Origin of the sequence: Corynebacterium sp. KPL2838 (genome assembly GCF_040225455.1) — a bacterium.
GTDB lineage: Bacteria > Actinomycetota > Actinomycetes > Mycobacteriales > Mycobacteriaceae > Corynebacterium > Corynebacterium rhinophilum.
In genome coordinates this window covers 57,672-115,011 of record NZ_JBEHFT010000004.1, presented here as the reverse complement: position 1 = coordinate 115,011, position 57,340 = coordinate 57,672, and the positions used below count along the sequence as shown (strand labels likewise).

Here is a 57,340-nt window from a genome sequence, read left to right as displayed (position 1 = left end):
CCCAAAGCGCGTCTCGAGGGCGGCAGTGGGGGCGGGCGGAATGTTATTTCTCGAGGTAAAGCGGAGTTTACGCGTTACTGCAGTGCGTCAACAGCGCTCTTCAGGCGGTCAAGGTGGTCGCCCTTAACCGGGATGAAGCCCTGCTCTGCCAACTGGTCATCCTGGTGGTCCAAGACGTTGGTGAAGAATCCCTTGACCAGTTCAGCGGTCTCGTCATCGTAGCCGGCGGAGCAGACGATGTTGTAGGTGGTCAAGATGAGCGGGTATGCACCCTCAGCATCGGAAGCGAAGAGAGCCTTGGAGTCAACGACCATGTCATTCTCAGAAGCGGTGTCCTTGAACTCCAGGTTCTCCAGTGCCTTGTTGACGGTATCGTCATTCAGCTCAACTGGGCCGTTGCCAAAGTCGATATTGGCCTTCTTGACACCGTCAGCTTCCTTCTGGTCAGCAAAGCCGGCCTCAACGTAGGTGATAGCACCCTCGATGTTTGCTACCTGGTCAGCAACACCGGCGGAGCCGTTTGCGCCCTCACCTACAGCGTCAGGGAACTGCTTGCCTTCGCCGTCCCAGTTACCAGTGGAGGCGTTGAGGAACTTCTGGAAGTTATCGGAGGTACCGGACTCGTCAGAGCGGAAGATGACGTGGATGTCGGTGTCCGGCAGGTCTGCGCCTTCGTTATCAGCGGCGATGGCCTCGTCGTTCCACTTCTTGATCTCGCCCTTGAAGATCTTGGCAAGGGTATCGGTGGAGAGGTTGATCTCCTGGTTACCCAGGTTATAAGCAATGGCAACCGGGCCGATGGTGGAAGGCAGGTGCCATGCGTCGTTGCCATCGCAACGCTCCTTGGCGGCCTCAATTTGGCCGTCGTCTTCCTTCAACGGGGAGTCAGAACCAGCGAAATCTGCCTGGCCGTTGATGAAAGCCTCAACACCCTTACCGGAACCGGAAGCGGTGTAGGACAGGTTTGCGTCTGGGTTGTCCCCTGCGAAGGCGGTGCCGAAGTAGGACATTGCGTTCTGCTGGGAGGACGCGCCCTCACCAACGAGCTCGCCAGCGACGCCGCTGCCGTCGGAGGAACCCGAGGAGTCAGAGGAGGTGTCCTCAGAACAAGCTACGAGAGCGGTAGAGGTAGCGGCCACGAGGCCGAAGATAGCGGCAGAGCGCTTGAAGTTGCGAATCACGGGAAAACCCTTTCCGGTGCAGATCAGAGATTGATTGTCCGAGGAAACCGCATCCCCATAAAAGGGGAACCTACATCCCACGTCCGCTTTTCGGGAGCGGGGTGCAGGTGCGCAGGTGCGGCTTTCTCACAATCAGTAAAGCTAACCGGAGGAATTAACCAGCAGGGTGCCGTGAGGTAAACAATTAATGAACAAGCTAGAAAGGTGACATGCCCTTAATCACACTAACCCCAGACGACATGCTCTTCATCAACGGAAAAGCCTAGACGCTTGTAGGCCTTGAGCGCCGGTTCATTGTCCGCTTCCACGTACAAAATGACCCGCTGAGCCCCCTTTTCTACCATGCGGCGCAGGCCAATCTGCAGCAATGGTCCGCCTAATTTTTGGCCACGGTACGCCTCTGCAAGGCCCACCACGTAGACCTCACCAAAACCGGGATCTTCCTCGTCGTGCCACTTTGTCCAGTGGAATCCGGCAAGGGTCGGGTGCCCCTGCTCTTTCTCATCCCAGAAGAACAAGACATCTTGAGGATCGAACCACTCGGCCTCCATGCCGCGGTGCAGGCGCTCTAAATCCCAGCCGCCTTGCTCTGGGTGCCAAGAAAAGGCCTCGTTATTAACACGCAGCCACTCCTGTTCCACGGTGTCCTTACCCCACTTGTCCACTGCCTCGCTGTAATTGGCGGCCTGCAGCGGTAACTCGCCCACTTGTGCCGCGCTCTCCAGATCCGCGCCATCGATACCCATGACCACAAGGGTGCGGGTGACATTCAGGTCGCGGGAGTTAGCCAGGGCCTGGGCCGGCTTGCCATTGCCATGTGCCCAAGTCTCGAGGTTAGTGGTGGCGTTAGCAGTGGCATCGTAAAGCGCGGTGCCATAGCCTTTACCGCGATAGTCTGGGGCGATAAAAAGCTCCGCGGTGGAATCCTCGCGGCTCGATACGCCAATAGGGGCGCCGTCCAACCAGGCCACCAAGTGCTTGTGGTGCAAGCGCTCATCGCGCAGGCCGTTGAGGAATTGCTCTGAAAGCGGGGCGATGCCATCGGCCTTTTCCGCGTGCGCTGCTAGTTCTTCCAGGGTGCCCGCCAACTCTGGGGAGGCGGGGAGGTTTTCTTCGGTGATATTCATGGTGTCCATGATACGTAGGCTAAATTTGAAGGTGTGAGTGTAGTCAAAGTCGACCGGCGCATTGTGCACGTCCTCATCCTGGTGGGCGTGGTCTTTGCTGGATGGGTGGCCGATGCCTGCGTGGCCATGCATTCTGAGCACAAGATTGCCCAGGAGGTAAAGGAGAACTCCCGGCTGGAAAACTCCCCTCAGGTGTATATCGGCGGCACCCCGTACCTGTTGGCGGCAGGCTCTAAAGAAATCCCCTATTTGCAGGTCAAGGCCCTCGACGTGGAGGTTCCCAAGCTGGGCATGGTCAATGCCTCGACCGTGCTGCGCGATATCACCGTTACCCCTGAGCAGGTAGTAAACGGCGATATTGAAGGCGCACCAGTATCCACGTATTCGCGCGGGATCTCCCTGGACGGCGTTGCGCTGGGACGCCTTTTGGGCATTACCGATCTCTCCATTGCCAACCCGGATGATATTTCTCCCTCCGGCGGCGTTTCTGCCGAGGCGGAGCTTACCGGCACCCTGCCCGGCGATAAGGAAAAATCCACCGCCATGGTCACGCTGCGGCTAGTGGGCCCGGAGTTTCGCATGGAGGTCTACGGCACCGATGATCCGCGCCTCAAGGAGGCGTTTTCCCTCAACTTCGATACGCGCGAGCTCCCCCTGCCGGCGCAGGCCACGATGGTAAGGCTGCAGGGCGGCACCATTTACTTTGAGGTCCAGCGCCGCAATATCAAGGTCCAGATGGCCCAGCTTTCCCCGCTGGAAATCGAGGGTTCGGAGCAACGGGCCGTGGAAGAGGCCGAAAAGAAGGCGGCCGATACCGCCAATAAGGTAGGTCCTGCCCCAGATGAGGACGAATCCTAACGAAGGCGAATAAAGTCCCGCAGCACTTCCTGCACGGAGCGCTGGGCCACCTGCCGCCTGTCTTGCGGCGCGTAGACCTCAATGGCATCGGCCACAGAGGTCAGCGTGACATGGCGGAAGGTCCCCTCGGATTCGCCATCGGCCTGGAAGCGCTGCGGGGTATGGCAATCGAGCTCGACGCGCTTGGCATCATCAAAGCCCAAGGTCTTTTCCTTCACCAGGCGTTTGAGCCAGCCGTGCTTATCGGCACCAAAGAGGTGCAGCAGGCCAATGACCCCACGCACGCCGCTGAGCTTCTCCAGCCCAAAAAGGGCTAGGCCCTCATCGAAGGAATTGCGCGGGTTGGTCACCACCGGCAAGGGGCCCAAGAAAGTCCAGGGGTTGGTATTAGAGGTAAATAAGAGTGGGAAGTCCTTCTTATGGAGCGTCTGCCCCAAACGGGATTCTGCGTACACCGTGATCTGCGGCGGGTTGCGGCGCGCGCGCAGCCAAGCCCGAATAGCCACGTTGAGGTAGCGCAGCGGGGTGGCGGAAAAGCCTTGTTCGCGGGCGCGGTCCACGCGTGCGAGGACGTCCGCGTCCATGCCAAAACCGGCGTTGACGGCAAACCAGCGTTCGTTCCAGGTGCCCAGGTAAATGGTGCGGCGCAGATCGCGCTCTAGCATGCGGGCCAAGACGTGGGTGGCCTCGACCGGCGTATTGGGAAAGCCGAGGGCGCGGACAAAGACGTTCGCGGACCCGGTGGGAATGACGGCTAGCGCCGGTACCTCGTCAGGGCTGGGGAGATCCTCACCGGCTGGCCCCAGCAGGCCATTGACAATCTCATTGACGGTGCCATCGCCGCCCACGGCAATGATGACATCATAATCATCCCTGGTAAGCCCCCGGACGATGTCTTCTGCATGCCCTGGGTAATGGGTGAATTTCACCAACAGGTGCATGCCTTCTACAGCCCGCAGGGTGGGCACGATTTGGCGAAAGAGCCCGTTGGATTGCGAGGTCGAATTGGGGTTGGAAATCATCAGCGCATGCACAACAAACCAGTCTAGTAGTTAAAGCAGCCCCAGCACGACTAGGCTGGACGCCCATGAGCGAAAATAACGAGAATACCAATACTCCGAACGTCGAAACCGCCGCCGCATCCCACCCGGAAAACACCTCCGGCGCCCTCAATGGCAATGATGCGGTCAACCAGGCCGCCGAGCAGTGGAAGGATGCGGCCAGCCACAATATCCCCGCCATCGAGCTTGGCGATGTCCCCGTTCCCGCAGATACCGCCAATCTGCGCCAGGGCCCGTCGCTGCACGATGGCCTGCTAGGCCTCCTTCCCCTCGTTGGCGTCTGGCAGGGCGAGGGACAGGCCCACGACACCGATGGCAGCGAATACACCTTTGGCCAGCAGTTAGTCGTTGCCCACGACGGCGAAAATTACCTGACCTTTAGCTCGCGCACCTGGAAGATCGATACTGAGGGCAAGCCACAAGGCCCATCTACCCGCGAGACCGGTTTCTGGCGCATCTCCGCCAAGGATGAAATCGAGGTCACCTACACCTCTTCCACCGGCATCGTGGAAATCTTCTACGGCGAGCCCTTCAACGAGCGCGCTTGGCAGCTCGAATCCGCCTCCACCATGGTCACGGAGACCGGCCCGAAGAACCTCGGCCCCGGCAAGCGCATGTACGGCCTCATGCCCAATAACAACCTGGGTTGGGTAGATGAGCGCATGGTCGATGGTGAGATGCGCCCCTACATGTCCGCCGAGCTCACCCGCATCGCCGGCTAAAGCTAACTAAGCCCCTAGCGCGGCATCGATAAGCCCCCGGATTTCTTCCTCGTTATCCGGGGCTTTTAACGTTTTTTCATTCAGCTTGGTCACCCGCGCCGCCACGCGCACGGACGAGACCAGCCACACCGAATCGGACTTTTCTAAGTACTCCACGGTCAACGGCTTGGCCTTGCAGCGGTAGCCGCAGTCCTGGGCATAGTCAAAGAGCGCTGCCTGCGTGGTGCCGGGCAAAATGCCGCGGCCGACGGCGGTGCGCAGCTTCTTCCCCCGCACCGCCACCACGGTGGAGGTAGCTCCCTCTAAGATTTCGCCGGTATCTGGATCCGTTAGGATGAGATCGTCATAGCCCTTGTCCTTGGCCATGCGCAGCATCGCCATCGTCGCGGCGTAGTTGAGCGTCTTGGCCGGTAGCTCTTCGGCCACGTGCCACAGGCGCGGGCTCGTCATGACGGTGACGCCGGTGGAGCGTTGGCGCAGCGGGACATCGCCAAGCGGCTGCACCGTCACCCACGCGGTAGGCACGCCTGTCGAGGCCCGGCCGCGGGTATAGGTCCAGGTGCATTTGGCATCGGCAAGCTCGGTATCGGCGCCGCAATAATCCGCAATCGCCAGCCGGGTCGCCTCTTCCCACTTATTCATCGGCGGCTCCGGCAGGTCGAGCGCCCGCGCCGAATCGCGGAAGCGCTGCGCGTGGCGGGCGAGGTTGGCCGCCTTCCCGTCCCGGACCAACAGCGATTCAAAGATGCCATCGCCGCGGGTCACGGCGGCATCATCGGCATAGACCAGCGGCAGGGAGGGCGAATGCTTGCGCACCGACCCACCAAAAGGTTCCACGACGTAGATGACCGGCTCTTTTCGCGGGGAAGGTTTCATACGCTCGATTATGCCCTACCATCGGTAGATGTGAGTTATTCTTCGCCACTTCTTCAACGCGCCGGTGCCGCCGAGCACCAGGACGCGACTGTACTCGATGCCCAAGGTGTGGCCTGGCACTATGGCAATCCCCTCGGGGAACAGCGTGCGGCCGAGACCGGGACCATCGCCATCGACCGCTCGCAGCGCCGCGTGCTGCGTGTAAGCGGGGCTGATGCGCCGGGATTTCTTAATAACCTGCTTTCGCAGAAGCTTGACGATGCCCCCTCCGGCTTCTCCGCCGGCGCCCTCGACCTGGATATTCAGGGCCACATTTTGCACCACATGGATATCACCCGCGAGGGCGAGGACTTCTACCTCGATCTGCCCGCCGCTCAGTTCGAATCCGCCCAGGACTTTTTTACCAAGATGGTCTTTTGGTCTGAGGTCACGGTCGAGGAAGCAGACATCGCCATCGTGACTTTGCTGGGTGAGACCGATATTCCTATCCCACCCACCGTGGCCTTTTCCCGCGAGGTGCAATGGCCGGGAATCAAGCGCATTGAACTGGGCATTCCGCGCGAACAATTGGTGGAATCCATGGCTGACCTAGAGGCAGAGGGCGCGCGCTTGGCTGGGCTCATGGCCTTTACTGCCGAGCGCGTGCGCGCCCGCGAACCAGAGCTCGCCGCAGACTTGGATAAGAAATCCATCCCGCACGAGGTTCCGCAATGGATTAGCCGCAGCGATGCCAACCCCGCCCACGTGCACCTGAATAAGGGCTGCTACCGCGGCCAGGAAACCGTCGCCCGCGTGGAAAACTTAGGCCGCTCTCCCCGCCTCTTGGTGCAACTCCACTTGGATGGATCCGCGCCGGAGAGGCCAAATGTGGGCGATGACATTACGTTCAATGGACGTAAGGTAGGTCGCATCGGCACCATCGTGGATGACTGCGATTTCGGCCCCATCGCCTTAGGCTTGGTCAAGCGTTCTGCGCTGGATGCAGGCATATTGAATATCGGCGATACCGCGGCGTCCATTGATGCCTCCTCCATCCCCGAAGATGAGGGCCCTAAGGCCGGGCGCGAGGCGGTAAACCGGCTGCGCGGGCGGTAGATTTTCCACTCATCGGGGGGCCGGTGCGGAATTTTTTCGTCACACGCGCTATTGTGTCTTACAGGAAGATACACAATTGACAAGCCGATGGGGCGCCCAAGAATCCCTGGAGCGCCCTACTAGCCCAAGGGGGTCATGCACATGGGACGCGGACGCGCTAAGGCAAAGCAGACCAAAGTTGCACGCCAGCTCAAGTACAACTCACCCGAGATGGATATCGAGTCCCTTCAGCGGGAACTCGCTGCTCAGCAGGAGGGTGACTCCCACGACTACGAAGAGGATGATCCCTACGCCGAGTATGTCGACGAATGGGATGAGGACAACGACGACGAGCGCTAATCTTCCGCTCGCCGGATAAATCCACAAAAGGCCTTAGGTTTTAACCTAAGGCCTTCCTCTTGTACCTAGAAGGTGGAATGTTCGCCGTGCATGATAACGCGCGGTTCTTCGCCGTCTGCTTCGCGGACGCTGCCCAGCTCCCACGCATCGATGTGGCGGGCGGTAAGCATGGCCAGCGCGCGGTCGCGGTCCTCCGGGTTGACCACGGCAATCATGCCCACGCCCATGTTGAAGGTCTTTTCCATCTCTGCCAGCTCAACCTTGCCCATGGAAGAAATGAGCTTAAAGATTTGGCCCGGATTCCACGTGGAGCGGTTAACCTCGGCGCTCAATCCCTCTGGGATGACGCGCTCCAGGTTGCCGGCCAGCCCGCCGCCCGTGACGTGGCAGAAGGTGGATACGGAGCATTCCTGCGCCAGCGCCAAGCATTCCTTGGCGTAGATGCGGGTGGGTTCCAAGAGCTCCTCGCCTAGCGGGCGGCCGAGCTCTTCCACATAACCATCTAGCGGCATGCCTGCCTGCTCCAGCAGGACGTGGCGCGCGAGCGAATAGCCATTGGAGTGCAGCCCGGACGAGCCCATGGCGATGAGCACATCGCCCTCACGCACATTGTCTGGGCCCAGCACGCCATCAGCCTCAACCACGCCGACGGCGGTGGCGGAGACATCGTATTCATTCTCCCCCATCATGCCTGGGTGTTCGGCGGTCTCTCCGCCAAGCAGCGCAGCACCTGCCTGCACGCAGCCCTCTGCAATGCCCTTGACTACCTCGGCTACCTTTTCCGGCACGACCTTGCCCACGGCGATGTAATCCTGCAGGAATAGCGGCTCGGCGCCGCAGACGACTAGGTCATCGACGCACATGGCCACCAGATCGATGCCGATGGTGTCGTGCTTATCCATGGCCTGTGCCACGGCCAGCTTGGTGCCCACGCCATCGGAGCCGGCGGCGAGGATGGGCTCCTTGTAATCGCCCAGTTTGAATAGCCCCGCAAAACCGCCGAGGCCGCCCATGACCTCCGGGCGGGTGGCGCGCTTGGCGTGTGGGGCAAATAGGCTGACCGCGCGGTCGCCCTCTTCGATATTGACGCCGGCTGCGGCGTAGGTGTTGTCACTCATGTTTGTAGAAGTCCTTAGAAAGTTTTAGTGGGTTCCGAGCAGGGTGCGCACGGCATCGGCATTGGGGTTTCCGGCGGGAAGGCCAAGGGGGTATTCGCCGGAGAAGCAGGCGGTGCACAGCTCAGAGCGGGGCTGCTCGGTGGCGGCGACCATTTCATCGATGGAGACAAACCCCAAAGAGTCAGCGCCGATGGTCTCACAGATGGTGGAGCAAATCTCGTCCGGATCATCGGACGGGCTGGCGTTGGCAATGAGCTCGCCGGGCGAGGCAAAGTCGATGCCATAAAAACACGGCCACTTTACCGGCGGGGAGGCGATGCGCACGTGGACCTCGGCGGCGCCAGCCTCGCGCAACATGCGGATGAGCGCGTGCTGGGTATTGCCGCGCACGATGGAATCATCCACCACGACGAGCTTCTTACCATCGATGACCTCGCGCAACGGGTTGAGCTTTAACCGGATGCCCAGCTGGCGCAGGGTCTGCGTGGGCTGAATAAAGGTGCGGCCCACATACGCGTTTTTCACCAAGCCGTGGGCGAAGGTGATGCCGGATTCGCGGGCGTAGCCCACCGCGGCCGGGTTGCCGGATTCCGGTACGGGGATGACCAGGTCTGCATCCTCAACCGGGTATTCGCGGGCCAGGCGGCGGCCGATCTCCACGCGGGAGGCGTTGACGGAGCGCCCCTTGATATCGCTATCCGGGCGGGCCAAGTACACGTACTCGAAAACGCAGCCGCTGCGCTTAACGGGTGCGAAGTTTTCAGAGCGGATGCCGGCCTCATCAATGGCGACGAGCTCGCCCGGCTCGATCTCGCGAATAAATTGCGCGCCGCAGATATCCAGCGCGCAGGTTTCAGAGGCAACGACCCAGCCCTTGGCCAGCCGGCCCAGCACCAGCGGGCGCACGCCCTGCGGGTCGCGGGCGGCGTACATGGTGTGGCCATCGGTAAAGGTCAAGCAGAATGCGCCCTTCACCCGCGGCAGGAGCTTGCGGGCGGAGTCGAAGACGGAGGTGGTGTCATTGACGCCATCGGCAAGCAGCATAGACAGGCACATCGAGTCAGAAACCGATTCCTCGTGCGGCTTAATCAGGCCGCGCTCGACGGCCTCTGCGCGCAGCTCGAGGTAATTGACTAGGTTGCCGTTGTGACCCAAGGCAATGTCCACGCCCGTCGAGGAAGTGGAAAACATTGGCTGCACATTGGACCATTCCTTGCCGCCGGCCGTGGAATAGCGCGTGTGGCCCACCGCCACGTTGCCGGTTAAGGCAGAAAGGGTCGATTCATCGAAAATATTGGCCACCAGGCCCATGTCTTTAAAGACGACGATGCGGTCATCATCGCCCACCGCAATGCCGGCGGCTTCTTGGCCGCGGTGCTGGAGAGCAAAAAGGCCAAAGTAGGTAAGTTTGGAGACTTCCTCCCCGGGAGCCCAGACGCCAAAGACGCCACACTCTTCGCGGGGTTCCTCCTCGTTACGATCGTCAAGGTCAGTGATACTAGGAGTATGTACTTCTACCACGGCGTTTATATTAGCGCGTTGGGCCGTCGAAAACTAACGGAATGATGGGCAACCACTGCGCAATCTCCCCTGAACGCGACCCGGAAGCATCGATGCGACCTGTGTTTTTGACCTCGTCCCAGTCCGTGACACCGGTGGCCAAACGCAGCCAAGTCTCCGCATCCATTTCCACCACATTGGGTGGGGTGCCGCGCGTATGACGAGGGCCTTCAATGCATTGCACCGCAACAAATGGGGGTACGCGCAGCTCCACCGAGTGCCCCGGCGCGTCGGCTTCGAGGGTGCGGGCGGTGCGACGGACGGCATCGGCAAGCAGGGCCCTGCCTGGCTTTTGTTGCCCGTCCGGGTCCTGAATCCAATCCTTGATGGCGATGACTGCCGCGCGCGTGGCGGCGGGATCTACGGGTTTAGGCATAGCCACAGCATAGCTACTGTTATCTTATTGTTTATGTCACCTACTGACGCTGCTGCGGAAACCCAGAAGTCCCCTACCCTGACGCTGCGCTTTATGGCATCGCCAACCGATGTCACCATGGCCGGCGCCCCCGGCATCAATGGTGGGCGCGTGCTGGAGTGGATCGACAAGGCCGCCTACGCCTGCGCCGTGCAGTGGTCCGGCCAGTACTGCGTGACCGCCTATGTGGGCCATATCCACTTCACCCGCCCCATTCCCTCCGGGCACATCGTGGAGGTGCGCTCACGCATCGCAATGACCGGCCGGTCTTCCATGCACATCATCAACGAGGTGCTGTCTGCCGATCCCCGCGAGGGTATTTTCACCCGCGCCTGCGATTGCCTGGTCATCTTCGTGGCCAAGGATCCCGAAAGCGATAAGACCACCCCGGTGCCCACCTTCGTGCCGGATACCGATGAACACTTGCGCGTGGCCGAGGCGGCGGAATCCCGCATCGAGCTGCGCAAGGCCATCGAGCTGGAGATGGATAAACAGAGCTACGATGGGCCTTCCGATGCCCCACGCATGGTCAACCGCTTTTTAGCCAAGCCCACCGACGTCAACTGGGGCGGCAAGGTGCACGGCGGCACCGCGATGCAGTGGATCGATGAGGCCGGCACCGCCTGCACCATGGAGTGGTCCGGCGAGCGTACCGTGGCCGTCTATGCCGGTGGCATCCGCTTTTATAAGCCCATTTCCATAGGCGATCTCATTGAGGTCGATGCCCGCATGATGCGCACGGACCGCCGCTCCATGCAGATGTCCATCCACGTCCGCGCCGGCGATCCCCGCGGCGGCCGCGATAACCTCAAAACAGCCATCCACGCCACCGTGGCCTATATTGCCTTGGACCGCGACGGGCAGCCGCTGACCGCGCGCACCTTTACCCCACAGACGGAAGAAGATATCCGCCTGGCTGAGCACGCCAATATCTTGCGCGAGCTGCGCGGCGAGTATTCCCCGAAGCCGCTCATCGTGGCACCGCACTACCAACACGTGGATTAAATTGTTAGCACATTTTCTTGTACGCGGCGGTTCTGCCCTAGCGTGGTATTAAATTGGTTACAGAAACCACGCTAGAGAAATGAGTTGATATGTCTAACCCACGCCTGCGCCGCAGGGTGCAGTACTCCGCCGCATTAATTGCCTCCGCAGTGCTGCTGGCCTCCTGCCAGAACCCGGCCAACCAGGAGGATAATAATGAGGCCTCGGCTACGCCGACGGCTACCTCCTCTTCTACTTCCGCGGAAAAGACCTCAGAAGCATCTTCCACGGCATCGAGTTCTAGCTCCGCTACCAGCTCCAGTAGCGCCAGCAGCTCCGCCACAAGCTCTTCCACCACTTCCGCCAAGTCGAGCGGCTCCCACGCCAAGCAGCGCTCCGAAATCGAGGGGCATGTGGTGGTGCTTTCTACCGGCGGCACCATCGCCAGCACTCACGATGACAAGGGCGCGGTGGTGCCCACCGTAAAGGGCTCTGATTTGGTGGACCCGCTGTACTCCGAGTTCGACAAAGACAAGCTGGAGCTTGAGGTCAAAGACATTGCCAACCTGGATTCTTCTGCGATGACCTTGGCCGATACCGATAAAATCATCACCGCCGTACAGGAGCAGCTAGAGCGCGATGACGTCGATGGCGTCATCGTCACCCACGGCACCGATTCCATGGAAGAGACCGCCATTGCGCTCGATACTTTCCACGACAGCGATAAGCCCGTCGTACTCACCGGTGCAATGCGACCGTTCGATGACGACGATCCAGACGGCCCAGAAAACCTCGCTACCACGGTAGAGACCGTCACCAACTCGGACTATGCTGGCCATGGCGCATTCATCGCCTTTGGCGGCAAGGTGATCCCCGCCCGCGGCGCGTTTAAATCTGATACGGAAAAGGCCGATGGCTTTGCTACCAATAGCCAGGAGAAATTCCCAGAACGCCCCGAGCCGCTGAAGTACGCTCCGCTTGGCGATGTCCGCGTGGACATCATCGCCGCCTACCCCGGCGCCCCAGCGGATCTCATTGAGCAATCCTTGGCCAAGGGCGCACAGGCCATCGTGATTGAGGGCATGGGTTCAGGAAATATCGGCCCCGATCTGGCTAATGCGGCCATGGAAGCCGCCAAGTCCGTTCCCGTCGTGCTCACTACCCGCGTGGATCACGGACCCGTCGAGGGTATCTACGGCGGCGCCGGTGGCGGTGCCACGCTTGCCGATGCCGGCGTCATCCCCTCCGGCAATCTCCGCGCACCCCAATCCCGCATGCTGCTCGCAGCCGCGGTTGCCACGGAAACGGATGCACAGAAGCTCTTTTCTCCTGCAGGATAAGGCCGTATACTTTAGCGCGACACTGAAAGGAGGAGAGCATGGCAGACATTTTCGACGTTGGACAGTACATCACTGAGCGCATTCCCAACGTGGACAAGCTCAAGCTGTACAAGCTGTGCTACTTCTCCCAAGGCTGGCATCTGGCGTGGACGGGCCAACCAAGTTTCAAGCGTGGCGGCACGGCCCTGTTTCCCGCGAACTGCGCGCTCAAACCTGGCAGGTAGCGGGGCTGAAAAACCCTGGCCAGTCCCCTATGTTCTCGGTGGCCAGTCCGAAAATCTCAGCCCATACGAACGCGAGGTAGTAGATAGCATCATCGCGTTTTACGGCGGAGTTGAATCAACTAAGCTTTCTGACTTGAGTCATGGCCTTGCCTGGAACGAGGTCCTCCAAGAGTTCTCCCAGGCGATGATCTCTGGCACTCCCACCCCGCGACCTCCGCTACAACCAGCAGAAGTTCTTTTGCCTAATGTTGACCTCGACGGGGATGTGGATGAAGTTTTAGCCACACCACAGGCCAAGGCAATCGAACAGGACTGGTGGGAGACTTTCCGGATTCTCGCTGATCGTTAACCAGACGGGTTTGCAGCAAGGATTGATCATCCTGGCTCATGCCGCCCAGTTCAATAACAGGACAATTGCGGATTAGGCAGCGCCAACGACCACTTGCCATACCGCCACGAGGTGGACCACTGCCGCCGCAATGGTCGCGGTGTGGAAGTGCTCGTGGTAGCCGTAGTAGCGCGCATTGCGCCCAGGCCACTTAAAGCCATAGACCAGCGCACCTACGGAGTAGACCACGCCGCCGGCCAGTAGCAGCCAAACCACTGCTGCACCGGCATCGCTCCATAGCGTGGGCAGCAGCGGCAGCACCAACCAGCCCAACGCCAGGTACACCACAACATCGAGCCACCGCGGGTGTTCAATCCACACCAGGTTCAAAATCACGCCCAAGATAGCGCCTGCCCACGCAATCGCCAGCATCCATGCGGCTTGCGCTGGGGATAACGCAATCAAACACAACGGGGTGTATGTGGCGGCAATGAATACCGCAATCGTGGCGTGGTCAGCTCGCCGCCACCACTGCACCGCCCGGGGACTAGCCCACGGGTAGCGGTGGTACAGCGCCGAGACGCCAAAAAGCCCCACCAACCCTAAGCCATAAACGGTCACGCCCAGACCCTGCCACCAGTGCAGCGTCATCCACGCATACGTAATGAGCACGGTAGAAGCAATGACAGAGAGCAACGCCGCCAACGCATGTCCCCAGCCACGGGTCAGCGGCCGCTCGCCGCGATCCGCCATCCAATAGGTGCGCTGCACCAAGCCTTCTTTCAAGGAATGCTCCCCCGCCTCTTTTGTTCCTTCAGCATGTATCTGAGCCACAGCGATACTTCTTTCTCCCACCAAAGCTAAGTTACGTTACCGTAAGTCTACTGAGGGGAGTGAGGAGCTTCAAGGAAAAGGAGAATCTAATCCTTTTCGCCAGAATCGAGCCCATCAACAATTCGCACGGTTTCTATCGCCACGCGCGTGACCTTGCCAATCAAATCGACGATATAGCGCGGGTTGCCCACCTCATCGGCCCAATCATTCGGGTCATTCACAATTCCGGAAGCCTTGTCCTTTTTCACCTGGTACCGGTCAATCAACCACGCCACCGCTGAGCGTGATCCCAGCATGTACTGATCCGCTTCCTCCGGAATACCGGAAATGGTCACCTGCTTGTTGTAGATCAGCTTCGTCACATCATTGACGTTCTTGCCCGTTTCCGGATCCTTGCGCTTGGCCCACTTCATCTTCTGCACGCGCCACGTTTCACGGTTGAACTCATCACCCTTAACCTGAACATCCAGCGGCCACGGTTCCACGGACTCATAACCCACGTGCAACGCCATGAGTTCCTTACCCGCCGCAACAAACTTATCGAACTCCGCACGCGAGCTTGGCGTTTCAATATGCGGCAGCATCTTCTTCAAATCCGCCGCATACTGCGTGCGATAACCCGGATCATGCAGCTTTCCATACACAAAGTGGAAGATGTCATCGCCCGAGACATCACCGCCCAACGCATCCCGGTAAATCTGCTTAATCTCATCCGTGATGTTGTCTACCCGCACATACCCATCAACAACCTCACCGACCTGACCATAGACACTGGCTTCGCCCTGCTTGACGACGTTCCCCTCACCAAACAGACCACCGTCCTCACCATCAACTGAGATCCAAGTGAATCGGGGGAAGAACTGAGAGGTAGCAATTGCGTGCAAATCAGGTAGTAAATCGGTCGCCAAGATTGAAGCCCCCACTGTTTCGCCAGCACCAACAGCAACAAAACCGATGTTTCGGGTAATAGACGTGGGAAATATCGAAGAGAGTTGGTAAGTCATATCATTGAGCTTTTGCTCAAAATAGACATGTTGCTTGGTGAATGGACGATACAACGAAGGATAGAATCTAGTCGGGCTAACAATAATTTCTGTGCTTTTAGCCGCGAAGTTCTTAAGGGTTCGATTCCAAGAAATGTTTTCGGTATCAGCGAATTTTGGATTTTCCTTTAAGAAATTCGTCACATCAGCTTCTTTAGCCTTGGTTATACCTTGGTCTTCTAGCCAGTGCTGGAGCCCCTCGATTGCTTTTGTATATGTATCCGTAAGCAGCCCCAACTGCTCGGTTAATTGCTTTTCAGTCTGAGCATATGCCCAGGAATCACGCCCAGTTTTCAGCCCCGCAGAAAATGTTGTGAAAATCCGCGTTGAATTCCCTTTCTTTTCACCAATAACTGGCCACATCTCGAACTCTTCAGAGCGTTGGTTCAACCAATCGCCTTCTTTGTTCGGCTCGATAGTCTGCCAGTCAATGGTTTCAATCGTGGAGGAATCGACGATGCCAAGCTTTTCTTCGGCGTTGAGATAGTCGCCGATATCTCGGTAGTGCAACTGGAAACCAGGCTTTGTGGGATCTTTGATGCCGATCATGACTGCAATAGTTGTGCGGCCCCCATCCCGAAACACGTTACCGGCTTCTTTGCGGCGCTGTTCGCCCGCAGTGCGAGCATTTCCGCGCAAGTTAAAAATATAAAGGTCCGTGAAATCCTCGGCCATCGACAAGCGCACGCCGTCGCCCGTATTGCCGTCGATCCACCCGCCATTGGATACGAACGCCACCACGCCTTGGTCGCCGATGCGGTCGGTAGCCCATCGGAAAGCGCGCAGGTAAGAGTCGTACAGGGAGTTTTTATTGGTGGCCGTGGACTTGGCTGCGTAGGTATCAGCGATACGCTTATCCAGGCTGGGATACTTCTGGTTAGCGTTGAGGTCGTTCGCGGACTTTTGGCCCGCGGAGTATGGCGGATTGCCAATGACTACATTGATGGGCGCGTTCTTTTGACGCTCGATGGTGGCGTTGTTTTCGCGGAAAAGGTTGAGGTCTGGAATATCACCGTCTTCGTGGACTTGGAAGGTATCTGCCAAGGCAATATTCGTAAACGGCACGTAGTCCGGAGCTGGTTCACCGTTGCGCTGCGCGGCTTCTTCCCCTAAGGCGTTGTAGGTGGTCTCGAAATTGACGGCGGAGACGTAGTACGCCAGCAGCATGATCTCGGTGGCGAATAGTTCATGGGCATATTTGCGCGCCAAGTCTTCCGGCTTGATCAGCCCAGACTGCAATAAGCGCACCATAAACGTCGAGGTACCGGCGAAGGGATCGAGGATGCTCACGCCTTCATCGCTAAGCCCCTTGCCAAAGTGCTTGCGGGAAACCTCATCAGCCGCGCGAAGGATGAAGTCCACGATTTCCACTGGAGTGTAGACAATGCCGAGGGCCTCTGCCTGCTTCTTAAAGGCCTTGCGGAAGAAGCGCTCGTAGAGTTCCTTAATCACCTGCTGCTTACCGGAAGCGGAGGTCACCTCAGAGGCGCGAATGCGCACGGACTCGTAGAACTTTTCCAGCGATTCGGTCTCCGTATCCAGGTTCGCCCTCGATAGAGCCGAGACCATTTTCTCCATGACCTGGGCTACCGGGTTATGGGTAATGAAGTCATGGTTTTCAAAGAGGGCGTTGAACACCGGTGCAGTAATCAGGTGTTGCGAGAGCATAGAGATGGCATCATCAGCCGAAATGCCATCGTTCAAGTTATTGCGCAGGCCCTCAACAAACTCGTCGAATTCTTGGCGCAGGTCCTCATCTGCGTTTTCTACCAGCGCGGTAATGCGGGTAATTTGATTTTCTGCAATAGTGGCAACGTCATCGGCCCAGTCCTCCCAATAGGTGCGGGTGCCGACCTTATCCACCAGCTTGGTGTAGATGGCCTCTTGCCATTGCTCCAATGAGAACAAGGCAATCTGCTGCGTCATTGCCGAGGAATCCTCAAAGGCCTCAGGAGACTTGGTGCGTTCTGCATCCTCCAGCTTTTCTTTATCGCTTTTCTCCTTGTCACCAGGGACATGGTTGACATCAATGGGCAGTTCTTCTTGTGCGTTGGCTCCATTGAGCGCGATGGAATTGATCTTGGCATTAAAGCGATCATCGTGCGCACGCAGCGCGTTAAGGATCTGCCAAACCACCTTGAAGCGCTGGTTATCATTGAGCGCCTCCGAGGGCGAGACATCTTGCGCGACGGCGACCGGCAAGATGATGTAGCCATAGTCCTTGCCCGCAGATTTACGCATCACACGGCCCACAGATTGGACCACATCCACCATAGAATTGCGGGGGTTGAAAAAGATCACCGAGTCCAGCGCCGGTACATCCACGCCTTCCGAAAGGCACCGCGCGTTAGTCAGTATCCGGGCTTCGTTTTCTGACGCGGGCGATTCAATCCAGGACAGTTTAGTGCCGCGCTCCATGGCGTTCATGCCGCCATCGACGTGTTGGGCAGCAATCTGAAGATCAACGTTGGTCAAGGAGACATCATTAAGCACCACCTTATCCTTCAGTAGCTCCTGGTGAGTCCTAATCAAGGAAGGAAAGCTTTCCGCAATCTGGGTAGAGGTCTTAATGTCCTTGGCAAAGGCCACCGCGCGCTGCATGGGGTGGGCGTTTTCATCGAATCCACCCTTCTTTCCTTGCAGCTCACCGGAGCGCTTGGCCAGGCCATTCCACGCACCGATCATGGCGGAGGCAAGCGAGAGATTGATCTGATTATCCTCACTATGGGCCATGGCATTGGCAGCCACGGATTCATCGACGGTCATGACCAAGACCTTGTAATCCGTAAGCAAGCCCTTGTCCACGGCCTCGCCAAAGCCCAGCCGGTAGAACTCGGGGCCATAGATGCCCTCATCGTCCATGGAGGTGAGCTCAGCAGAGTGCTCTGCGGCCTTGCCTTTCACGGCGTCATCGAAAAGCCGCGGCGTTGCAGTCATGTACAAACGCTTGGCAGCCTTGATGTAATCCGTATCGTGCACGCGCACGAAGTTGCTGGAATCCTCCCCCGCCAACGTAATACCCGTGGTGCGGTGGGCCTCATCGCAAATGACGAGGTCAAAGTCATCTAGGCCTTGCTGCTGTGCCTCGTGCACTGCCGGCAAGGATTGATAGGTGGAAAAGACGATGTTGAGCCCCTTGGCGCGTTTACCAGACTCAAAACGCCGCGCAATATCCGCGCCCTCAGTAGAGACGGGGACTTCCAGGTCATAAACCGCAATGTCTTCGGCTTTCTTGGATACCTTCGAGTCAGAGCACACCGCGAAGGCGCGCATATCAAGGCGCCCCTGCGCCGTCCATTCCTTCAGCGTCTGCGAAAGCAGCGAGATAGAAGGGACTAGGAACAGGATGCGAGCCTTGCCCCCCCCCCCCCAATCTTCTGCCACTCGCTCCGCGAGGCGCAGCGCGGTAAACGTCTTACCGGTACCGCAGGCCATAATGAGCTTGCCGCGGTCATGAGTCTGAAATCCCTCGATGGCCTTGTCGATGGCCGTTTGCTGGTGCGGGCGTGGTTCAAAGGTCTCGCGCTGGGAGAGGTTAATTTGGATATTTTTATCCTGCACCTCAGAGCCGGGAAAGGCCACGTCCCAGTTGATGGGCGATTCCGCGATGGCAGAAATACCAATGCGGCTGGTAGGGATAATCTGATTGGCCAATGCTTCCTCTGCGTGCGAGGACCAGTGATCCGTGGTGGAAATGATCATCCGGCTGCCGAAGTGCTCGCGGCCTTGTTCCGTTTCAAAGGAATGCCCCGAGGCCTCAAAGAAGGAGTCCAGGTGCGATTTCTGGATGCGCGCAGTGGGCGCATAGAACTTGCACTGGATAGCGGTCCACGTCCCGTCATCGCTGCGGCGGGCCACCAGATCGATTCCGGTATCTGCCTTGCCGCCGTTATAACGCCAGTCAGTCCACCGGCTGACCTCATCAAACTGTGCCTTGAGAGTGGGATCAGTCTGAAAATAGTTGACCATCAACTTTTCAAAGGCGATGCCATACTTCGCCTTTGGTTGGTTTTCGCGCAGCTGTTCCAGGACCTCAGAGAACTTTGACATAGGAACATTATGCCTGAGGGCGCTTCAGGTTTCCTTCGTTATTGCTGCATTTCGCTAGCTGTAGCCCGATGAAATGGCTTACTCAAGTGGTCAGCCCCGTTTACATAAGGAAACGATTGCCCAGGGTTGGATATATCTTGAGTCTTTACGCGTTTTAGTCCTTGCGCCCGTCCGCATAGTCCACAAGGAAGCGCAAAAAATGTTGGGCCGGATCAGAAAGACGATTCTGCGCACTCCACACCACCCGTAGCGGCCGGTCAAAGCTGATTCCCACCACCGGAACCTCTACATATTCTCCTGTAGCGAGCTGTGGCGCCACCGCTCTCCGCGCGATAACCCCCGGCGCACCCAGAGCTCCTATCGCAGTACGTTGAGCTCCCAGAGACCCGAACTCCCCTGCCGGCGGGGCGAGCACTCCCAGAACATCCGCCACCACCTCCCGTGTGCCGCTTCCCTGTTCACGCAGCACCAAGGGCGTAGATTGCAGCTCCTCCTTCGTCACTGGAGATACCTTCGTTTCCAATGTTGGTGCTGACGTTGATGCTGACGGGGTCACTGGCTGATTGTGGTTGCGCGGCTTCGCCCAGCGATGTTCTGCGGGGACAACAACCACGAGTTCATCGTGCCCGACCACACGCTCGTGCAGTTCGTGGGCCACCCAATGGCCCTCAATAATCGCTAGTTCTGCCTGTCCTTGAACCACGTGGCGCTGCGCCTCCCGGCTGTTGAGCTGACGCATGTACAGATAAGTATGTGGGTGAGCGCGTTGGTAGGCCGCGGCCCAACGGGGGTAGTCCACTTCAGACACAGTATGAGAAACCACCAAGCTAATGTCCTCGGTGGCCCCAACCCCAACGGCTGTTTCGAGGCCACGCGCGCATTCGTTCAGGGCCCCTTCTAATCCCTCGAGTACACGGACGACTTGACTGCCCACTTCTGTCACGGAACTACCCGCCACTCCGCGCCAAAAATGCGATTATTGAGGCGTTTTTCAAACTTGGCGATGCGCGTACTAACCGTTTGTTGGGAGACATTCAGGTGTTTCGCAGCCTGGTTCATACCCCCATATCGAGCTACAGCAAGGACGGCATCAACCGTGAAAGCATCGGGAACGTAGCTGCGTCGAACGGGAGAGAATCCATCGTTACCATCTTCTCGTGAGGGGTACATTCATTTATTGTAACCCCGTTCGGATTATGCGCTCTCCCGCACACATCAAGCAGTGCCTAACCTGAAGAATATGTTAAAGATTCGCAATGAGATAGAGCTCCCTCCGCTAGGACCTGGCTGGGCCGGAGCAGTAATGGGACTCGGAATCTCCTCGTCTCTCATCGATGCTCTCCTGAGCCCAATCCTGGGCCGCCTTCCAGCAGAAATCATGCTCGGCGTTGCAACGCTTGTCTTCTTGGCGTTCACAGCGGGATTTATTAAGCACCGCACTCCGGGATTCAACTCCAGCGACATGCCTGCATGGGGCATGGTCTCCATGGGCATCCTCGCTTTGGGTAGTGCCTACTCACTTATCTTTGACGCCTGGTTGATTCACACCGTGTGTTGGGCGGTAGGAACAATCCTGAGCGTCATTACCTGTTTAAAATATCTCAAGTTTCTTTTCTCCGACCGCCCTTCTAACCCCGCTTTTACCTGGGGATTACCCCTTGTTGCCCCCATGGTTTCCGCAACCTCGTCGGCGCAATTAGTACCGCATGCTGGTGAATGGGGCTCGGTCATCCACGGCATCGGCGTGTTCTGCTTCGTAGTGGCTTGGGTGACAGGACTGCCGACGTTTGCCGTCGTTTACCTGCGCACCTTTCCCAAGGTTCCCATTAGCTTCGCTGCCACCGCTTGGATCCCGATGGGGTTGGTCGGCCAGTCCACCGCCGCAGCACAGCTACTCGCCGGTGACCAATGGCATTTCCGCGCCATGGTCTATGGTGTAGCGATGCTGGGCTTGGGCGTGCCGCTGAGCATCTACGCTTTGGCCAAGCACTGGGGTACCGCCCTAGGAAATACCCCAATGTCCTATAACCCCAGCTGGTGGGCCAGTACCTTCCCCGTGGGCACGTGCTGCCTCGGCACCCATACCCTATCCACACAGCCCGCGGCGCTCGCGTGGGGTTTGGGCTGGATGGATACCGTGAGCGCCGCCCTGCTGGTCCTGCTTCTCCTCCACGTCACTTGGGCTGCTTTCGGAGCCATCAAAACCGTTTCCGAGCATTTCAAGGTCAGCCAAATGAGCCACGCATAACTTCAGAGGGTTTCGGGGCTTAGGAACCTTGCGGATCGTGCTCAGCGAAGAATTGGGGCATCGCCTGGAGCAGGTGCTGGTTCCAGACTCCGTGGGCGCTAAGGGCCGATGCGTGATCGGCGTATGGGCGCACGTACTCGCTCAGGTCGATATTCTTTTCTTGGGCTATGCGGCGAAAATCGTCATAGCTTTCCGGCGGGACGAGGCGATCGTTATCGCTGCGGACAATCTTGATGGGTGGCATGTCCGAATTAAGGTGCGTCGCCGAGGTAACGAAATCTGCACGCTCGGGATATTCCTCCGGCGTTCCACCCAGATATTTCTGCACGGTATCGCGGGAGCCCTGTGCGGCATAGGCATCGTCGGAGTCATAGATGTGGAGGACGCCGAGGGCCGGTGAATCCGCATACACGGCGCGGGGAACGGCCGGTGTGCTGGGACAATCGGCGGAAGGCAGCTGGTTGGGGTGCGCGGCGGCATCGGCAGTCGCATTCAGCACCAACTGGCCGCCGGCGGATTCGCCGTATGTAAAGAAACGCTCCGGGTCGCCGTCATAATCCGCGGCGTGGGCATTGACCCAATTCATCGCGCAGCCCACCTGCTCCGCTGCCACCTTCCACGTGGGCTGATCCCAGCTGGACAGCGTGTAATCAATGGATAATACGAGGTAGCCGCGCTGTGCCATCTGCCGCATATTAAACGCCTGGGAGTGCTTGTTCATCTGATCCCAGCCGCCGCCGTGGACATACAGCATCACCGGGTGGGGCCCACTTTCTTGTGGCGTGTAGATATCCATATCTAGATCGTCGCCGTGGAAGGAATCGTAGGCCACCGTATGGTCGGGGCCCTCGTTGGTGCTTTCCACCCCGGCCCAGCTAAAGGCAGCGGGAATATCCACCTCGGTACCCTGCCCCTTCGCGGCGTGAATCTGCGTGCCGAAAAGCACAAGCCCGGCAGTGAGGGCAATCGCCGCGAATGCCCCTGGCACGTAGAAGCTGCGGGAGGCGAATCCTCCAAGCACCGCAAGGACCAGGAGAATAAGGGAAAAGATAACCACCGGCCCGATATACTGCGGGCCAATGAGCGCACCCGCGCCCCAATACGGAATATGCGGCGTAAACGGCGCCACCGCAAGCCACAGCGCGAGGAAAGCTACAAGCGCAAGCGGGACGGACAGCAACCGGGCAACGATCTTCATACCGGCAACGGTAGTCCTAGTTTCTGGGAATGCGTGGTGGAGATTGCAGCTCCAGTGGGCGTATTTTCTTCTATGACGTTTCACTGCACTCTGCGGCTAACGAGAGTCTCTAAAACTCCTTGTCTCCACACCAGTGCCCGCGCTGATAAAGAAGCGATCTCGGAGCTCTTCATTATCTTCGTCAGCCCCCGCTTCTTCCCAACACGCAGCCAAAAGATCTTTACCAGAATTGAATCCATAAGCTGCTGACACTGGGTTCAGCCGCTTTGCCAAGCTCTTTAATCGAACGCCTTCTTTTCGCAAGGAGTCCACGACGAGAGTCGCCAAATAATTGAATTCCATTATTTGGGAGGCCAAGTCCTCCACCGTCTTTTCTACTGAGGTTACGGGCGATCCGTCGATATTTTCTATATCCCCGACTTCTATCTCTCGATCGTCATAAATGTGGATATCATTCTGACTGGTTTGTTTCCGCAAGGAAGCCGAGAAAGTCTGTGTATTCGGAATCAAATCACCAATGCTATGGATAAGTGCTGCGGACGCATGAGACACAACGATCTTATTGTCGGCGTCTATACGTTCTACCGCAAATAGGTTTGGTTCAAGGGATATCCAGGCTTCCCTGACATCCGTTAATGGACCAAGCTGAACTGAGGGAAGAAAGTAGATGCCCCTGCGTGCGCGCGTTAGAATCTCGCTCCCTGCCAAGCGATTTATGTGGAGGCGAGAAATACCTTCGCATTGAGCCTGAGCCGTAGTGATAATGCCCCACTGATTTGCTGCTAAGGATTCTAGCTGCGCCAGAATTTCTACAGCTTTCATTTCGACACCGAACCCCTCTACCCTTAACCTCCTTCTTTACTTGTATCAACCTGAGGGATACAAGTAAAGACGGATTGAGTACCTACGTTGCACAGCCTTGAAAGCAAAAAGCCCGGCTGAAGCCGGGCTTGAGCTAGGCGATGCCAAAGGCTGGCTTACTCCGCAACAGAATTAGCGCCCACGACGGCGTAGCCGAAGAGCTCAGGCAAGGTGGAGAACCATGCTTCAACCAGCTGGGAGATGGCCACGGATTCACGGCCCAAAGTAAGCGCGCCGGTTTCGGTCGTCTCACCCACGATGGCCGCGATGGCGGCGCCCTCGTGCACGGCGGAGAGATCGAAATCGAGGTCGAGGTCGGCGGCATCGGCAAGCGCGTTCAGCACCATATGGCCGGCAGTGGGCATACATCATCACTGAGTGGGTACCAGCATCATTGGGCGGGTAGCAGCTGGGCAACGATCTTGAAGCCCTCGGTTCCGGAGAGGCGAGGTGGTGGCTTTAGTGGAGAAAAGCCGCTTACTAACTCGCCTTTTTGAAGGAAAGGCGGCGATCCCGCAGAGGCAAGGCGTCCTCCCGGCTTAGCTCCGCGATACACAGTGCGATTACAAAGCCCACCAAGACGATCAACGAGGACCATGACAACCACATTTCAGAATCTGCCCTGGCCAGCGGTGGGAACAAGAAGAGACCTAAGACCGGCACAACATAAATGATGCGATTCTGCCCGCGTGCCAGAACGCCTAGCAGTGGCAGTACGGCGCACAAGACGTAATGATCCCACAAGATATTGCCGGTAGCCGTGAGAACCGTAAAGATGCCGACGGCAGCAATGCGCCACGGCTCCTGTGAGCGTAAAGCGGTAACAATAACCAGCGCAATTAATGCCAGGGTTACAAAAGGCGGAATAAGGCTGGCAGCCAGTGAAGGATCATGAACGATAGTGACAAGAATGCTGTCATCTTCAACGCGATTGGTGCTCAGTTGGGAAGCAATCGATCCGTTGACAGGAGCGACCATTATTGCCGCCTTGATATCCTGAAGGGTATCCCACCACGAGGTAAACACGTTCCAGCCAGAAACGACGATTGAGTAGAGCACAGCAACGACTCCTGTCCCGAGTGCTACCAATCCCGCTTTGCGCGCCCGCGGAAAGACCACACAGATGAGCACGAGGATAATGGGGGTTAGCTTCACTGCAGATACAAGTCCTAGTGCAATTCCTGCGCGTACTGGGTGCACGCGAGCAGCAGCAAGGCCGTATGCAACGCCCGCAAAAATCAGTGGGCTCGTCTGGCCAAGAAATAACGATGATTGAAAAGCTATCGATGCCCAGCCCAAGAGGATTCCGAAAAGCAAGGTAATGGTCGCTATCTCTTCCTCAAACCACAAGAACCAGGCGGAGACTATCAGCACCACCAACGCCCAACCGGAAGCAATCGCGAGCAATATCACGGAGACATCAAAGCTGATGACTCGCACGACCAAGCTCATCACATCCGCTAGAAATGGGACGTGAACATAAGGGTGCGGGAATTCAGTGACATCAGAGTGGGCGATGGTGTCTAACCACACATCACCACGTGGCAGTGCGAAATCGCGTTCATCGATTCTATATAAATGCTCCCGATTTCCATCGCGGACGAGCAATCCAGCAATCCATAGCGCACCCCAGTCACCGTAATTCAGTTTTCCGGCGGAAATTACGGCAACCACGAGGCCAAACACCAGCCCAATACCATGGTGGTACCACCGCAGCACTGTTGATGCGGGCGCGGAGGCTTGATGGCGGGAATGCGCGCTCATGGGACTCCTAATATAAAAATTACGATTCGAGACAGAGAGAAAGGGCGATGCTCATTGGGCAGCGACCCCGATCATCGAAGATAGTCTAAATGCTCCTCAAGCCCGGCCAAAGCCGGGCTTGAGCTAAGCGGTGACAGGGGCTGGCTTACTCCACAACGGAGTTAGCGCCCACGGCGTGACCGAAGAGGTCAGGCAAAGTAGCAGACCATGCCTCAACCAACTGAGAGATGGCCACGGATTCGCCACCCAAGGTAAGCGCACCAGTTTCGGTGGTCTCACCCACGATGGCTACTGGGATGCCAAGCTCAGCGGCACGGGCGAGCACCTTATCGGCGCGGTCAGCGGTGGTGGCCACGAGTGCGCGGGAAGCGGACTCGGAGAAGGCCGCGGTGAAGGCGTCCTCGTGCACGGCGGTGAGATCGAGGTCGAGGCCGAGGCCGGCGGCATCGGCAGGCGCACCGGCGCGCTTGGCCATCTCAAAGGCGGCAACGGCCAGGCCGCCCTCGGAGACATCGTGCGCGGCGGTGAGCAAATCGTTGCCGTCGAAGAAATCCGCGAGGCGCTTCTCATTGGCCATGTCCACCTGCGGCGGCAGGCCGTTGAGGTTGTCCTTATCGGCGCCCTCGGCGCTCACCAGCTGCCAAATGGAACCGCCAAACTCATCCTTGGTCTCACCCAAGGCGATGAGGACTTCCTTCTCATTGACGGTGCCCAAGTTATTGCCAATGGCTTGGTGCACATCGTCGATAACGCCGAGCACGCCCACGACCGGGGTGGGCAGAATCGGCTCGGAGCCGGTCTGGTTGTAGAAGGAGACGTTGCCGCCAGAGACGGGGATGGAGAGTTCCACGGCGGCATCGGCAAGCCCGTGCACCGATTCGCGGAACTGCCACATCACGTCCGGGTTTTCCGGCGAACCGTAGTTCAGGCAATTGGTAATCGCGACGGGCTTGGCGCCGGTGACCGCGACGTTGCGGTAGGCCTCAGCCAGGGCCAGGCGCGCGCCCATGTTCGGATCCAGCTTGGTGTAGCGGCCGGAAGCATCGGCGGACACGGCAACGCCGCGGCCGGTCTCCTCATCGATGCGCAGCACGCCCGCGTCCGCGTGGTGGGACTGGACGGTATTGCCACGCACGTAGCGGTCATACTGATTCATGATGAAATCGCGCGAGCACAACGAAGGCGAGGAAATGAGCTTCTGCAGGGATTCCACCAGGCCGCGCTTGTCCGTGCCCTGGTATTTCTGCAGCTCATCCTGCCACTCGGGGCGGGCGTAGGGGCGCTCGTAGACGGGTGCTTCATCCGCGATGGTGCCAGCCGGCGCATCGACGACGACCTCACCCTGGTGGCGGATGACCAAGTGGTCACCTTCAGTAACCTCACCGATTTCGGCGCAGGTGACCTCCCAGTGCTCGCAGATTTCGCGGAACTTCTCCACGTTTTCCGGCGCCACGACGGCGCACATGCGCTCCTGGGACTCGGAGGCAAGGATTTCCGCTGCGGTCATGTTTTCCGCGCGCAGCGGTACCGCATCGAGGTTGACCTCCATGCCGCCATCGCCGGAAGCTGCCAGCTCAGAGGTGGCACAGGCCAGGCCAGCGCCGCCCAAGTCCTGGATGCCCACCACAACGCCGGCGTGGTAGAGGTCCAGGCAGCATTCGATGAGCACCTTTTCCGCGAAGGGGTCGCCCACCTGCACGGCCGGCAGCTTCCGCTCCGCGCCGTCCTCAAAGGTATCGGAGGCCAGCACGGATACGCCGCCGATGCCATCCAGGCCGGTGCGGGAGCCAAAGAGCATGACCTTATTACCCTTGCCGGAGGCGAAGGCGAGTTTCAGGTCATCGACCTTGAGCGTACCCACACACAGGGCGTTGACCAGCGGGTTACCGGCATAGGTTTCATCAAAGACGGTCTCGCCGCCAATATTGGGCAGGCCCAAGGAGTTGCCGTAGCCGCCCACGCCAGAGACGACGCCGGGTAGCACGCGCTTGGTATCGGGGGCATCGGCAGGCCCAAAGCGCAGCTGATCCATCACGGCGATGGGGCGGGCCCCCATGGCCATGATGTCGCGGACGATGCCGCCCACGCCGGTCGCCGCGCCCTGGTAGGGCTCCACGTAGGAGGGGTGGTTGTGCGATTCCACGCGGAAGGTCACCGCGTTGCCATCGCCGATGTCCACCACGCCGGCGTTTTCACCAATGCCGGCGAGGATCTTCTCCCCCATCTCCTCCGTCATGGTCTCACCAAAGTAGCGCAGGTGCGTCTTGGAGGACTTATAGGAGCAGTGCTCGGACCACATCACGGAGTACATGGTCAGCTCCGCGTCGGTGGGGCGCCGGCCCAAAATATCGTGGATGCGCTGGTATTCGTCATCCTTCAGGCCGAGCTCAACGTACGGCTGCTGCTCATCCGGGGTGGACTGCGCCTTGTCTACGGTGTCATTAGAAACGGTCATGTAGGTGGCCTCCTTAAACCGCCGGCGCTTCCGCGACGGCCTTGATGGCGGATACGAATAGTCCCAATCCGTCGGTGGATGGGCCGGTCAGCGGGTCAATGGCGTGCTCTGGGTGCGGCATGAGGCCCACGATGCGGCCGGACTCATCGCTTACCCCAGCAATGCCATTGATGGAGCCGTTGTAATTATCGGTATAGCGGAAGACCACACGGCCTTCGCCCTCGATGCGGGCGATATCGTCATCGCCTGCCTGGAAGCGGCCCTCGCCGTGCTTGGCGGGAACTAAAATCTTTTGGCCCTTTTCAAACTCGCTGGTCCAGGCCGTGGTGGAGTGCTCCACCTCCAGGTAAGTATCGGTGCAATGAAAATGCAGGCCCTTATTCCGGGTCAATGCGCCCGGCAAGAGGCCTGCTTCAGTCAAGATTTGGAAACCATTGCAAATGCCAAGCACCGGCATTCCCGCCTTGGCGCGGTCGATGACGCTGCGCATGACGGGGGCGAGCGCCGAAATAGCGCCCGAGCGCAAATAGTCACCATAGGAAAAACCGCCCGGCACGACTACCGCGTCCACGCCGCGCAGATCAGCATCCGCGTGCCAGAGGTTAATGACCTCGGCGCCGGCGGTGCGGGCTGCGCGGGCGGCATCCACATCATCCAGGGTGCCGGGGAAGGTGATTACTCCGATTTTTGCGGTCACTTACTTGACCTCCAGCTGCGTAACCTCGTAGTCCTCGATGACGGTATTAGCCAGCAGCGTTTCTGCTACCTTATCCAGTTCCTCTGCGGTAACGGAATCATCTACCTCGAGTTCGAAGCGCTTTCCTTGGCGCACATCGCTGACACCGGATACTCCGATGCGACCCAATGCGCGGACGACAGCTTGGCCCTGCGGATCCAGAATTTCCGCCTTGGGCATGACATTGACAACTACACGAGCCATGAAATTTTTGCCTTACTGTATGGGGCTTAGGTCTGCCCGATTCAGTGTAGTCATACCCCCGCCCAATCCCTAGATATACCCCCACTGCAGGGTTTTCACCCCGGTAAAGCAAACTCCGCGTAAATTACGACCAACAGGAAAACGAATTTTGCGCGGCACCCAGGTTTCACAGCCTGCTCGCGCGAAACCCGCCCAAAGCGGTCCCGGGTACACCGATTGTTCAGCGAGTAAAAATAAAAGGCGTCCATGACAACTTTCTCTATGATTAAGGTGACTTTTCTATGGCTCTTCGCCGCTTTGGCAGGGTAGCCCTCGCTGCCGGTTTCTCCACCCTCTCCCTATCTATTGCGGTGCCTTCCGCCATGGCCGCCCCGGATAATTCCACCGCGGTCATCTCTGAGGTCTACGGCGGTGGCGGAAATAAGGGTGCGAGCTTTTCCAATGATTTCATCGAGCTTTATAACCCCACCGATGCCGCAATCGATCTCACCGGCTGGTCCGTGGAGTACTTTGCCTCCAACGGCAATAGCGGCGGCAAGATCACCCTGTCCGGCACCATCGCTCCCCACGGTTACTACCTAGTACAGGCTGCCGCCGGCAATGGCCAGGCCCAGGCTCTTCCCGCCCCGGATGCAGAGGGCAAGGTCAATATGTCCGGCACGAAGGGCTCGGTGCAGCTTGCCGATGCCACCGGTAATACCATTGACCTCATAGGTTACGGTGCCGCCTCCAAGTCTGAAAGAGCTGCCACCGGCGCGCTGTCCAATGACACCTCCGCTTCCCGCAACGCGGCGGGCACCGATACCGATGACAACTCCGCGGACTTCACCGTCGGTAGGCCAAATCCCACCAATTCCGGCAACGAGTCCCCCTCCCCGCAGCCAGGCGGATCGGGTGACTCGGGCAGCTCCGATGATTCCGAGAACCTTCCCGCACCCGAGGGCATTACCCCGATTGCTGAAATCCAAGGCACCGGCGATACCTCCCCGCTCGAGGGCCAGAACGTTGCTACCCAGGGCGTTGTCACCGGCGTGTGGAGCGCGGGCGGGCTCAACGGCTTTACCATCCAAACCGGCGGCACCGGCCAAGAAACCACCGATGCCTCCCAGGCGCTATTTGTGCACATGGGTAAAAAGGGCGCCGATAAATACCCCAGCATCGGCGATTCCGTAGAGATCACCGGCCAGGTCTCCGAGTATTACGGCGCCACCCAGGTAAGCGCTTCTTCCCTCAAGCAGCTCGATACCGCATTGGAAGCGGTCACCCCGCTCGCCGTGGATGAGCTGCCCCAAGGCGATGCCGCACGCGAGCCCTTTGAGCACATGCTCATCCAACCCGGCGCGCACACCGTGACCAATAACTACTCACTCAACCAATACGGCGAGGTCGGCCTCGCCCCGGGCGAGGAAGCCTTCCGCCAGCCTTCCGATGTCCATTCCCCTTCCACCGACCCTGATTCCGAGCTGCACAAACTGGCCAAGGATAATGCAGAAAAGCTCGTTACCTTGGATGATGGCCGCACCCGCGATTATTTGAGGACCGATAAGGACACCCCTCTGCCCTATATCGCCCAAGATGGCGGCAAGACCATCAAATCCCTGCGTACCACCGATACCGTCGAATTCCAGCACCCGGTCATCGTGGGCTACTCCCACGAGCAGTGGCGCTTCCAGCCCACCGAGCCGGTCACCGGTGAAACCGCCGGCGCCGATCTCCCCATCTCCTGGGAAGAATCCCGGGATGCGGAGCTGCACGCCGTCGATGATGTCAAGGGTGAATACACCATCGGTGCCTTTAACGTGCTGAATTACTTCACCTCCCTGGGCGAGGAATTCGGCGGCAGCGCCTATACCGACCGCGCGGGCAATAAAGTCACCGTCAACCGCGGCAAGACCCGCGGCGCCTATACCGAATCCGCCTTAAAGGACCAAGAGCGCAAGATCGTCGCCGCCATCAATGGCCTGGATGCCGATGTCATTGGTCTTTCCGAAATCGAAGATGGCTACGCGGTAACCGGGGACTTTGACCAGCGCGATAAGGCGTTGAAGCGCCTGACCGAAAAACTTAACGAGGCCGCGGGCACCGAGAAGTGGGCCTTCGTTCCCTCCCCGTCCAAGGAGCAAGTCCCTGAGCATCCCGATGTCATCCGCACCGCGTTCATCTACCACAAGGACGTGGTCAAGCCCGTAGGCGAATCCCGCATCTTCCAGGATCCGCGCTTTTCCGGCACCGCCCGTGAGCCGCTGGCCCAGGAATTCCAGCCGCTCACTAGCGATGACGAGTCCTTCGTCGCCGTGGCCAGCCACTTCAAGTCCAAGGGCTCGGTGGCCAAGGGCGATGAAGATTCCGGCGATGGCCAGGGCAATAACCTCAACGTCCGCAACGCCCAGGCACAGGCCGTGCTCGATGCCCTGCACAAGCAGGACGATTGGAAGGATAAGCCGCTTTTTGCCCTGGGTGATTTCAATGCCTACACCCACGAAACCGCACTCGATGTCTTCCGCAACGATGGCTTTACCGTGCCTGCGGAAAAATACGGCGCCGATACCTCTTACCAGTTCGGCGGCCTGCTCGGCACCCTAGACCACGTCCTTGCCAATGAGGTTGCTTCGGGCGCGCTTGACGATGCCCAAGTGTGGAACATCAACGCCGACGAACCCGTCGCCTTTGAGTACTCCCGCCGCAACTACAACGCCGTGGATTTCTACACTGACTCGCCCTTCCGCGCCTCCGACCACGACCCCGTCAAGGTCGGTTTTACCCTGGGCGAGGATGAATCCACCGACGACGGCGATCAGGGCAACGATGCCAACCAGGACGACAACACCGATGGCCCAGGCTTCGGGCTCGGCTCTAGCTCCTGGGGCACCGGCGCCATTATCGGCTTTGCCATCCTGGCCGGCCTTCTCGCCATCCCCGGCTTCATGGCGGCTACCGGAAACCTGCAGAAGATCATCCCCGCTGGAATCTGGGGCATGCTCCCGCAGCAGGCTAAGGACTTCATTAACGGCCTAAGCAAGTAGGAGCGCCTACTCGTACAAGCCCATCTCGTCAGAGAGCACCGCGAGCTCGTCTGCAGCAGCACGCTGCTCAAGGTCTCTCTGGCGTTTAAAGTCCTGCACGCTGGAGGCATACAGATGGCGGTAGGCACCTTCTGTATGCCCCTTCAAGGTTCCCTCATCCATGAGCTCGATGACACGCGGCCGAGAGACATTCAAGAAGTCTGCCGCCTGTTGCGTTGTTAGTTCATCTGTTCGTTTCATGCTACCTACTATAAAACCTCCGCCGGACTAACGCGGAAGGTAAATGCTGTAATCAGCGGGAGTAGCGCCCGCGTCAAGCGCGCGGCGAGCAGCCTTCACAAAGTCTTTAATGACCTTGCGGTCATCCAGGTTGCGGGCAGAGATGGAAAGGCGCACGGTATTGCCGCGCTGGGCGGAGCGCTCTGCCGCGCGGATGATGTTTTTGCGCCACCATTTGGCAGAACCGAAGCCCTCACCGAAAGAAAGGTTGCGGGCTTGGTGGAATTTCCCGGTGGGTACCTCTAGGATGCCGCGGGTAGAAGCCGCCGCCTCAAAGGGGAATTTGGGCAGGACCTGCAACGTTCCGGGAGACATGCGCCAGCGCGGGGGCGCGAAGATGGTGGGTTCAAAACCAATCTGTGCCATCTGCCGGGTCGCACCGGCTAGGCGCAGCTTCGCCTCGTGTGAATTGAGGTTGGCAAACTCCGCGCGGCGGCCTTGGACTGCCTGGTCAAAGCCATTGAGGATAAGCGGACGGCCCGCGGCCGCTTGATCCTTGAGCCACTGTTGGGTGTCTTTGTCCTTGGCCAGGTGCCAATTGCCATCAATATGCGGGGCGATGAGCAGGGAGACGGGAATTTCCTCCCGGTCCAGAACCGACAGGAAGCTTGTAGCCTGCTTTCGAGTGTCCTCAAAAATACTGGAGATAGAAACCAGAAGGTGGCTAGTCATAGCTCAAATTATCGCACAGTACCGCCAGATCCGCGCGCTGGCCAGAACGCTAGCCAGGGTGCCAGCCAGCGCACGACTGTGATGGGCAGTTACTCCGTCAGGCCGGTGGCCTTATTGATCGTCCAGGCGTATTCGAAGGCGTTTTGGCGCCACTTATCGTAGCGGCCGGATACGCCACCGTGCCCGGCGGCCATCTCCGTCTTGAGCAGAAATTCGCCGCCGGTGGCGGTAGCGCGCAGCTGCGCAATCCACTTTGCCGGTTCCACGTACAGCACGCGGGTATCGTTCAGCGAGGTGATAGCCAAGATATCCGGGTAGTCCTTGGCCTCAACATTCTCGTAGGGCGAGTAGGACTTCATGTAGTCGTAGTATTCCGGATCGTGGTACGGGTCGCCCCACTCTTCCCATTCGGGAACCGTGAGGGGAAGCTCCGGCATGAGCATCGAGGTTAGCGGATCCACGAAGGGGACGACGGCTTGGATAGCGGTAAAGCGGTCAGGTGCCATATTGGCCACGGCACCCATAAGCATACCGCCGGCAGAGCCGCCTTCGGCCACCATTTGGTCCGGGGTGGTCACGCGGCGCTCGATGAGATCATCGGCCACTGCGATGAAATCGGTGAAGGTGTTTTTCTTCTGCAGCATCTTGCCGTCGTCATACCACTGACGGCCCATCTCGCCGCCACCGCGCACATGGGCAACCGCATAAATCATGCCGCGATCCATGAGCGATAGCCGGGACGCGGAGAAGTACGGGTCCATGCTGGCCTCGTAGGAGCCGTAACCATACAGCAGCGTCGGGTTGGGCTTGGTGCGGTCCAAGTCGGAACGGTGCACCACGGAGACTGGGATCTTGGTGCCATCACTGGCAGTCGACCAGATGCGGTAGGCCACGTAATCATCCGGATCATAGCCACCGGGGACTTCTTGTTCCTTCAGCAGCGTGTACTCGCCGGTATCCACGCGGTAATCGAAAAGCTGCGCGGGCTGAATATAAGACACGTAGTTCACGCGCACTACCGGCGCATCCCATTCCGGGTTACCGGCCACGGCGACGGTAAAGAGTTCCTCGTTGAAATTGAGTTCTTCGAATTCTCCGAAGTCATCGCCAACGCGCATGATGGCGGCGCGGCCGATGCCACCGCGGCGGTAGCCCACCACCATGTGATCGCGGTAGGTATCCACGCCCTCGATGCGGGTGGTGTCATCGTGTGCTAGAAGCTCCGGCAGATCGCGCAGGGCGGGAAGTTCCGCATCCACTTTGGCATAGCCCACTGCGAAGTTCGGGCCGGTGGCGTTGTGGGTGACAATCCAGTAGTCCTCGCCGCCCACCACGGCATGGTCTACGTCATAGTCCACACCCGTCTCGCGCTTCCACAGCGGGCGGAATTCTCCTTCTGGGTTCTCCGTATCCAGCACCCAGGCTTCCGAGGTTATCTTCGAACCCACCCCGATGAAGAGGTACTTGTCGGAGCGTGCACTGCCGATGCCCACGTTAAAGTGCTCATCTTCCTCGTGGAAGACGCGCACATCCGCGGACTGCTCGGTGCCTACTTTATGGCGCCACACCGCATCTGGGCGCCAGGCATCATCGACCGTAGAGTAGAAGATATAGCCATCGCCTGCCCAGGTAGCGCCATAGAAAATTCCGGTGAGGTGATCTTCTAGAAGCTCTCCCGTTTCGAGGTCCTTAATGGACAGCTCAAAGCGCTCGTCGCCGGCAAAGTCCACGGAATAGGACAGGTAGCGGCCGGAATCTGAGATGGAGGCCGCACCAAGGGCGAAGAAGTCCTTGCCCTCTGCCAAGGCGTTGGCGTCTAGGATAATTTCTTCACCCTCTGGGCTGCCTTCTTCCGGAATCACCGGGGCGGTCCACGGATCGCTGCCCTCTTCTACCGGGATGCGGCAGGAATAGCCGTAATTCTTACCCTCTTCGGAGCGGCCGTAGTACCAGTACTTACCGCGGCGGGCTGGCACGGACATATCGGTTTGTTTAATGCGGGATTTAATCTCTTGGAAGATATTCTCCGTCATCGCATCCAAGTGCCCGGTATGCGCCGCGGTGTAATCATTTTCGGCATTGAGGTAATCCAGGGTTTCCTGCGATTGCTTATCGCGCAGCCACTCGTAATTATCCACGAATTCGCGGCCGTGAAATTCGCGCTTTACGGGGTGGACTGGGGCTACCGGTGCGGTCGTCTTTTCATCACTCATGCCCTACCACTGTACGCGTCACCGGCGGTTCCCCAGCGGCGGACAACAGCCGCGGGCAACCAGCTAACGCGCGGTTGCCCTATCCGGCCTAGACCGGCCCGGGCGGCTAGGAACGCGGCGCGAGAAAGTCCGCGAAGCGCTCACCCGATAGCTTTTCGTAGGCCTCGATATAGCGCAGGCGGGTGGCGGAAACGACGTCATCGGGAAGCGCGGGCGGGGTGGTCTCAGAGGACTTATCCCAGCCGGAGGCATCAGAAGTCAGCCAATCGCGCACGTACTGCTTATCAAAGGAGGGCTGTACCTCGCCTTCCACGTAAGAATCTGCGGGCCAGTAGCGGGAGGAATCGGGGGTGAGGACTTCATCGGCAAGCACGAGCGTGCCATCTGCATCGAGGCCGAACTCGAATTTGGTATCGGCCAAGATAATGCCCTTCTCCTCCGCCAATTGGGCGGCCTTCGCATAAATGCGCAAGGTAGCCGCGCGCAGTTCCTCGGCGCACTCGCGGCCGAGCTTGTCTGCCACGTGTTCGAAAGACACATTCTCATCGTGATCGCCCTGCTCAGCCTTGGTGGCCGGAGTGAAAATGGGCTCGGGCAGGCGGGAGGCCTCCACCAAGCCGGCGGGCAGCTCGATGCCGCACACGGTGCCGTCGGCCTGGTATTCCTTTAAGCCGGAGCCGGTAAGGAAACCGCGCGCCACGCACTCGAAGGGCAGCATGTCTAGCTTCTTGACCACCATGGCGCGACCCAAGCACTCTTCCGGAATGCGCTCATCATCGAGCGGTCCGGCGAGGTGGTTGGGAAAATCGATGGCATCAAAGAAGAACTTCGAGGTGGCCGTGAGAACCCGGCCCTTGTCCGGGATGGCCGGTTCCAAGGCAAAGTCGTAGGCGGAGATGCGGTCAGAGACCACCATCAGCAGGGTGGTGTCATCCACATCGTAAATATCGCGGACCTTGCCGGAGGCTACATGGGTATAAGAAGAAAGCTCAGGACGCATGGTCCTCATCATAACGCGCGGGTGTGCGCGGGCGTGCGCGGGCGTGCGAGGGCATGTAAGCCCGCGCACAACGCTAAAGAATCTCGCCCGGCGTATAGGCAGCGGCCTTGGGGTGCTCACCCACGAGGGCCTTGATGCGGTGCAGGACCTGAGAGACCTGGGATTCAGCGGCGCCGATGAAGGCGTGCTTATCCTCGAGGACCCTTTCGAGCTCGACCTCGTCCATGGGCAGGCGGTCATCTGCGGCAAGGCGCTGGACCAGGTCTTGGTTGCCACCGTTTTCGCGCATATTCAGCGCCACGGCCACGGCGTTTTCCTTGATGACCTCGTGGGCGGTCTCGCGGCCCACCCCGGCGCGCACCGCGGCCATGAGGATGCGGGTGGTGGCGAGGAAGGGCAGGTAGCGCTCCAGCTCGCGGTCGATCATGGCGGGGAAGGCGCCGAATTCATCGAGCACGGTGAGGAAGGTTTCGAATTGGCCGTCGATGGCAAAGAAGGCATCGGGAAGCGCCACGCGTCGCACCACCGAGCAGGAGACATCGCCCTCGTTCCACTGGCTGCCGGCGAGGTCTGCGGCCATGGTGAGGTAGCCGCGCAGGATGACCTGCAGGCCGGTCACGCGTTCGCAGGAGCGGGCGTTCATCTTGTGCGGCATGGCGGACGAGCCGACCTGGCCTTCCTTGAAGCCCTCGGTGACGGTCTCGTTGCCGGCCATCAGGCGGATGGTGGTGGCCAGCGATGCCGGGGCGGTGCCCAGGGAGACGAGGCAGGAGATGGCATCGAAATCCAGCGAGCGCGGGTACACCTGGCCCACGGAGTTGAAGATGCGGCGAAAGCCCAGGTAATCCGCAATATTGGTCTCTAGAGAGGCGAGCTTATCTTCGGAACCGCCCATGAGATCGAGCATGTCCTGCGAGGTACCCATGGGGCCCTTGATGCCGCGCAGCGGGTAGTGCGAAAGCAGGTCTTCCACGCGTTCGATGGCCAGCAGCATTTCATCGCCGGCGGTGGCAAAGCGCTTGCCCAGCGTGGTGGCCTGCGCGGCCACGTTGTGCGAGCGCCCAGCCATGACTAGGGATTGGTACTCGGCGGCGTGACGGCCGATGCGCGAGACCACGGCGATGGCCTTATCCCGGATGATTTCCAGCGAGGTGTGGATCTGCAACTGCTCCACGTTCTCGGTGAGATCGCGGCTGGTCATGCCCTTGTGGATGTGCTCGTAGCCGGCCAGCGCATTGAATTCTTCGATGCGGGCCTTCACATCGTGGCGGGTGACGCGCTCGCGCTCAGCAATGGATTCGAGGTTTACGTCCTCGATAACGGCCTCATACGCGCTAATGGCCTTGGCGGGGATGTCCACGCCCAGGTTCTTCTGGGCGTGCATCACGGCGATCCATAGCTTGCGCTCGAGGATGATTTTATGCTCCGCGCTCCAGATATTGGCAAGCTCTGCAGAAGCATAACGGGAGGACAGGACGTTGGGGATATTCTTCTTCTCAGCCACGTGGCTTATTATTCCATGCCTGCCCTCCCCCGTGGCTACTTGCTAGATAGAAATTTCCCCGGCTGCTGCGCGCTTGCCGATGTCCCTCCGGACAAACCCGCCCGCAAACTCAATGCCCTGGGCGGTGGCGTAGGCATTCTCGCGCGCGGCGTCTAGCGTTTCGCCCTTGCCCAGCACGTTGAGCACGCGGCCACCATTGCTCTGGAATACTCCATTGGAGCGTTTCGTGCCGGCGTGCAGCACGCGCTCTGGATCCTCGAGGCCTTCGCCCGTGATGGCATCGCCCTTGCGGGGCGAGGCGGGGTATCCCTCGGCCGCCATGACCACGGTGATGGCATAGCCATCTTCCCACTGAAGGGGCTCGAGTTCTGCCAGCGTGCCGGTGGCGGTGGCATTGAGCGCTTGTGCCAGCGGGGACTTAAGAAGTGAGAGCACCGCTTGGGTTTCTGGGTCACCAAAGCGGCAGTTAAATTCCACCACCGCTGGGCCTTCTTCGCCCCAGGCCAGTCCGGCATAGAGCAGGCCGGAATACGGGGTGCCGCGGCGCACCATTTCCTTGGCAACCGGGGTGCATACCTCGTCCACGATGCGCTGCACGTCGTCCTTGCCAAGCCACGGCAGCGGTGTGTACGCGCCCATGCCGCCGGTATTGGGGCCCTCGTCATTGTCGTAGGCGCGCTTGTGGTCCTGGGCGGGCAAAAGCGGCACGACGGTCTCGCCATCGACAAGGCAGAATAGCGATACCTCGGGCCCGTCCAGGAAAGATTCCAGCAGCACGGGGTTGCCGGCCCCTAAGACCGCATCCACGTGGGCGCGGGCAGCGGCGCGCTCGCCGGTGACCACGACGCCCTTGCCGCCTGCCAGGCCATCATCCTTAACCACGAACTGCGGGCCAAAATTATCCAGCGCGGCCTCAATATCGGCCTCGCTAGCGCCTGGGCGCACCTGCTGCGCGCGGGCGGTCTTCACCCCAGCGGCCTCCATGACTTCCTTGGCAAAAGCCTTGGAGCCTTCAATTTGGGCCGCGTCCTTATTCGGCCCGAACACGGCGATGCCTGCTGCGCGCAGTACATCCGCCACGCCGGCGACCAGCGGCACCTCGGGGCCGATGACCACGAGCTCGGCAGCGATCTCGCGGGCCAGTTCCACCATGCGTTCTGGATCATCTACCTGGGAGTATTCCGGGTGCAGGGTAGCCAGCGGTTCCATGGCCGCGCTGCCGGGCGCGACGTGGATCTCCGCAGCCTGTGGATCAGCGTGCAGTCCTTTTACGAGGGCGTGTTCACGGCCGCCCGAACCAATTACGAGAATGCGCATGCCCACCATCATAGCTGGGGGTAGCCTGGCAGCTATGGCTTCTGTATTTAGCAAAATCATCACTGGTGACCTACCCGCCCGCTTTGTCTACCGCGATAAGAGCTGCGTGGCATTTTTATCCATCGAGCCACTGCGCTACGGCCACACTTTAGTCGTTCCCGTCGAGGAAGTAGATAAGTGGACCGACCTGGATCCCCAGACCTGGACGCACCTGAACGAGGTGGCCCTAGAAATCGGTGAGGCCATCAAGAACGCGTACGATACCCCGCGCACCGGCTACGTCATCGCCGGCTTCGATGTGCCGCACACCCACATCCACCTCTTCCCCACCGAGAAGATGGAAGAGTACGACTTTGCCAAGGCTTATGCCGCCGAGGACACCGATGATGCCGCCATGGATGAGGCGGCGGCGCGCATCCGCCAGCACTTGGGCACCAACGAGGACGGCTACCGCGAGGATTAATCCTCCGGTTCCTCCAGCGCGGGCAGGCGCACCGTAAAGGTGGTGCCGTGGCCGAGCGTGGAATCCACGCTGATGCTGCCGCCGTGCTGTTCCACCAAGGAATGCACGATGGCAAGTCCCAAGCCGGATCCGCCGGTATCGCGCGTGCGCGAGGAATCCGCGCGGTAGAAGCGCTCGAAGATGTGGGCGGCGTCCTCAGAGGACATTCCCTTGCCGTCATCGATGACATCCACGAGGATGTCCTTGTTGTCGCGGCGCAACTGCAGGGTGACCGTGGCATCCTCGCCGCCGTGGCGCAGGCCATTGGAAATCAGGTTGAGTAGCACCTGGTGGAGGCGGTCTGCATCGCCATTGACCACGGGGATGGACTGCGCCTTATTGACCACCTTGACCTCGCGTTCGGGGAAGGCTGCGCGCGCAGACGATCCCACAGAGAGGGACAGCTCCAAAAGGTCCACCGGCCGCAGATCCAGGCGCGTTCCTTCCGCGCGGGTCAGCGCCAGCAGGTCCTCTACCAGCAGCGACATACGCTTGGATTCCTTATCGATCTTGGAAAAGACCAGATCCACATCGTTTGTCGCCCCAGAGCGGTAGAGCTCCGTGTAGCCGCGCAGGCTGGTCAGCGGGGTGCGCAGCTCGTGGGAGGCATCGCCGACAAAGCGGCGCATCTGTTCCTCTTTTTCCTGCGCCGTAACCACGGAGCGCTGCAGGTGGCCCAGCATGATATTGAGCGCGGCGGCCAATTGGCCGACCTCCGTGTGCAGCGGCCACTCGGGCACGCGCTTATCCAGGTCACCGGCCGCGATTTCCGATGCCGTCGATTCCACCACCCGCAGCGGCCGCAACGCTCTGCGGATGAACCAGAAGCCGACGCCGGCCATGGCCGCCAAGGCGATCGCCGCAATGGATACCTGCACCATCGCTAGGCCGTGCAGGATCTCCTTTTCATGGGTCATATCCTTGGCAATGACGGTGATAATGCCATTTGAATCCGCAAAGGCCAGCGCGCGCCACTTGGTGTTATTTTCAATCGAGCCCACCGTCGTGGGGAACCCGCCCAAGGGAACGCCCTCCACATCCGGAGTGGTAGACGTGGGCCCGGAATAGCGAATCGTGCCATCCGGAAGGTAATTGAGCACCACGTATTCCGTGGGCGGGCGCTTGGTGTGATCACCTAAAAAGAAGTCATTGCCCACATCGCGTGCCCAGGAAGACGACGCTGAGCGCAGTTCGCTATCGACGTTGTTATAGAGCACGTTGCGCATGATCGAGTTCACGGCAAAGGACGAGCCCGTCAACCCGAGGCCGGAGATAACCACGAGGAGAACCACCAGCCAGGTGCGCAGGGGCATCGCCTGCGGAATCTGCTTGATGTAGTCGCGCTTGGAGCGCTTCTTTTTCTTTCCCTGCCCCTGCTGCGGTAGGTGGTCCAGCTGCTCATGCCACTTCTTGGGCGGCTGCTGCGACTGCGCGGGCCTGCCCGAAGCGGGGTTCTCCTGTGAATCTGCCATTACGAAACGTCAGTTTAGGACCGCGGGGTGCGCAGCACATAGCCAACACCGCGCACGGTGTGAATAAGCTGCGTATCGCCGGTATCGATCTTGCGGCGCAGGTAAGAAATATAGGATTCCACGACGTTTCCATCGCCGCCGAAATCGTAGTGCCAGACGTTATCCAGGATCTTGGACTTAGAGAGCACCACTTCCTTGTTTTGCATGAGGTAGCGCAGGAGGTTGAACTCCGTGGGAGACAGCTCGATGAGCTCACCGCCCTTGGTGACCTCGTGGGTATCGTCATTCAAGGTCAGATCGGCATAGCTCATGGTGGCGTCATTAGAAGACTCCTCGGCGGCACCGCCGCGGCGCATGATCACACGCAGGCGGGTAATGACCTCTTCGAGGCTAAAGGGCTTGGTGACGTAATCGTCTGCACCGATGGTCAGGCCGTGGATACGCTGATCCACGCCGTCCTTGGCGGTCAGGTACAGCACTGGGCCATCCAGGCCTTCCTGGCGCAGCTTGCCCAAGAGCTCAAAGCCGTCCATACCCGGCATCATGACGTCTAAAATATAGGCATCCGGGTTTACCTCGCGCGCCACGCGCAGCGCCTCGTTACCTGAGTTAGCGCTGTAGACCTCAAAATTTTGGAACTTCAACGATACCGTCAGTAGTTCCACGATATTCGGCTCGTCATCAACGACGAGGACTTTGGCAAGTTTATTGTCTTCCATGCGTCCTGTAGCTCCTATTACTTCCTGTTATCTGCACACCTGCGTGCGTGCAAGCTTCAGTAAGCCATCATGGCAAACCCAGTTTCTAGCCTACTGATAAGTTTCTAGATGAAACCTGTGAAAGCAAAAAGCCACGCTCCCCCTCCCCACCCGGAACGAGATCCGGGGTAGGAAAAGAAAGCGTGGCTAGCAAGCCATAAGTAAGTTACGGCTTAAAAGTCCTGCGGGCGCGGGATATTGCGCAGGTTGGACTTGGCCATGGACAGCATGGAGCCCACGCCGCCGCCGAAGACGGTGCGGGTAGCTGCCTTGGAGAAGCCCAGGAGCTGATCGAAGGTCAGCGTCGGTGGCAGGGAAAGGGCGTTGGGGTCAGTGACGACATCGATAAGCGCAGGGCCGTTATAAGCCAAGGCCTTCTTGATCTGCTTAGGAGCCTGCTTCGGATCCTCGATGCGGAAGGTCTTGATGCCAGCGGCTTCTGCGATCTTGGAAAAGTCCACGGACTCGTGGTCGGTCTCGTGCTCCGGGATGCCGCCCACCAGCATCTCCAGCTTGACCATGCCCAGCGAGGAGTTATTGAACACGAACATCTTGACCGGCAGCTGGTGCAGCTTAACCGTCAGCAGCTCGCCCATGAGCATGGACAATCCGCCGTCGCCAGAGAAGGTGATGACCTGGCGGCCCGGGTTGGCCTGCTGCGCGCCGATGGCCTGCGGCAGGGCGTTCGCCATGGTGCCGTGGCGGAAGGAGCCGATCTGCTCGCGCTTGCCATTCGGGGTGATGTAGCGCGCGCCCCAGACGTTGCACATGCCGGTATCAACGGTGAAGATGGCGTCATCGTCGGCCTCTTGGTCAATGAGGTCCGCGATGTACTCAGGGTGGATCGGGGTGTGCTTTTCCACGTTGGAGGTATAGGCCTCCACGACGTGCTCCAGCTTGTCGTAGTGCTTCTTGAGCATCTTATCCAAGAAGGAGCGGTCCTTCTTCTCCTCCACGTGCGGCAAGATGTTGTCGATGGTGGCGGCGACATCGCCAGTCACGGGGTAGGAGATCTTGGTGCGGCGGCCGATGTGGGAGCCGTTGATATCCACCTGCGCCACGTTGCCCTTAGGCAGGAAGTCGTTATACGGAAAGTCCGTGCCCAAGAGGATCAACAGGTCCGCCTCGTGGGTGGCCTCGTGCGCGGCGCCGTAGCCAAGCAGGCCGGACATGCCCACGTCAAACGGGTTATCGTACTGGATATACATCTTGCCGCCGAGCGCGTGGCCGATGGGGGCCTTGACCTTTTCTGCCAGCTTCAGCACCTGCTCGCGGGCATTTTTCACGCCGGCGCCAACGAAGAAGGCGACGGACTCGGCCTCATTGATGGCCTGGGTCAGGGCTGCGGCCTCTGCCGGGTCCGGGTAAACCACCGGGCGGCCGGTGGAGATCTTGGATTCTACGAAGGTGTCATCATCAACCTCTTCGGTAGAAACGTCGCCGGGGATAACCAGCACGGATACGCCATTGCCGGCCATGGTGGACTGGATGGCGTGGTGGAGCACTACCCCGCCCTGGTCACCGGACATGACCATTTCGCAGTAGCCGGAGCACTCCTGGAAGATCTGCTCCGGGTGGGTTTCCTGGAAGAAGTGGGAACCAATCTGGCGGGAAGGAATGTGCGATGCCAGGGCCAGCACCTTGGCGCCATTGCGGTTGGCGTCATAAAGGCCCTGGATGAGGTGAGTATTGCCCGGACCACAGGAGGCCGCACACACGGCCAGCTTGCCGGTGGTCAGCGAGTCTGCCTCTGCGGCAAAGGCCGCGGCTTCCTCATTGCGCACGTGGATCCATTCAATGGAGGAGCGGCGCACCGCGTCCACGATCGGGTTGAGGGAGTCTCCCACGAGGCCATAAATGTGCTCGACGCCCTGCTTTTCTAGCGTCTCAACAAGTTGTTCTGCGTAATTGCGTGCCATTTAAACATCATCCTTAACTCTTTAACTGTTCTAGTACCACTGTGCTACTAAACATGCAGGAAAGTCCAGCAATTCCTACATACTCACACCGCCCGCCCACTTGTGAGGAAGGCAATACTAACCTGAAATATCACACACTGATTCGCTACGGTTTCTAGCGATGAGCATCGAGTCACCTGATACCGCCACGAAGCCCCCGCACCGCGCGGCAGCGGCGCCCTCCACCCCGGCGCAGCGGTGGTCCTTCTTTGCCGTGGTGTCCTTGGGGCTGCTCATGGTGGGCCTGGATAATTCCATCCTTTATACGGCACTGCCGCAGCTAACGCAGCAGCTGTATGCCACAGACATGCAGCAATTGTGGATCATCAATGCCTATACGCTGGTCTTATCGGGTTTGCTCCTAGGCACCGGCACGTTGGGGGATCGCGTTGGCCACCGCCTGATGTTCCTTATTGGCCTGGCCACCTTCGGCACCGCCTCCCTCCTTGCGGCTTATTCACCCAATGCCTGGCTGCTCATTTCCGGCCGGGCCTTATTGGGCTTAGGCGCTGCCATCATGCTGCCTTCCACCCTGGCGCTTATCCGCCTGACCTTCCCCAACGAAGTAGAGCGCAATAAAGCCATCGGCATCTGGAGCTCCGTCGCCGTCGTGGGCGCTGCCGCCGGGCCCACCGTGGGCGGATTCCTCCTAGAGCATTTCTGGTGGGGCTCGGTGTTTTTAATCAACGTGCCCATCGTGGCCCTCGCCATCATCCTCACCTTCCTCCTTAGCCCGCCCAACCTGCCGAACCCGCACAAGCACTGGGATTTCCTCTCCTCGTTTTATGCGCTTATCACCTTGTCCAGCCTGGTCCTGGCCATTAAGACTGCGGCGGCGGCCACCGAAATCAATGTCATGCTGCTGGTCTGCTCCATTGCCGCTTTCTTGCTCGGCGCCGCAGCCTTTGCACACCGGCAAAGCCGACTTAGTGATCCGCTTTTAACCTTTGACATCTTCCACTCACCCACCTTTACCGGCGGCGTGCTCACCGCCGGCGGCGCCATGTTTGGCCTTACGGGCCTTGAGCTTTTAACCACCCAAAAGCTGCAGCTTGTCGATGCCCTCTCACCCCTCGACGCCGGCCTTTTCATCTCCGCCATGGCGCTTGCGGCCATCCCCACCGCCATTGCGGGCGGCAGCGTCTTGCACCGCGTGGGCTTTTTGCCCATCATCAGCGGCGGTTTCCTCAGCATGTCCGTTGGCATGCTGAGCATCATCTGGGCCGACCGCGCCGATAACCTCGCGGTATTTATTACCGGCCTCATCCTCACCGGCTTGGGCGCCGGCTCGTCGATGTCCGTTTCTTCTACCGCCATCATTAATGCCGCCCCCTCCCACCGGGCGGGCATGGCCTCTGGTGTGGAAGCCGTGTCCTACGAGTTCGGCACGCTGCTCTCCATCGCCATTACCGGCTCCCTCATGCCGCTACTGATGACGCACAAGCTTCCCGATGCCCTCGTCCCACAAGGCACCGACGCACTCTCATCGCCGGCTACGCATGACGCTGCCGCATCCGCCTACGATTCGGCGTATTTCCTCACCGTCGGCGGGCTCGCCTGCCTGGCCCTCATCTTCGCCGCACTGACCGCCTGGTGCTTCCGCGATAACCCGAAGTCTGGGGCGCTTACTGCGCAAAGTAGCGGATAAATAGCCACCTAGCTAACTTGTAAACTTTTACCCCCTAACTGTTTATGCAGCTAGGGGGTAGTTTTTTGAGCTGGAGACGAGACTTGAACTCGCAACCTACGCATTACAAGTGCGTTGCGCTACCAATTGCGCCACTCCAGCACCGCAGAATTTCTTCCGCTCGTTGCATGGTACCCGAGGACCTCGCCCAAGTGGAAAGCCGGTCCCCCTTGTATGCATTTGCGCCCCACAAGGGTTAGAGTTCAGGCTGAAATTATTACTAGTGTCCCACCGCTTTTTCGAGGGTTATTTTCGTGTCACTACTGTCCGCTATGCGGGAGCGCCTGCGCGTATCCGCAGGCCAAGTCGCCATCATTGACGCGGCCAAAGCCGCACCCCCACCATCGCCACTCGCCCCGGTCGATCTGACCGATTCCGCCCAAGTTACGGGCGTGATGGAGATTGCCGCGCGCATCGGCGAGCTGCTCATTAGCGCAGGATCCGCCAACTCGGATGCCCGCGCGCAGGTCCACCTGGCGGCGTCGTCATACGGCCTGCACTACTGCCACGTGGATATTTTGATGAATACCATCACCATCCACACCGCGATCGGCACGGGCGATAAGCGCCAGAACCTCCACGTCTTTCGCGTGGTGCCGGATGTGGGCGTGAACTTTTCCAAGCTTTCGGAAGTAGACCGGCTCATCCGCGATATCCACTCCGGTAAGGTCCCGCCCGCTATGGCGGAAAAGCGCCTGGATGACATCGACCGCATGCCGGCGCCATATAAGCCGTCCACGGTGATGCTCGGCTGGGGCGGCATGGGTGGCCTGATTTCCATGATGCTCGGCGGCGACCTCCTCGTGGGTCTCATTGCCTTCGTGGTCTCCGCGCTGATTATGGGGCTTAATGACTGGTTGGCCAATTACCGCCTGCCGCCCTTTTATCAAAACGTCGTCGGCGGCTTCTTGGCCGTCTTCCCGGCCGCGATTTTGTATAACGTTGCCGCCGCCTTCGGCATTAATATGTCGCCGGCGCAGATTATTGCGTCCGGAATCATCGTGCTGGTGGCGGGGCTGACGCTGGTGCAATCGCTTGTCGATGGCATCACCCGCTCCCCCGTCACCTCTTCCGCGCGTTTTTTCTCCGCGCTGTTATCCACGGGCGCGATCATCGCCGGCGTGGGTGTGGGCATCCAGCTGGCCTCCGCCATGGGCTTTGACCTGCCGCCGATGGGCACGTTGGCGCCGCCGGTCTATCACAAGATTCCGCTTTTGGTGCTGCTCGGCGGCACGGGTTCGGCCGCCTTCGCGCTGGCCTGCGGGGCTAATTGGATAGAAATTACCCTTTCAGGCCTCACCGCAGCCGCCGGTATGGTCTTCTACTACTTCGTGGTCGTGCCCTTCGGCGTTGGCCCGGTGATTGCCTCCGGTATATCCGCCATCGTGGTGGGCCTGGCCGGCGGTTTGATGTCGCGCCGGTGGGGCATCCCGCCGCTCATTACGATGATCGTGGGCTATACGCCCATGCTGCCGGGCCTCATGCTGTATCGCGGCATGTACGCCTCCATCAACGAGCAGATGATTACCGGCTTTACCAACCTAGCCACCGCGCTGGCCATCTCCGGCGCGCTGGCAGCCGGCGTCGTCTTTGGCGAGCGCGTCGCTCGCCGCTTGCGCCGCCCGAAGTACTTCCGCCCGTACTCCGCTTTCAAGCGCATCGGCCGGTTCTCCTTTCATAAGGCAACGAACCTGGCGCGCAAGGCCCCGCGCATCCCGCGCGTGCCGATGTCCCCCTTTGCCCCACGCGTCAACCGCCCCGAATTGCCGCCCACACTGGGGCCTAAGCCACCGCAACAGGCTCGCACGCAACAGCACGCGCCGGGGACCACTCCCGCGAAGGATTTGTGGCCGGCGGGTTCCCAGTGGCCGGCCCAGCCGCAGGATGCCGAGCGCACCACCTATACGGTGCCCGGGCAGAAATCACCCACGCCGGAGGAATCCGGATCCACCAAGCCCGGCGGGGAGGAACCCGAGGAGCCCTAAACGCCGCCGGTAGCGTACAATATTTAGCCTGATAGCTTTCCCAACATTCAGGAGGACTCGCCGTGCCACCCAAGGTCCAAGACACACACCCACAGGCAGAACAAGATATTGCCCTGGCAGAGGAAACCGCCCGCGCCGCCCGCCGCGTGGTGGCCACCTACTCCCAAGACTTTTTGGACGGCGTGACCTTGATGTCCATGCTGGGTGTCGAGCCCAAGGGCCTGGTGCACAAGAAGGTATTGGCTGAACAGGCCGATGCCGCGCCGAAGAAATCCACGAAGAAGGCCACCAAGAAGTCGACCTCCAAGGCATCGAAGAAGTCCACTAAGAAGTCGACCAAAAAGACCACCAAGGCGGCCAAAAAGTCCACCAAGAAGTCGACGAAGAAAGCAACAAAGAAGTCGACCAAGAAGTCTTAAGCTAGTCTTGGACTATGAGTGAGCGCGGCAATGACTTCGTAGTAGTGGCAAACCGCCTGCCGGTAGATTTAACTACCGCGGCCGATGGCAGCCAGGCGTGGACGCCCTCGCCCGGCGGCTTGGTCACCGCGCTCTCGCCGGTGCTGGAAGCGCACCAGGGCTGCTGGGTGGGGTGGCCCGGTATCGCCGATGCCGCGCCCGAGCCCTTCCGCACCGAAGCCGGGGTGTTATTGCACCCGGTCAAGCTTAGCGAGTCCGATTTTGAGGCCTTTTACGAGGGCTTTTCTAATGCCACGCTGTGGCCGCTCTACCACGATCTCATCGTCACCCCGACCTATGACCGCGACTGGTGGGATGCCTACCGCGAGGTCAACCTCCGCTTCGCGGACGAGGTAGCCCACGTAGCCGCAGAAGGCGCGACGGTCTGGGTGCAGGACTATCAGCTGCAATTATTGCCGGGCATCCTGCGGCAAATGCGCCCCGATCTCACCATCGGGTTCTTCCTGCACATCCCGTTCCCCTCCCCCGATCTCTTCCGGCAGCTGCCCTGGCGGGAGGAAACGGTGCGCGGCATCTTGGGCGCCGATCTCATCGGCTTCCACCTGGAGGCCAATGCCCGCAATTTCTTGGAATTGGCCCGCCGCCAGGGCCTCGAGGTGCGCGGGGAAGCCACCACCCGCGATGTCACCGCCCATATCAGCCTCCCCGGGGGCCGCACCGTGGGCGTGGGCGCGTTCCCCATTTCCATTGCCTCGCAGGATTTCGGCCAATTTAGCGACGAGGATAAACGCCGCGTGGCCCAATTGCGCAAGGATTTGGGCAGCCCCAAGCGCATCATTTTGGGCGTGGATCGCCTCGATTACACCAAGGGCATCCTGCAGCGCCTGACCGCCTTCGAAGAGCTCCTGGAAACCGGCGCCCTGGATCCGGAAGAGGTCACCTTGGTGCAGCTGGCCACGCCCTCGCGCGAGCGCCTCGACCACTACAAGGCCACCCGCTCTCAGGTGGAAGAGGCCGTCGGCCGCATCAATGGCCGCTTTTCCCGCATGGGCCACCCCGTGGTGCACTACCAGCACCGCGGCGTGCCCAAGGACGTGCTGCGCTGTTACTACCGCATGGCCGATATCATGCTGGTCACGCCCTTTAAGGACGGCATGAACCTCGTGGCCAAGGAGTTCGTGGCCTGCCACGATGACGGTTCTGGTTCCCTGGTGCTCTCGGAATTCGCCGGCGCCGCCGCGGAGCTCGATGAGGCATACCTGTGCAATCCCTTCGACATCGAGTCCGTCAAACGCGCCCTGCTCAACGCCGTGCGCGCGCTTTCCGATGCCCCCTTCACCATGACCCAGCGTATGTTCACCATGCACGAACAGGTCATGAGCCACGATGTGCGGCTGTGGTCGCAGTCCTTTTTGGGCTGCCTGCGTACTACCCGGACCGAAACCGCTTCGCAAGCTACCGACCCGCACGGAAAGGACTCCTAATGCTTCCTTCCCACCCCCGCGCACGCGCCGCTGCAGCGGCCGCGCTGGGCGCCGTTACGCTGCTTACCGCCTGCGGATCCGAGGACGATGCCCCGCAGCCTGCGGGCGATGACCGGATTGTGGACAAGCAGTGGCAGGTCGTCTCCATCAATATCGCGCCCGACGCGGCCTCTACCATCCCGGAGTCGATTCCCCACGCGCCGGAATTTAGCTTCGGCGAATCCACCATGGTGGGCACCACCGGCTGCACCCGCCTTGCGGCCCGGCTGAGCTACACCGCCGATGACGAGCGCGAAAATATCAGCGATGGCAACAAGCTGCACTTCGATGAGGTCAAGTACGACGACACCGATGAGGACTGCGAGGGCGGTTCCGTATGGGCCGATAACCTGCTGCGCAACCTGATTAGCTCGGATAATGATTTTATCTACACCGTCAACAGCAATAACCAGCTCATCCTGGAATTGGATACCGATGAGGTAGATTCGCCCTCCATCAAGCTGGTCTCCCGCGGGTAGCATGTGATGCCATGACGCTTTCTACCACCATTAAGGCCTTGGCCGCGGCAGAAGAGTTCGCCGTGGTTTCTGATTTTGACGGCACGCTTTCTCCGTTTGCCACCGCCATTTATGACGTGGAAATCAACGCCGATGCCGCCCGCGCCCTCGACCAATTGGCCCACCTGCCGCGCACCACCGCCGCGGTGCTATCCGGGCGCCACCTAGAGGGCCTGCAGCGCGTGTGCCCCCTGCGCGAGCCCGTCCTCTTCGGCGGCTCCCATGGCGCCGAGTCCTCCTGGCAGCAGACCGAGCTCACCCCCGCCATGCATGAGCACCTTGCGCGCAAGGAGGAAGAAATCCGCGGCATCATAGACCGCTTCCCCGGCGCGGAGCTTGAGGTCAAGCCCTTCCAGCGCGTGCTGCACCTGCGCTCGCTCGAGCTGGAGAACCCGGAGCAGGCCGCGGCCGCCTATGCGGCGGGCTTGGCGCTAGATACCGCCGGTTTCCCGCGCACTGCCGGCAAATCCGTCATCGAGTTTTCCGCCACCACCGCCACCAAGGGCACGTGGCTTGAAACCCTCCGCGAGCGCACCGGCGCCACCGCCATGGTTTTCTTGGGCGATGATGTCACCGATGAGGACGGCTTCCGCGCCCTCCACCAGCCGCCGGACGTGGGCGTCAAGGTGGGCGAGGGCGATTCCATCGCAGCCGTGCAGCTTGCCGATGTCGACGCCGTCGCCCACTTCCTCACCGAGCTCGCTACCGCCCGCGCGGCCGCGGTGCAGTAACCGACTTGCCCGGCGCGAACCGCGTCTGCAACACTCGCCGCGGCACCGCCTGCGCCTCGTCAACACCGCGTGACACTGCACCTGCCTTTGCGCGGGCCGCGCCCGCCGTATCTGTCGCGCCGGCGATGAGCTTTTCCAGCATGTGCCCGGCCGCGGCGCCCTTGGCCTTATTGGGCTGGATGACTGTGGCCAGGTCGAGGCGCTGCGCCGCATCGATGCCGTCAAAGCCGGTCACGGATAAATCCTCTGGCACGCTGAGCCCCCGCTCGCGGGCATAGGCCAGCACGCCGAGCGCCATGGAGTCGGTCGTGCACAACACGGCCGTCAGCTCCGGGTGCGCCTCGAGCAGGAGCTCGGCGGCGGCGCGGGTGGTATGGGCATCGTTAATGTGCTGCGTGACCACGGGCACGGACTCGGGCGCGATGCCCGCCTCGGCGAAGACATCGAGCGCCCCCATCACCCGCGAGCGCTGCACGTGCATCTCCGCGTCCTGGACTTCCTGCCAGGAAATCGGGCCGTCGTGGCGCTGCAGGCGCAGGCGGATTGCGAGGATGCCTATGTGGCGATGTCCGGCATCGACAAGCGCACGCGCCGCCGGGGCTATCGCCGCGCGATCATCAATGCCCACGAACGGCAGCCCCGCGTCCGTGGGCTGATCACAGACCACCAGCGGCAGGCCTCGGCCCCGCGCGGCCGCGAGGTAGGCATCGCCCGCGGCGACCGAATAGACCACGAAGCCATCGACCGCGGCCGAACCCACCAGGCTGGTCGCCTCTGCCTCGCCTTCCGGGCCGGCGGGAATCAGCGTCAGCGTGGTCTGCGCGCCTGCCGATGCCTCCGCCATGCCCGCCAAGAAATCCACCGACGCCATGTCTTCGAAGGCATAGGACAGGTGCTCGGTCAGCAGCACGCCCACCGACCCGGCGCGGCGGGTGCGCAGGCTGCGCGCCGTGGGATCGGGCCCCGGATACCCGCGCGCCTTGGCCGCCGCCAAAATGCGCTCGCGCGTTGCCGAGGAGAGCTGGTCAGGCCGACTATAGGCATTGGATACGGTTGTGCGCGAAACCCCCAACTCCGCGGCGAGGGAGGCCAGTGTCTTCCGGGTGGGGCTGCGTTTAACCATGCCTGTTACCTTACCCTGCGCCTTGGCGCCGGATTTTCAATGCATATTCAATTGACAACGATTGCCAGCAAACGCACACTGGAGGGTATGCACACGTCACTACGCGCAACAACAGCCCTACTCGCAGCAAGTGGCCTCCTTTTCACCGCCGCGTGCTCCGCAGATTCTGGATCTGGCTCCGGATCCGACTCCGGCGAAAAGAAGCTTTCCATCGTCGCCTCCACATCCATCTGGGCCGATGTTGCCCAGGCGGTGGCCGATACCGCCTCCGGCATCGACATCGAGGTAAAACCCATCGTGGAAGGCAATGACACCGACCCACACCACTTCGAGCCCACCGCGGCCGATGTAGCCAAGGCCAATGACGCCGATATGCTCGTGGTCAACGGCGGCGGCTACGATGCCTGGATTTACCAGGCCGTCGCCGATCAGGACAACATCATCTCCGCCCTGCCCCTGACGGACCACGGCAAGCTGGACGAGGACCCCGATGTCATGACCATCGATGCCGCGAAGGCCACCGCCAAGGATGACCCGGACAAGGTCACCAATATCGAGGGCAACGAGCACATCTGGTACGACCCCGCCGCCCTGGAGGAGGTAGCAGGCTCCATCGCGGACCAAATCAACGAGGAATACTCCGACGCCGGCGCCACCACCGAGAAGATCGACTCCCACGTGGATCAGCTGCGCGATAAGCTCAAGGAGCTTCCAGATGGCCTGAATTACGCGCAGACCGAGCCCATCGCCGATTACCTGATGAAGTACACCGACACCAAGGACGTCACCCCCGAGGGCTTCCGCAAGGCCACCATCTCCGAGGGCGAGCCCGCTACTGCCGATGTTGCCGCCTTCATCAAGGCCATTGACGATGGCGAGGTCGATCTCCTCATCTTCAACCCCCAGACCGAAACCGATACCGCCAACCGCATCAAGTCCGCCGCAGAGGACAATGACGTCGATATCGTAGAAATCGGCGAAACTCCGCCGGACGGCAAGAAGTTCTGGGAATACTACGACGAAGTCACGAGCAAGCTGGGGAAGCACTAGTGCTCATTGAATTCCATGAGGCCGCAGTAGACCCGCTGTGGTCACAGCTTAACCTCGCCGTGGACCGCGGCGAGTTTATCGCCGTTTTAGGCCCCAATGGCGTGGGCAAGTCCACCCTGCTGGGCACCATCCTCGGCACCCGCACGCTGACCAGCGGCCGCGTCGACGTCAACTGCCGGGTCGGGTTCATCCCCCAGCAGCGCATGTTCCCCGCTGACCTTCCCCTGCGCGCCCGCGACTTGGTCTCGCTCTCCGTGGCGCACGGGGTGTTCCGGCACCGGCACACACCCCGTGGACGGGTGGACGAACTGTTGGAAGAGGTGGGCGCCACGGGGCTGCGGGACCGGCGCGTCGGCCAGCTTTCCGGCGGCCAGCAACAGCTCATCCGCCAGGCCCAGGCCCTGGCCAATGACCCGGACCTCATTCTTGCCGATGAGCCCCTCCTCTCCCTCGACCCCGCCCGGCAAAACGCCACGGTTAACAAGCTGGACTCGCTGCGCCGCGAGCGCGGGACCTCCATTATCTTTGTCACCCACGGCATCAACCCCGTGCTCGGGGTGACGGATAAGGTCCTCTACATCGCGCCCAATGGCCACACCTTCGGCCCGGTGGATGAGGTCATGCGCTCCGAGGTGCTTTCGGAGCTGTACGGTTCCAAGGTCAATGTCTTAAACGTCGACGGGAGGCTCATCGTTGTCTAGCTTCTGGGAAGATACCCAATACCTACTCGGCGTGGACTTCGTGCAGTCCTCGCTCATCGCCTCTGCGTTGCTGGGCATCCTGTCTGGCGTGATGACCTCGCTCATCGTGCTGCGCCAGATGTCCTTTTCCGTCCACGCCACCTCTGAGCTCGCACTCATGGGTGCCTCCGCGGCGCTGCTCTTCGGCCTCAACCTGGGCTTCGGTGCGGTCGCCGGCGCCATCGTCGCCGCCATCATCCTGGCCATGCTGGGCTTTAAGGGCCAGCAAGATAGCGCCATCGGCGTGGTCATGAGCTTTGGCCTGGGCCTCTCGGTGCTGTTCTTGCACCTCTACCCCGGCAATTCCAATACGGCGATGACGCTTCTGACCGGCCAAATCGTCGGCGTTTCCTCCGCCTCGGTGTGGCTGCTGGCCGCCACCACGGTCATCATCGTCGCCGCCGTCGGCTTCCTCTGGCGCCCCATGCTCTTTGCCTCCGCCGATCCTGATATGGCCCGCGCCGCCGGCGTTCCCACCCGCGCCATCTCTGTCGCCTTTGCCGTCCTCGTCGGCCTCGCCGCGGCGCAGTCGGTGCAAATCGTCGGCTCGCTGCTCGTCATGGCGCTGCTTATCACCCCCGGCGCGGCGGCCGTGCAGATCACCTCCTCGCCCCTGCGCGCGGTGCTGTGGTCCACCATCTTCGCCGAGGTCTCCGCCGTGGGCGGTTTCATCCTTTCGCTGGCGCCAGGCCTACCGGTCTCCGTCTTCGTGACCACCATTTCTTTTGTGATCTACCTGGTGTGCCGGTTCATCGGCTGGCGGCAGGGCAAGCGCGCTATCCGCGATGAGGTAGCGGCCAAGCATTTCCACGCCGATAATCGCAGCGCCGCAGAGGCCCACCACGCCGACTAAAATCGGCGGGCATGCATATTCATCGTCGCACCGCGGATGTGGCTGGCCACACCCGCCGCTTCATCGTCATCGAGCCCGAGGAGCTCGGGCCCCAGCCGGACTTACTGCTGTTTTTCCACGGCTCCCACCAGTCCGCCAACGTCATTCGCCGCTTTACCAACGGCACGGTGGACGCGCTTGCCGATGCCACCAATACCCTCGTCGTCTACCCCGACGGCATCGGCCACCACTTCAACGACACCCGCGCCGATCTGCCGGTCCGCGCCCGGGAGCTCGGGGTGGACGACGTTGCTTTTAGCACCTTCCTCATCGAGACCATGCAGCGCGAGTACTCCACCGCGCGCACCTTCGCCGCCGGCTATTCCAACGGCGGGCAGATGGTGCTGCGCCTGCTTTACGATGCCCCCTTTACCCTCACCCGTGCCTGCGTCTTCGCCTCCACGCTGGGCGAGGGGTCCAACCACGCGCCCACCCACCCCGATGGCTACCGGCCTACCCCGCTGCTTTTTATCCACGGCACCGAAGACCCGATTGTGCCCTATGATGGCGGGCTAGCCGGCATCGATGGGCAGCAAACCCGCGGGTGTGTGCTTTCTGCTCCCGCCACCGCAGAACACTTCGCACTCGCCAATGGCTGCCGCCCGCCCCGCGAAAGCCAGCCCATCCCCGGGATAACGTCCACCTACTACGACGGCGACTTTCCCGTGGAACTGTGGACCATGGAGGGCCTCGGGCACGTGATCCCCTCTAGCAAAGAAACGCCGCCGAGCATAGGACCAAATACGGATTCCTTCAATGCTGTGGATAAAGTCCGTGATTTCTTCGGCTTAGGTGACGCTTAAGGGCAGTTGTCCACAGGGAGGTGGGGCATCGGCTAGCGCGGGCTTGCGAGGCTCTTTAATCTCTGGGGCATGAACGCGCTGCAGACATTTCTCAAGGGCCTGGCACCCGGCATGGATATCATCGCCGACTGCCACGGCATGTCTGTGCGCGCGCTGATTGCGGCCGGGTGCCCCGATACCACCGCCACCCGCCTGCTCACGCTTGCCGAAACCTACTTCGGCACCACCGCCTTCCGCCGCCAACAACGCGAATCCATCGCTGCGAGCCGCTCCAACGGGCACAGCCTCACGGCATTGCTTACCATCGAGCGCCACGCCGCCAAGCTGAAGAAGAAGCGCGATGCCTGGGCGCTGCGGCGCGAATTGTGTGGGATGAAGGGAAAGGTCTCGGATATCGATAAGCGGGGCCGCGCCCGCGTCAAAGAGCTCAAGGGCCCCGTGAAGCGCCAGCCCGGCGTGAAGATTTATCGCCGCGCTGACGGCCCCTGGACAATGTCCATTACCGGCCCGTCCGCCGATATCGCCGATATGCACGCCGCGATTGATAAAGATGCCCCGCTTGCCTCCGTGCAGAATATCTTCCACGGCGAGGCCGCCGCCCGCCCCAGCGTGACGACCAATGTCGTACTCCGCCTCGACGAGCTCGATCGCATCGTCGATTTCGGCTCCGACCCCAAACCGGCCGCTGGCTCCAAGTCTGCCACTGGCAACAAGCCTGGCTCTAGCACTAGCCCTCAGCCCGGCTCGAGCTCCAACGCCCGCGTCGGCTCATCAGCCGGCACAAACTCGAAGCCCAGCGCCGATTCCGCCTCTGGCTCCCCTGACGGTTCCTGCTCCAATGCCGCTGCTGGCCCTGGCCTAGGCCCTGACTCTTACGGCGATGTCGTGGTCCAGCTGACCAATGGCGCCACAATGACCGGCGCTGAGCTGGTTCGACGGGCTTTTACCGAGCACGGCTACGTCACGCTCATTCATCCAGTGGAAGGCCCGGTAAACCTCTACCGCACCTCGCGCTTTGCTTCTGCAAAGCAACGCCTGATGGCAGCGGCCGAAAACCCGGTCTGCCCGTGGCCGGAGTGCCGCTACCCCGCCGATGAATGCCAGGTTCACCACCTCAATGCCTGGAAAAATGGTGGGGAGACCAACCCGCGAAACTTGACCATCGCCTGTCCGTACCACAATGGCGTGAACGACGACGATCCCAACGCCCCGCCCTTGCGCGGGCACTTAGCCCGGGTCAACGGAACCATCCGATGGCTGCCGCCCTGGGCAGATAATGATTAATCGTTGCGGCCTACAAAACTTCGCACCCAGAAGGTTGTGCCCGCAAAGGACCCAGCGCCCCTGACACTAGTTGCGCCGACAACCGCACCGGCGGCTGAGGAGGCGATTCTGCGTGCTCGACTTTGCCAGCACCGAACGTGGGTGGCGCTTATCCGTCGCGGCGAGCTGGCGCGGCGGGAATGGGTTACTTTTCGACGGCGCGGCGTTGGCGCGCGAACTCGGATAGCACCGAGCCCGCGGCAACGGAGGCGTTGAGAGACTCAACCCACCCGGTCATGGGAATGGACATGAGGACATCGCAGGTTTCGCTGACCAAGCGCGAAATTCCCTTGCCCTCGGAGCCGATGACGATGACCACGGGGTCCGTGCCGCCTTCATAGGTATCCAACGTGTGATCCCCGCCGGCGTCGAGGCCGACGACTTGGTAGCCGTTTTTCTGGAATTCCTTCACGGTGCGCGTGATATTCGTTGCGCGGGCGACCGGCAAACGGGCAGCGGTACCAGCCGAGGTGCGCCAGGCCACCGCGGTAACAGAAGCCGAACGGCGCTCTGGAATGATCACGCCATCGCCGCCAAAAGCGGCCACGGAACGGATGACGGCACCCAGGTTGCGCGGGTCAGTGATGTTATCCAGGATGACGAACATGCCGGGGCGCGGGTTCTCGGCGGCGTTGGCAATCAAATCCTCCACCGCGGCGTACTTGTACGGCGGAATATGCAAGCCGATGCCCTGGTGCATGCCATTTCCCGTCATGCGGTCCATCTCGTGGCGCTGGACCTCGATGATGGGGATATTGCGGGTATTGCACATGGACACTGCCTCGGAAAGCCGCTTATCATTGCGAGTTCCGGCAGCGATGTAGAGCGTGGTGGCCGGCACCTTGGCGTGCAGACACTCGATGACCGGATTGCGGCCCACCACCATCTCTGCGGTTTCTTTCTGGTGGCGCCCCGAGTTGCGGCGCTCACGCTCCAGCTTCGCCTTGTGCTTGGCGTGGTAGACGCGGTCCTCGGCCTTTGGGGTGGGGCCCTTGCCTTCTAGGCCCTTGCGGCGCTGGCCGCCGGAGCCTTTGGTAGCGCCCTTCTTATTCGTCTTGCGGATGCCCGCGCCACCGCGGCCATGGGTTCGTGCCATCGTTTCAGTCCTTTCGAGGAAACCGTTCAATAACCAGCGGAAATAACAGCGAAACGCTGCTTAGCGCTGGGTCAACGACCACGTGGGGCCGTCTGGGGTATCGGTAATGGTAATGCCGACGGTAGTGAGGC

The 57,340-nt window shown here is 60.2% G+C and carries 52 protein-coding genes and 1 tRNA gene (1 of these 53 running past the window's edge); 22 read left to right on the top strand and 31 right to left on the bottom strand.

The genetic code is table 11. From position 1 onward, the window contains the following. Positions 1-74: 74 nt before the first annotated feature. Positions 75-1,181, bottom strand: a complete 1,107-nt coding sequence (gene pstS / locus ABRP98_RS02665) for a phosphate ABC transporter substrate-binding protein PstS (protein ID WP_349857330.1) — start codon at positions 1,179-1,181, stop codon at positions 75-77. Between the two features lie 224 nt (positions 1,182-1,405). After that, positions 1,406-2,308, bottom strand: coding sequence for a mycothiol synthase (mshD, locus tag ABRP98_RS02660; protein ID WP_349857336.1), 903 nt, complete (start codon positions 2,306-2,308; stop codon positions 1,406-1,408). Between the two features lie 33 nt (positions 2,309-2,341). Here mshD and ABRP98_RS02655 point away from each other — a divergent pair, with 33 nt between their 5' ends. Next, the gene (locus ABRP98_RS02655) at positions 2,342-3,166 is read left to right on the top strand and encodes an LmeA family phospholipid-binding protein (protein WP_284770382.1); all 825 of its coding nucleotides are present in this window, start codon (positions 2,342-2,344) and stop codon (positions 3,164-3,166) included. Here the strand turns inward: ABRP98_RS02655 and ABRP98_RS02650 are convergent. Then, positions 3,163-4,200 carry a diacylglycerol/lipid kinase family protein gene (locus tag ABRP98_RS02650; RefSeq protein ID WP_349857329.1) on the bottom strand — a complete coding sequence of 346 codons (1,038 nt, stop codon included), beginning with the start codon at positions 4,198-4,200 and terminating at the stop codon, positions 3,163-3,165. The two genes, ABRP98_RS02655 and ABRP98_RS02650, sit on opposite strands and share 4 nt — an antisense overlap. 53 nt (positions 4,201-4,253) lie before the next feature. Here ABRP98_RS02650 and ABRP98_RS02645 point away from each other — a divergent pair, with 53 nt between their 5' ends. Continuing rightward, positions 4,254-4,949, top strand: coding sequence for a heme-binding beta-barrel domain-containing protein (locus ABRP98_RS02645; protein WP_284796560.1), 696 nt, complete (start codon positions 4,254-4,256; stop codon positions 4,947-4,949). A 6-nt stretch (positions 4,950-4,955) separates the two neighbouring features. On the opposite strand, the gene ABRP98_RS02640 is transcribed toward ABRP98_RS02645, so the two are convergent. After that, on the bottom strand, positions 4,956-5,825 hold the full coding sequence (locus ABRP98_RS02640; protein ID WP_349857327.1) for an aminodeoxychorismate lyase: 870 nt from the start codon (positions 5,823-5,825) through the stop codon (positions 4,956-4,958). A 30-nt stretch (positions 5,826-5,855) separates the two neighbouring features. On the opposite strand from ABRP98_RS02640, the gene ygfZ reads away from it, so the two are divergent. Together ygfZ and ABRP98_RS02630 are read left to right on the top strand one after the other, a co-directional pair. Then, on the top strand, positions 5,856-6,920 hold the full coding sequence (gene ygfZ / locus ABRP98_RS02635; RefSeq protein WP_349857325.1) for a CAF17-like 4Fe-4S cluster assembly/insertion protein YgfZ: 1,065 nt from the start codon (positions 5,856-5,858) through the stop codon (positions 6,918-6,920). A 141-nt stretch (positions 6,921-7,061) separates the two neighbouring features. Beyond that, positions 7,062-7,259, top strand: coding sequence for a DUF3073 domain-containing protein (locus tag ABRP98_RS02630; protein WP_023023830.1), 198 nt, complete (start codon positions 7,062-7,064; stop codon positions 7,257-7,259). A gap of 65 nt (positions 7,260-7,324) precedes the next feature. Here ABRP98_RS02630 and purM read toward each other — a convergent pair whose 3' ends face one another. The 3 genes from purM to ABRP98_RS02615 are packed head-to-tail and all read right to left on the bottom strand — an operon-like array spanning position 7,325 to position 10,313. Further along, positions 7,325-8,377: a phosphoribosylformylglycinamidine cyclo-ligase gene (gene purM, locus ABRP98_RS02625; protein WP_349857324.1), complete on the bottom strand. Its 1,053-nt coding sequence runs from the start codon at positions 8,375-8,377 to the stop codon at positions 7,325-7,327. 24 nt (positions 8,378-8,401) lie between these two features. After that, positions 8,402-9,898 carry an amidophosphoribosyltransferase gene (gene purF / locus ABRP98_RS02620; protein ID WP_349857322.1) on the bottom strand — a complete coding sequence of 499 codons (1,497 nt, stop codon included), beginning with the start codon at positions 9,896-9,898 and terminating at the stop codon, positions 8,402-8,404. Between the two features lie 10 nt (positions 9,899-9,908). Then, positions 9,909-10,313: a sterol carrier family protein gene (locus tag ABRP98_RS02615; protein ID WP_239268336.1), complete on the bottom strand. Its 405-nt coding sequence runs from the start codon at positions 10,311-10,313 to the stop codon at positions 9,909-9,911. A 33-nt stretch (positions 10,314-10,346) separates the two neighbouring features. Here ABRP98_RS02615 and ABRP98_RS02610 point away from each other — a divergent pair, with 33 nt between their 5' ends. The 4 genes from ABRP98_RS02610 to ABRP98_RS02595 all read left to right on the top strand — a co-directional run bounded on the left by ABRP98_RS02610 (position 10,347) and on the right by ABRP98_RS02595 (position 13,249). Then, the gene (locus tag ABRP98_RS02610) at positions 10,347-11,357 is read left to right on the top strand and encodes an acyl-CoA thioesterase (RefSeq protein WP_349857320.1); all 1,011 of its coding nucleotides are present in this window, start codon (positions 10,347-10,349) and stop codon (positions 11,355-11,357) included. Between the two features lie 89 nt (positions 11,358-11,446). After that, on the top strand, positions 11,447-12,676 hold the full coding sequence (locus tag ABRP98_RS02605) for an asparaginase (RefSeq protein ID WP_349857318.1): 1,230 nt from the start codon (positions 11,447-11,449) through the stop codon (positions 12,674-12,676). 38 nt (positions 12,677-12,714) lie between these two features. Then, the gene (locus ABRP98_RS02600) at positions 12,715-12,900 is read left to right on the top strand and encodes a Panacea domain-containing protein (RefSeq protein ID WP_349857315.1); all 186 of its coding nucleotides are present in this window, start codon (positions 12,715-12,717) and stop codon (positions 12,898-12,900) included. 133 nt (positions 12,901-13,033) lie between these two features. Next, positions 13,034-13,249, top strand: coding sequence for a hypothetical protein (locus ABRP98_RS02595; protein ID WP_349857313.1), 216 nt, complete (start codon positions 13,034-13,036; stop codon positions 13,247-13,249). Positions 13,250-13,321: 72 nt separating this feature from the next. Here the strand turns inward: ABRP98_RS02595 and trhA are convergent, their stop codons facing one another. The 4 genes from trhA to ABRP98_RS02575 all read right to left on the bottom strand — a co-directional run bounded on the left by trhA (position 13,322) and on the right by ABRP98_RS02575 (position 20,214). Beyond that, the gene (trhA, locus tag ABRP98_RS02590) at positions 13,322-13,981 is read right to left on the bottom strand and encodes a PAQR family membrane homeostasis protein TrhA (RefSeq protein WP_284850217.1); all 660 of its coding nucleotides are present in this window, start codon (positions 13,979-13,981) and stop codon (positions 13,322-13,324) included. A 167-nt stretch (positions 13,982-14,148) separates the two neighbouring features. After that, positions 14,149-19,155, bottom strand: coding sequence for a DEAD/DEAH box helicase (locus tag ABRP98_RS02585; RefSeq protein ID WP_349857310.1), 5,007 nt, complete (start codon positions 19,153-19,155; stop codon positions 14,149-14,151). Positions 19,156-19,309: 154 nt separating this feature from the next. Then, positions 19,310-19,954, bottom strand: a complete 645-nt coding sequence (locus ABRP98_RS02580) for a LysR substrate-binding domain-containing protein (protein ID WP_349857308.1) — start codon at positions 19,952-19,954, stop codon at positions 19,310-19,312. A gap of 140 nt (positions 19,955-20,094) precedes the next feature. Next, on the bottom strand, positions 20,095-20,214 hold the full coding sequence (locus tag ABRP98_RS02575; protein ID WP_349857335.1) for a helix-turn-helix domain-containing protein: 120 nt from the start codon (positions 20,212-20,214) through the stop codon (positions 20,095-20,097). Positions 20,215-20,395: 181 nt separating this feature from the next. On the opposite strand from ABRP98_RS02575, the gene ABRP98_RS02570 reads away from it, so the two are divergent. Then, a complete protein-coding gene (locus ABRP98_RS02570; protein WP_349857306.1) occupies positions 20,396-21,403 on the top strand; it encodes a TDT family transporter in 1,008 nt (335 codons plus the stop codon). Between the two features lie 19 nt (positions 21,404-21,422). Here the strand turns inward: ABRP98_RS02570 and ABRP98_RS02565 are convergent, their stop codons facing one another. The 7 genes from ABRP98_RS02565 to purS all read right to left on the bottom strand — a co-directional run bounded on the left by ABRP98_RS02565 (position 21,423) and on the right by purS (position 28,621). After that, on the bottom strand, positions 21,423-22,601 hold the full coding sequence (locus ABRP98_RS02565; protein WP_349857303.1) for an alpha/beta hydrolase fold domain-containing protein: 1,179 nt from the start codon (positions 22,599-22,601) through the stop codon (positions 21,423-21,425). A gap of 96 nt (positions 22,602-22,697) precedes the next feature. Beyond that, on the bottom strand, positions 22,698-23,423 hold the full coding sequence (locus tag ABRP98_RS02560; protein WP_349857301.1) for a type IV toxin-antitoxin system AbiEi family antitoxin domain-containing protein: 726 nt from the start codon (positions 23,421-23,423) through the stop codon (positions 22,698-22,700). A 155-nt stretch (positions 23,424-23,578) separates the two neighbouring features. Next, complete coding sequence (locus ABRP98_RS02555) at positions 23,579-23,827, bottom strand: hypothetical protein (RefSeq protein ID WP_239268362.1); 249 nt, start codon at positions 23,825-23,827, stop codon at positions 23,579-23,581. A 115-nt stretch (positions 23,828-23,942) separates the two neighbouring features. After that, positions 23,943-25,226, bottom strand: a complete 1,284-nt coding sequence (locus ABRP98_RS02550) for a glycosyltransferase family 87 protein (protein WP_349857298.1) — start codon at positions 25,224-25,226, stop codon at positions 23,943-23,945. Between the two features lie 145 nt (positions 25,227-25,371). After that, entirely contained in the window at positions 25,372-27,681 is a 2,310-nt protein-coding gene (gene purL, locus ABRP98_RS02545; protein WP_349857295.1) for a phosphoribosylformylglycinamidine synthase subunit PurL, read from the bottom strand. A 13-nt stretch (positions 27,682-27,694) separates the two neighbouring features. After that, the gene (purQ, locus tag ABRP98_RS02540) at positions 27,695-28,378 is read right to left on the bottom strand and encodes a phosphoribosylformylglycinamidine synthase subunit PurQ (protein ID WP_023029203.1); all 684 of its coding nucleotides are present in this window, start codon (positions 28,376-28,378) and stop codon (positions 27,695-27,697) included. Beyond that, positions 28,379-28,621 (bottom strand): phosphoribosylformylglycinamidine synthase subunit PurS, encoded by a 243-nt coding sequence (gene purS, locus ABRP98_RS02535; protein WP_005279580.1) that lies wholly within the window; start codon positions 28,619-28,621, stop codon positions 28,379-28,381. It lies immediately after the preceding gene. Between the two features lie 281 nt (positions 28,622-28,902). On the opposite strand from purS, the gene ABRP98_RS02530 reads away from it, so the two are divergent. Then, complete coding sequence (locus ABRP98_RS02530; protein WP_349857294.1) at positions 28,903-31,644, top strand: ExeM/NucH family extracellular endonuclease; 2,742 nt, start codon at positions 28,903-28,905, stop codon at positions 31,642-31,644. A 6-nt stretch (positions 31,645-31,650) separates the two neighbouring features. On the opposite strand, the gene ABRP98_RS02525 is transcribed toward ABRP98_RS02530, so the two are convergent. The 6 genes from ABRP98_RS02525 to purD form a co-directional block, all read right to left on the bottom strand. Further along, positions 31,651-31,884: a helix-turn-helix domain-containing protein gene (locus ABRP98_RS02525; RefSeq protein ID WP_284831321.1), complete on the bottom strand. Its 234-nt coding sequence runs from the start codon at positions 31,882-31,884 to the stop codon at positions 31,651-31,653. 27 nt (positions 31,885-31,911) lie between these two features. Continuing rightward, the gene (locus ABRP98_RS02520) at positions 31,912-32,595 is read right to left on the bottom strand and encodes a DUF2334 domain-containing protein (protein WP_005279578.1); all 684 of its coding nucleotides are present in this window, start codon (positions 32,593-32,595) and stop codon (positions 31,912-31,914) included. Positions 32,596-32,684: 89 nt separating this feature from the next. After that, positions 32,685-34,808 (bottom strand): S9 family peptidase, encoded by a 2,124-nt coding sequence (locus tag ABRP98_RS02515; protein WP_349857291.1) that lies wholly within the window; start codon positions 34,806-34,808, stop codon positions 32,685-32,687. 106 nt (positions 34,809-34,914) lie between these two features. Further along, positions 34,915-35,808: a phosphoribosylaminoimidazolesuccinocarboxamide synthase gene (locus ABRP98_RS02510; protein ID WP_349857288.1), complete on the bottom strand. Its 894-nt coding sequence runs from the start codon at positions 35,806-35,808 to the stop codon at positions 34,915-34,917. 73 nt (positions 35,809-35,881) lie between these two features. Next, a complete protein-coding gene (purB, locus tag ABRP98_RS02505) occupies positions 35,882-37,321 on the bottom strand; it encodes an adenylosuccinate lyase (RefSeq protein WP_284770393.1) in 1,440 nt (479 codons plus the stop codon). A gap of 33 nt (positions 37,322-37,354) precedes the next feature. Continuing rightward, complete coding sequence (gene purD, locus ABRP98_RS02500) at positions 37,355-38,629, bottom strand: phosphoribosylamine--glycine ligase (RefSeq protein ID WP_349857285.1); 1,275 nt, start codon at positions 38,627-38,629, stop codon at positions 37,355-37,357. 34 nt (positions 38,630-38,663) lie between these two features. Here purD and ABRP98_RS02495 point away from each other — a divergent pair, with 34 nt between their 5' ends. Beyond that, positions 38,664-39,092 (top strand): HIT family protein, encoded by a 429-nt coding sequence (locus ABRP98_RS02495; protein WP_284770355.1) that lies wholly within the window; start codon positions 38,664-38,666, stop codon positions 39,090-39,092. Here ABRP98_RS02495 and ABRP98_RS02490 read toward each other — a convergent pair. The 3 genes from ABRP98_RS02490 to ABRP98_RS02480 form a co-directional block, all read right to left on the bottom strand. Next, positions 39,089-40,603, bottom strand: coding sequence for a sensor histidine kinase (locus tag ABRP98_RS02490; RefSeq protein ID WP_349857283.1), 1,515 nt, complete (start codon positions 40,601-40,603; stop codon positions 39,089-39,091). The genes ABRP98_RS02495 and ABRP98_RS02490 overlap by 4 nt on opposite strands. Positions 40,604-40,617: 14 nt before the next feature. Then, a complete protein-coding gene (locus ABRP98_RS02485) occupies positions 40,618-41,322 on the bottom strand; it encodes a response regulator transcription factor (protein WP_005279568.1) in 705 nt (234 codons plus the stop codon). A 212-nt stretch (positions 41,323-41,534) separates the two neighbouring features. After that, the gene (locus tag ABRP98_RS02480) at positions 41,535-43,280 is read right to left on the bottom strand and encodes a pyruvate dehydrogenase (protein ID WP_349857281.1); all 1,746 of its coding nucleotides are present in this window, start codon (positions 43,278-43,280) and stop codon (positions 41,535-41,537) included. 160 nt (positions 43,281-43,440) lie between these two features. Between ABRP98_RS02480 and ABRP98_RS02475 the strand changes: the two genes are divergently transcribed. Then, positions 43,441-44,967, top strand: coding sequence for an MFS transporter (locus ABRP98_RS02475; protein WP_349857278.1), 1,527 nt, complete (start codon positions 43,441-43,443; stop codon positions 44,965-44,967). 68 nt (positions 44,968-45,035) lie between these two features. Here ABRP98_RS02475 and ABRP98_RS02470 read toward each other — a convergent pair. Then, positions 45,036-45,108, bottom strand: a tRNA-Thr gene (locus ABRP98_RS02470). A 152-nt stretch (positions 45,109-45,260) separates the two neighbouring features. Between ABRP98_RS02470 and thrE the strand changes: the two genes are divergently transcribed. The 5 genes from thrE (at position 45,261) to otsB (ending at position 50,182) form a co-directional block, all read left to right on the top strand. Further along, a complete protein-coding gene (thrE, locus tag ABRP98_RS02465; protein WP_349857276.1) occupies positions 45,261-46,991 on the top strand; it encodes a threonine/serine exporter ThrE in 1,731 nt (576 codons plus the stop codon). Positions 46,992-47,053: 62 nt separating this feature from the next. Further along, a complete protein-coding gene (locus ABRP98_RS02460) occupies positions 47,054-47,410 on the top strand; it encodes a hypothetical protein (RefSeq protein ID WP_023017948.1) in 357 nt (118 codons plus the stop codon). Between the two features lie 14 nt (positions 47,411-47,424). Then, complete coding sequence (locus ABRP98_RS02455) at positions 47,425-48,894, top strand: alpha,alpha-trehalose-phosphate synthase (UDP-forming) (protein ID WP_349857273.1); 1,470 nt, start codon at positions 47,425-47,427, stop codon at positions 48,892-48,894. Beyond that, positions 48,894-49,412 carry an META domain-containing protein gene (locus ABRP98_RS02450; RefSeq protein WP_349857270.1) on the top strand — a complete coding sequence of 173 codons (519 nt, stop codon included), beginning with the start codon at positions 48,894-48,896 and terminating at the stop codon, positions 49,410-49,412. Before ABRP98_RS02455 ends, ABRP98_RS02450 begins: the two co-directional genes overlap by 1 nt. Positions 49,413-49,423: 11 nt before the next feature. Then, positions 49,424-50,182: a trehalose-phosphatase gene (gene otsB / locus ABRP98_RS02445; RefSeq protein WP_349857268.1), complete on the top strand. Its 759-nt coding sequence runs from the start codon at positions 49,424-49,426 to the stop codon at positions 50,180-50,182. Here the strand turns inward: otsB and ABRP98_RS02440 are convergent. Next, on the bottom strand, positions 50,154-51,305 hold the full coding sequence (locus tag ABRP98_RS02440; protein ID WP_349857265.1) for a LacI family DNA-binding transcriptional regulator: 1,152 nt from the start codon (positions 51,303-51,305) through the stop codon (positions 50,154-50,156). The two genes, otsB and ABRP98_RS02440, sit on opposite strands and share 29 nt — an antisense overlap. A gap of 39 nt (positions 51,306-51,344) precedes the next feature. Here ABRP98_RS02440 and ABRP98_RS02435 point away from each other — a divergent pair, with 39 nt between their 5' ends. The 5 genes from ABRP98_RS02435 to ABRP98_RS02415 all read left to right on the top strand — a co-directional run bounded on the left by ABRP98_RS02435 (position 51,345) and on the right by ABRP98_RS02415 (position 56,074). Further along, on the top strand, positions 51,345-52,355 hold the full coding sequence (locus tag ABRP98_RS02435) for a metal ABC transporter solute-binding protein, Zn/Mn family (protein WP_502878779.1): 1,011 nt from the start codon (positions 51,345-51,347) through the stop codon (positions 52,353-52,355). After that, on the top strand, positions 52,355-53,056 hold the full coding sequence (locus ABRP98_RS02430) for a metal ABC transporter ATP-binding protein (protein WP_349857261.1): 702 nt from the start codon (positions 52,355-52,357) through the stop codon (positions 53,054-53,056). The genes ABRP98_RS02435 and ABRP98_RS02430 overlap by 1 nt, the downstream gene beginning before the upstream one ends. After that, the gene (locus ABRP98_RS02425) at positions 53,049-53,948 is read left to right on the top strand and encodes a metal ABC transporter permease (RefSeq protein ID WP_349857258.1); all 900 of its coding nucleotides are present in this window, start codon (positions 53,049-53,051) and stop codon (positions 53,946-53,948) included. The genes ABRP98_RS02430 and ABRP98_RS02425 overlap by 8 nt, the downstream gene beginning before the upstream one ends. 11 nt (positions 53,949-53,959) lie before the next feature. Then, positions 53,960-54,790 (top strand): CE1 family esterase, encoded by an 831-nt coding sequence (locus tag ABRP98_RS02420; protein ID WP_349857256.1) that lies wholly within the window; start codon positions 53,960-53,962, stop codon positions 54,788-54,790. Between the two features lie 69 nt (positions 54,791-54,859). Continuing rightward, positions 54,860-56,074: an HNH endonuclease signature motif containing protein gene (locus ABRP98_RS02415; protein WP_349857254.1), complete on the top strand. Its 1,215-nt coding sequence runs from the start codon at positions 54,860-54,862 to the stop codon at positions 56,072-56,074. Between the two features lie 184 nt (positions 56,075-56,258). On the opposite strand, the gene rlmB is transcribed toward ABRP98_RS02415, so the two are convergent. After that, positions 56,259-57,209 (bottom strand): 23S rRNA (guanosine(2251)-2'-O)-methyltransferase RlmB, encoded by a 951-nt coding sequence (gene rlmB / locus ABRP98_RS02410; RefSeq protein WP_349857251.1) that lies wholly within the window; start codon positions 57,207-57,209, stop codon positions 56,259-56,261. Positions 57,210-57,269: 60 nt separating this feature from the next. Further along, a protein-coding gene (gene cysS, locus ABRP98_RS02405; RefSeq protein WP_349857249.1) for a cysteine--tRNA ligase crosses the window boundary here: on the bottom strand, positions 57,270-57,340 show its final stretch. The gene runs 1,336 nt beyond the window's last position; 71 of the gene's 1,407 nt are visible here — the last part of the coding sequence; its start codon lies beyond the right edge, outside the window; its stop codon occupies positions 57,270-57,272.

Excerpts from the sequence above, each read along its gene's own strand:
- ABRP98_RS02560 (WP_349857301.1), bottom strand. The coding sequence starts at position 23,423 with ATGAAAGCTGTAGAAATTCTGGCGCAGCTAGAATCCTTAGCAGCAAAT.
- ABRP98_RS02450 (WP_349857270.1), top strand. The coding sequence starts at position 48,894 with ATGCTTCCTTCCCACCCCCGCGCACGCGCCGCTGCAGCGGCCGCGCTG.
- ABRP98_RS02610 (WP_349857320.1), top strand. The coding sequence starts at position 10,347 with ATGTCACCTACTGACGCTGCTGCGGAAACCCAGAAGTCCCCTACCCTG.
- ABRP98_RS02510 (WP_349857288.1), bottom strand. The coding sequence starts at position 35,808 with ATGCGTCCTGAGCTTTCTTCTTATACCCATGTAGCCTCCGGCAAGGTC.
- ABRP98_RS02415 (WP_349857254.1), top strand. The coding sequence starts at position 54,860 with ATGAACGCGCTGCAGACATTTCTCAAGGGCCTGGCACCCGGCATGGAT.
- ABRP98_RS02530 (WP_349857294.1), top strand. The coding sequence starts at position 28,903 with ATGGCTCTTCGCCGCTTTGGCAGGGTAGCCCTCGCTGCCGGTTTCTCC.
- rlmB (WP_349857251.1), bottom strand. The coding sequence starts at position 57,209 with ATGGCACGAACCCATGGCCGCGGTGGCGCGGGCATCCGCAAGACGAAT.
- ABRP98_RS02600 (WP_349857315.1), top strand. The coding sequence starts at position 12,715 with ATGGCAGACATTTTCGACGTTGGACAGTACATCACTGAGCGCATTCCC.
- ABRP98_RS02615 (WP_239268336.1), bottom strand. The coding sequence starts at position 10,313 with ATGCCTAAACCCGTAGATCCCGCCGCCACGCGCGCGGCAGTCATCGCC.
- mshD (WP_349857336.1), bottom strand. The coding sequence starts at position 2,308 with ATGAATATCACCGAAGAAAACCTCCCCGCCTCCCCAGAGTTGGCGGGC.
- ABRP98_RS02485 (WP_005279568.1), bottom strand. The coding sequence starts at position 41,322 with ATGGAAGACAATAAACTTGCCAAAGTCCTCGTCGTTGATGACGAGCCG.
- ABRP98_RS02565 (WP_349857303.1), bottom strand. The coding sequence starts at position 22,601 with ATGAAGATCGTTGCCCGGTTGCTGTCCGTCCCGCTTGCGCTTGTAGCT.
- ABRP98_RS02495 (WP_284770355.1), top strand. The coding sequence starts at position 38,664 with ATGGCTTCTGTATTTAGCAAAATCATCACTGGTGACCTACCCGCCCGC.
- ABRP98_RS02475 (WP_349857278.1), top strand. The coding sequence starts at position 43,441 with ATGAGCATCGAGTCACCTGATACCGCCACGAAGCCCCCGCACCGCGCG.
- ABRP98_RS02605 (WP_349857318.1), top strand. The coding sequence starts at position 11,447 with ATGTCTAACCCACGCCTGCGCCGCAGGGTGCAGTACTCCGCCGCATTA.
- purD (WP_349857285.1), bottom strand. The coding sequence starts at position 38,629 with ATGCGCATTCTCGTAATTGGTTCGGGCGGCCGTGAACACGCCCTCGTA.
- ABRP98_RS02435 (WP_502878779.1), top strand. The coding sequence starts at position 51,345 with ATGCATATTCAATTGACAACGATTGCCAGCAAACGCACACTGGAGGGT.
- ABRP98_RS02480 (WP_349857281.1), bottom strand. The coding sequence starts at position 43,280 with ATGGCACGCAATTACGCAGAACAACTTGTTGAGACGCTAGAAAAGCAG.
- purS (WP_005279580.1), bottom strand. The coding sequence starts at position 28,621 with ATGGCTCGTGTAGTTGTCAATGTCATGCCCAAGGCGGAAATTCTGGAT.
- ABRP98_RS02640 (WP_349857327.1), bottom strand. The coding sequence starts at position 5,825 with ATGAAACCTTCCCCGCGAAAAGAGCCGGTCATCTACGTCGTGGAACCT.
- ABRP98_RS02515 (WP_349857291.1), bottom strand. The coding sequence starts at position 34,808 with ATGAGTGATGAAAAGACGACCGCACCGGTAGCCCCAGTCCACCCCGTA.
- ABRP98_RS02490 (WP_349857283.1), bottom strand. The coding sequence starts at position 40,603 with ATGGCAGATTCACAGGAGAACCCCGCTTCGGGCAGGCCCGCGCAGTCG.
- ABRP98_RS02630 (WP_023023830.1), top strand. The coding sequence starts at position 7,062 with ATGGGACGCGGACGCGCTAAGGCAAAGCAGACCAAAGTTGCACGCCAG.
- ABRP98_RS02520 (WP_005279578.1), bottom strand. The coding sequence starts at position 32,595 with ATGACTAGCCACCTTCTGGTTTCTATCTCCAGTATTTTTGAGGACACT.
- ABRP98_RS02555 (WP_239268362.1), bottom strand. The coding sequence starts at position 23,827 with ATGCCCACTGCCGGCCATATGGTGCTGAACGCGCTTGCCGATGCCGCC.
- ABRP98_RS02525 (WP_284831321.1), bottom strand. The coding sequence starts at position 31,884 with ATGAAACGAACAGATGAACTAACAACGCAACAGGCGGCAGACTTCTTG.
- ABRP98_RS02420 (WP_349857256.1), top strand. The coding sequence starts at position 53,960 with ATGCATATTCATCGTCGCACCGCGGATGTGGCTGGCCACACCCGCCGC.
- ABRP98_RS02645 (WP_284796560.1), top strand. The coding sequence starts at position 4,254 with ATGAGCGAAAATAACGAGAATACCAATACTCCGAACGTCGAAACCGCC.
- otsB (WP_349857268.1), top strand. The coding sequence starts at position 49,424 with ATGACGCTTTCTACCACCATTAAGGCCTTGGCCGCGGCAGAAGAGTTC.
- ABRP98_RS02455 (WP_349857273.1), top strand. The coding sequence starts at position 47,425 with ATGAGTGAGCGCGGCAATGACTTCGTAGTAGTGGCAAACCGCCTGCCG.
- ABRP98_RS02570 (WP_349857306.1), top strand. The coding sequence starts at position 20,396 with ATGTTAAAGATTCGCAATGAGATAGAGCTCCCTCCGCTAGGACCTGGC.
- ABRP98_RS02575 (WP_349857335.1), bottom strand. The coding sequence starts at position 20,214 with ATGAACCAGGCTGCGAAACACCTGAATGTCTCCCAACAAACGGTTAGT.
- trhA (WP_284850217.1), bottom strand. The coding sequence starts at position 13,981 with ATGGCGGATCGCGGCGAGCGGCCGCTGACCCGTGGCTGGGGACATGCG.
- ABRP98_RS02585 (WP_349857310.1), bottom strand. The coding sequence starts at position 19,155 with ATGTCAAAGTTCTCTGAGGTCCTGGAACAGCTGCGCGAAAACCAACCA.
- ABRP98_RS02550 (WP_349857298.1), bottom strand. The coding sequence starts at position 25,226 with ATGAGCGCGCATTCCCGCCATCAAGCCTCCGCGCCCGCATCAACAGTG.
- purL (WP_349857295.1), bottom strand. The coding sequence starts at position 27,681 with ATGACCGTTTCTAATGACACCGTAGACAAGGCGCAGTCCACCCCGGAT.
- ABRP98_RS02440 (WP_349857265.1), bottom strand. The coding sequence starts at position 51,305 with ATGGTTAAACGCAGCCCCACCCGGAAGACACTGGCCTCCCTCGCCGCG.
- purM (WP_349857324.1), bottom strand. The coding sequence starts at position 8,377 with ATGAGTGACAACACCTACGCCGCAGCCGGCGTCAATATCGAAGAGGGC.